The organism is Centipeda infelix ATCC 43532 (assembly GCF_000234095.1).
Lineage (GTDB): Bacteria > Bacillota > Negativicutes > Selenomonadales > Selenomonadaceae > Centipeda > Centipeda infelix.
On sequence record NZ_JH376799.1, the window covers coordinates 381,939 to 439,609 of the forward strand.

Consider the following 57,671-nt stretch of genomic DNA (forward strand, 5'->3'; position numbering starts at 1 on the left):
CCATCGGGCGCGACGTAGATCCCCCCGTCGGTGAGCACGCCGTCCACATCGAGGATAACGCATTTGATTTTCTTCGCGCGCGCAATCGCGTCCTGCCGAATCGGCATCACACAACCCCCTGCCGCAGAAGATCGGTCAGATGCACGATGCCGACGGGCACACCCGCATTATCGACGACGGGCAGCACGGTGACGGGGCGCGGCTGGTGCTTCTCCATGACGGAGAGCGCCGCTGCCGCCATCTTGTCCGGAGAGATCGTGAGCGGCGTTGCAAACATGATACTCTCCACGTCCTTGTCCAAAAAGGTATAGTCTTTCGCAAGTGCACGGCGAATAATCCCGTCCGTGACAAGCCCGATAAACTTGCCCTCTGCGTTGACAACGGAGACCGCACCGAGCCCCTTGTCCGTCATGACGAAGAGCGCATCCTTTGCCGTCGTATGGTACGAGACAACGGGGTTCTCTTCGCCCGTGTGCATGACGTTTGCGACGGTGAGGAGCAGCTTGCGCCCGAGCGCACCGCCCGGATGGAACAGGGCATAGTCCTCCTTCTTGAAATCGCGTGCCTCCATGAGTGCCATTGCAATGGCATCGCCCATCGCAAGCGTCGCGGTCGTCGAGCTCGTCGGCGCAAGCCCCAGCGGACACGCCTCGCGCTCCACGCCAATGTCGATGTAGAAGTCTGCGCTGCGCCCGAGCTGCGATTTCCGCCGTCCGCACATGGCGATGATGCGGGCGCCGATGCGGTGGATGATCGAGAGGATGTTCACGACCTCGTTCGACTCGCCGCTGTTCGAGATGGCAATGACGATGTCATCTGCCGTCACCATGCCGAGGTCGCCGTGAAATGCCTCCGCCGGGTGCATAAAGAACGAGGGCGTGCCCGTGCTCGCAAGCGTTGCGGCGATCTTGCGCCCGACGTGACCGGATTTGCCCATGCCCGTGACGACAACACGCGCCTTGCAGTCCAAAATCGCGTGCACCGCCGCCTCAAAATCATCGTCGATGCGCTCTGCGAGGTTCGCAACTGCCTGCGCTTCGAGTTTCAGTGTCTCTATGGCTTTTTCGCGAATACTCTGTGCCATGTAGTTCTCCTAGTTCAGCTTTTTCCGCACAACTTCATAGATGGAGAGGGCATCCTGCAGGAGTTCCTCGAGCTTGTCCAGATAGACCATGTTCGCCCCGTCCGAGAGTGCCTCAGGCGGGTTGTCATGCACCTCGAGGAAGAGCCCATCAACCCCCGCACCGACAGCAGCACGCACGAGGTACTCGACATACTCACGCTGTCCGCCCGAGCTCGTACCCGCGCCGCCCGGCAGCTGAACGCTGTGCGTGCCGTCGAAGATGACGGGATAGCCGAAGCTGCGCATGATGGGGAAGGAGCGCATATCCACGACGAGGTTGTTGTAGCCGAAGCTCTCGCCGCGTTCCGTGAGGAGGATGCGGTCGCTGCCGCTCTCGTGAATCTTGTCGACAACGTTGCGCATATCGTTCGGCGAGAGGAACTGCCCCTTCTTCACGTTGACGATCGCGCCCGTCTGTGCCGCCGCGTGCAGGAGATCGGTCTGACGCGAGAGAAAGGCGGGAATCTGAAGGATGTCCGCAACCTTTGCCACAGGCTCCGCCTGCGATGTTTCATGAATGTCCGTTACGACAGGCACATGGAGTTCATCGCGGATTGCCTTCAGGATCTTCAGCCCCTCCTCGAGCCCCGGTCCGCGAAAGCTGTGGTAGGCGGAGCGGTTCGCTTTGTCAAAGGATGCCTTGAACACATAGGGGATGCCGAGACGATCCGTGATCTCCTTGATGCCGCGCCCGATCAGGAGGGAACGCTCGAGGCCCTCGAGGACACACGGTCCTGCGAGGAGCACCAACGGCTCGCCGCCGCCGATCTCAAAATTCGCCAGCTTCACTTTGTTCATCTTCATGGCTCCTTTCAACAAACGCATCCGCCTAAGCGGCAGGACGATAATTCACAACAGTGATCTCACTCATCGTTTCGCGAACTGATTGGACAATGCGATACACCTGCTGCATGACCTCCGTCGTGTAGTAAGTCTCCCCACACTGTTCACAGATATGGGAAGGGACATTACGAATGATAACAATGCAGTCTCCCAGATCTGCCGTGAACGTGGACAGTCCTTCCTGTGCTGTACCCTTGCAGAATGTGCACTGTTTCATGACAATCCACCTTCCTTTCTACGTTTTGTGAACGTCGTATCCCACTCGGTCGGATCAGGCTCATACGCAGTAATAATGAACAGCTGACCGTTCCCGATACTGCACACAACGTGCAATGGACGAGTCCCGATCATCGAAAAGCTCAAACAGCTCGGAAACGGATAGTCATCCTCATAATGCTCGATTATCTGTCCATGAAGCAAAACTTGAATAACTTCATCGGGCGAAATGCTCCTTTTAATCAGACGCTTTCCTACATGCTCCGTCCAATACATTGCATTCGATTGACAAAGGTGTCGTATATTCTCAGGAGTTATATTCATGCTCCATCCCGTTCTGCATTTATTATAGAATTTTCACGCGAAAAGGTCAATGAATCCCACGTCTTATGTATTCCTCATTGACTGCTGCAAGATCCTCCTCGGTGTCAACACCGATAAAGACCGCGTCCGTCTCGATGACACGGATTGTGTACCCGTTCTCGAGCGCACGCAGCTGTTCGAGGGACTCGGAAAGTTCGAGTGGGGTCTGCGCCATGCGTGCATAACTGAGCAGGAAATCTCGACGATACGCATAGATGCCGATATGTTTGTAAACTTTAGCACCTTCATTCCGCGCATACGGGATGCGAGCACGGGAGAAGTAGAGGGCGTTGCCCGAAAGGTCTGTAATGACCTTGACGTTGTTCGGGTTCACGATCTCTTCCTCGTCCATGAGCAGTGTCTTTGCCGTCGCCATCGGCAGTGTTTCATCTACGAGGAAAGGCTCAACGAGTGCATCGATGACGGCAGGATCAATGAGCGGTTCGTCGCCCTGCACATTGATGATGAGGTCGTAGTCCGTCATTTTCTCCGCGACCTCGGCGAGACGATCCGTCCCCGTTGCATGGTCGACGCGTGTCATGACGGCGCGTCCGCCGTGCTCCTCGACAGCGGCGCGGATGCGCTCATCGTCCGTTGCAACAACAACATCCTGCACGAGCTTTGCCCGCACGGCACGCTCGTAGACGCGCACGATCATGGGCTTCCCCGCGATGTCGCGCAGGGGCTTGCCCGGCAGACGCGTGGATGCGTAACGCGCGGGGATAATGCAGAGAACTTTCATGCGATCACCTCAAGTTTTAATCCTTATCTGTGAGTCCCCAACCGCCTCGGTGAGAAGCAGCGCGATACACCTAAGCGAACCTTAGTGAAGCAAGTGAGTAAAGGGCGCGGTACGCCCCGTCGGATTTCTTTCGTTCAAGCGAAGCGCGTTTAAGAAGTCCGACGGTATTTGAGCGTACAAGCGCGCGATCACTTGCGCAACTCTGTGTTCGCGTGGTGTTCGCGCTCTGATCCTAAGATGCAGGTCTCAGCTTCGCCGCAAGCTGTTCCTCGAGCGTGCGGAAGAACTTCTCCTGCCCCTTCTGGAACGTCACTTCGACGGAGATGACATACATCGGGATGCGCCACTTCGCGCGTACGACATCCGCCGGCACCTTCACCGCGTCCTTCTCCGTGATGATAATCGCCTCAACCCCCAGCGTCTCTGCGCGGTACAGCACCTCTGCCATATCGCGCTCGCCGTAGTCGTGGTGATCGGGATAGCGCATACTCTCCACCATCTCGACCCCGAGATCAGCAAGTGTCTGCTCGAACGAAGCGGGGTTGCCGATCGCCGAGACGGCGAGTACCTTCTTCCCCTCCATCTCGGTGACAGGTACGCCGCCCGCCGCAATGTCCTCGTACCAGTCCGAGAGCCGCACGAACTGGCGCGGCTGATGGATGCTCTCGATGATGAGCCCGTCCTGGTTATAGCTGCGAAACGTCTCCCAGATGTGCTGAATCGCGCCCGGTGCCGCCTGATCGACCTTCGTCATGAGACAGACATCCGCACGGTCGATGTGCGACAGCGGCTCACGCAGTGTGCCGCGCGGCAGGAGATAGCCGTTGCCGAACACGTTCACTGCGTCCACGAGCAGGATATCCATGTCGCGCGCAAGCTGCCAGTGCTGATAGCCGTCATCGAGAATCGCCACCTCCGCACCGAAATGCTCGATGGCGTAACGTCCCGTCACCGCACGCTGCGGGCCAATGAGTACGGGCACGTTCGGCAGGTGCTTTGCCAGCATAAAGGCCTCATCGCCCGCCGTCTCCGCGTCCATCTTGAGCGTGCAGCCGTCGGACACGATGCCGACGTCGCCGCGCCACTTCGCACGGTAGCCGCGGTTGAGAATCGCGACGCGGTAGCCCATCGCGTGAATCGCACGCGCGAGATGCTGCGCCGTCGGGGTCTTGCCCGTACCGCCGACTGTGACGTTTCCGAGACTGATAACGAAGCAGGGCAGCTGCTCCTTCTTCGCCCATCCAAGACGATACATCGTGAGCTTCAGATTGACAAGCTGCTCATAGATGAGCGAAAATGCGTAGAAAATCCCCATGATAAGACGGCGCGAAACACCGCGTACGTCCTTGTCATGTACGAGATCGATGAAGTACGTCTGGAAATTTGCGACCTTCTGCGTCGCACGCACACGATGGGCACTGATACGCTCCTGCGCACGCAGCGCACGCCGTGCCTCATATGCCGCGAGCATATCCACGAGGATCTGCGCGGACTTTGCAGACGCGCCCTTGTTCTCATTGATGATCGCAAGCGTCTCGCGCTCGAGCCGCTCCCGCTCCGCCGCATTCCCGAAGAGACGCAGCGTCTCGCGCGTCAGTTCCTCACCGTTCGCAACAGTCACGACGGCGTTGCGGTTGCGGAAGAGTGCATGGATGTCCTTGAAGTTGAACATCTGGTTGCCGACGATAATCGCCTTGCCGTGTGCCGCTGGTTCGAGGATGTTGTGACCACCGTGTGGGATCAGGCTGCCGCCGATGTAGATGACATCGCCGAGACCATAGACGCGCCCGAGCTCGCCGACCGTATCAAGGATGACAATATCCTCGCCGCCCTCTGCCCCCTTTTGGAGATTCTTGCGCGTATTGACGGTGAAGCCCGCCTTGCGGCAAAGGTGCTCGACCTCCATCGTACGCAGCACCTCACGCGGTGCAATGATGAGCCGCACCTTTGGGTCATGCTCACGTACGGCGGCAAACGCCGCAAGCACCAGCTCCTCCTCGCCGCGATGCGTCGAGCCGGCAATCATGATATGACTCGCGCCGGAGAGCCCAAGCTCCTGAATGAGCGCCGCCCGCTCCTCGGGGCTGACGCTCGTATACGCCTGATCGAACTTCGTATTGCCCGTGACCGTGACGAGCTCGCGCGGCGCACCGAGACGCATGATGTAGTCCGCGTCGATGCTCGACTGCATGGCAAAGCATTTCACCGTTCCGATCATCTCACGCAGCATCCCGAGCAGGTACTTGTACTGCTTCACGCTGCGGTCGCTGATGCGGCCGTTGACCATCATGACGGGGACATCGAGCTGCTTCGCCTTTTTGAGGAAGTTCGGCCACAGCTCCGTCTCCACGGGCAGGAACACGCGCGGACGGATGCGCCCGACAACGCGCGAGGCGAGGAAGGGCAGGTCGAGCGGGAAGTAAATGATGGCATCCGCATCCTTGATGATGCGGTGCGCCATCTCATAGCCGCCCGTTGTGACAACCGAGACGAGAATCGGGCTATCGGGGAACTTTTTGCGGAACTCGCGGACGAGCGGGCTCGTCGCCACAATCTCGCCGACGGATGCCGCGTGCACCCAGATCGCGTTTTTCCCCGCCACCTTGTCGATCGTGTCCTGCGGATAGAATCCGAAACTCTGCTTGATGCGCTCGACAAAGCCGCGCTCGCGTGTCGCGCGCAGCATAAAGATCGGTATGATGATGGTGACGATGAGGATTGCCGCTAGATTGTAGAGAAATCTCATAATCACTCTCCCCGAAACTGAATGTCATAGAGATGCTGATAGAGCCCGCCCTTTGCGAGCAGCTCCTCATGCGTCCCCTGCTCCACAATGTGCCCGCCGTCAATGACATAGATGCGGTCGGCGTTAAAGACTGTCGAGAGACGGTGCGCGATGACGAAGCTCGTACGCCCGACCATAAGGTTGTCGAGTGCTGCCTGCACGATCTTCTCGCTCTCCGTATCGAGCGCGGAGGTCGCCTCATCAAGGATGAGGATGCGCGGGTCCTTGAGAATCGCGCGCGCTATCGCAATGCGCTGCCGCTGTCCACCCGAGATGCTGACACCGCGCTCACCGATCTGCGTATCATAGCCGTGCTCCAGCTCCGTGATGAAATTATGCGCGTTCGCCGCACGCGCCGCCTCCTCGATCTCCGCATCCGTCGCATCAAGCCGCCCGTAGCGGATGTTCTCACGGATCGTCGTGGAGAACAGCATCGTCTCCTGCGGTACAAGCCCGATCTGTCCGCGCAGGGAGGCGAGCGTCACGTCGCGGATGTCATGCCCGTCGACGGTGATCGTACCGCTGTCCACCTCGTAGAAACGTGGGATGAGATTCGCAATCGTCGATTTGCCCGCACCCGAAGGACCGACAAAAGCGATCATCTCACCCGGTGCAGCTTCAAGTGACACACCGTCAAGCGCACGCCGCCCCTCCTTGTAGGAGAAGACGACATTGTCGAAGCGCACGCGTCCCTCCACAGGCGGAAGCGGCTTTGCATCGGGGCTGTCCGTAATGCTTTCCTCGAGATCAACCACGGCAAATACGCGGTCAACCGCCGCCATCGCCTTTTGCAGATTGCCGTAGATGCGCGAGAGACGCTTAACGGGATTCGCGAGGTTGACGGCGTAGGTCAGGAACGCGACGAACGCACCCGCCGTGATCTCGCCGTTGACGACCTCGTAGCCGCCGAACCAGACAATGAGCGTGACGGCAATCGCCGCGAGAAACTCGACCGTCGGCGTGAGCATACTCGTCTGCTGGACGTTCTTCATCACTGCTTCAAAGTTGCGCTGATTGCTGTGCACAAAACGATCAATTTCGTAGTCCTCGCGCACGAACGATTTTACAACGCGCGTCGCGGAGAACGACTCCTGCAGGAGTGCAGTGATCTCTGCAAGACGCTCCTGAATGACGTTGCTCGACTTCTTGATCTTGCGCCCGAAAATCTTCATCGCCTGTCCGACCATTGGGATGACGATGAGGGTCAGGAGCGAGAGTTTCCAGTCGAGGTAGAACATTAGGACGAGCGAGCCGATGAGGATGCAGCCCTCGGTGACAAGGTCGATGAGGTTGTCCACGAGTGCAGACTGGATCGCAGCGACGTCATTCGTGACGAAGCTCATGATCTCACCCGTCTGGTGGCGGTCATAGTACGCGAGCGGCATCCGCTGGAATTTGCGGAACATGACCTCACGCACATCGATGATGACCTTCTGTCCGATGTAGGAGACGAGGTAGGACTGCCCAAAGTAAAAAATCCCGCGCAGGAAAAAGATCACGACGATGCCGATGCAGATGGCGTTGAGGAGCGCCATATTCTTATCGGCAAGCACGTCGTCAATCATGTCCTTGATGATCCACGGGACATAGAGGTTCGCCGCCGAGGCGAGGATGATGAACACGATGGCAAGCCCGAGTTTGTTCACGTACGGGCGCATGTAGGCGAGCAGTCTCGTATAATTCTTCATAGTTCTCCTAGTGGAAAATGTATTATGCGTGCTTCCCCAACGCGAGAATCTTCTCTGCGACGCGACGCGCAGCGTGTGGCTCGCCGAGGATGGCAACGGCGCGTGCAAGTCGCTCCGTCACATAGTCGCGCGGTGCGCCGTCCATGATGATCCGTTCCATCGCCTCCGCGATGCGTTCTGGCTGTACAGCATCCTGGAGGAGTTCTGTCTCGAATGTCTCGCCAACGAGGATGTTCGGCAGCGAGAAGCGCGGCACGTCGACGAGCAGCCGCCCGACGAAGTAGGAGAGCGCAGACATCCGATAGAGAACGACGGCGGGGAGCCCCATGATTGCCGCCTCCATGACGACCGTCCCCGATGCCGCAATTGCCGCGCGTGCGATGCCCATAAGCGCATAGCGTGCGTCTTGGGTGAGCGTGACCTCCACGGAGGAGTTCGCAAGATGTTTCTCGATCTGCGCGACATCCACACCACCCGCCACGGGCAGGAAGAATCGCCGCGCGGAGTCGCACGCCGCCAAGATCTCTGCCGCGCCGAGCATGGGCGGGAGCAGACGCTCGATCTCCTCACGGCGGCTGCCCGGCATGAGAAGAATTGGCACGTCATCCGCGCCAATGCCAAAATGCTCCCGTGCCTCCTCTGCCCCCATCTCCGCGTGCACCGTATCGATCAGAGGGTTGCCGACAAAGGAGATGTTCGCCCCCGCCGCCTCGTACGGCGGCAGCTCATGCGGAAAGATTGCAACGATCTCATCTGCGAGTGCTGCGCAGGACTTTGCCCGCCCCTTGCGCCACGCCCATGCAGAAGGCGGAATATAAGAAAAAACGGGGATCCCCCGCTCTTTCGCCCGCGCCGCGAGCCGCCAGTTAAAGTCCGGATAGTCGATGATGACGAGCACATCCGGACGCTCCTCCTCCATGAGCCGCGTGAGGTCATCGAGGAGGGCAAAAATGCGTCGGAGATTCAACAGAACCGCCGAGATGCCCATCACGTTATAGTCGACGTAGTTCTGACGGAGCACGACACCCGCCGCCTCCATCTCTGCGCCACCGAAGCCAATGAGCGAAACCGTGGGGTCAAGCGCACGCAGTTCACGCGCAAGTGCCGCCCCATGAAGATCGCCGGAGGTCTCCCCCGCCGAAAGCATAATTTTCAAGTAGGCAAGACCTCCTTAAACATGACAAATAACGAGCATACTACGAATGCAGTCGGCATTCGTTAGAAGCGCCCCCCATCAGCACTACGCTCCCCCCACTCTGGCGAAGGAAGCTAAACAGCCATTGCTTCAAAGCCTCCCCCGTCGAAACGGGGGAGGGGGACCGCGAAGCGGTGGAAGGGGCGCTCAAAACCTCTCACATCGCAGCAATCGTAATGCCGTTTGCCTCGGCGAGTGCCACCGCACGCTCCTTGTCGATGAAGAGTGTCTTGCCCGCCTCAATCACGAGCGCGGATGCCTTTGCCGCAACCAGCGACTCGATCGTGTCCAGCCCGACCGCCGGCACGTCAAAACGGCTGTCCTGCTGCGGCTTTGCCGCCTTTGCAACGACCGCACCGCCGCCCGCGAGCTGTCCGCCGCGACGAATGCACGCATCCGTCCCCTCGATCGCCTCGAGAGCCATCACCGCACGGTTCTTCACCACGGAGGTCTGACCGACATCGAGCCGCCCGATCTCGCGTGCCATCTGGAGCCCATACTCCATATCCGCACGCTCCGCATCACTCGGCTCTCGGCTCGTCAGAACACCCGCCGAAGGCATCAGCGGGCGGATGAGTGCCGTCTGGTCAAGCGGTGTCACGCCGACCTTCATGAGCGCACCGACGAACATCATCATGATTGTATCGTCGTTCTGGTTCGGCAGCTGCATGAGCATCCCGCGCAGCATCTCGTCCGGCTGAATCTGCCCCGTAAAGAGCAGCTCTTTCGTGACCTTGCCGATCATCGTGACTTTGCCAATGCCTTCCTGCTGCAAATACGCCAGAATGGAGGCAATCGAACCTATGCTGATCTCACGATAGACCGACGCAGCCTCCTTCAGCTCCGGATCACAGTCCGGCAGGAGCGCGATTGCGTGGACCTCATAGCCGAGCGCACGCGCCGCACGCGCACACGCGGCGGGCAGATGTCCGACACCCGCGAGCAGACCCAGTTTTTCCATCATTATCCCTCACTCATCCTCATGACGTTCGCGACAGATCCCGCGCTCTGCGTTGCGGAGGAAACGCAGGAGATGATCGATCTCCTCGCAGGAGTCCACCTCCTGCTCAATGACCGCAATCGCCTGCGTGAGATTCAACCCCGAACGATAGAGAATCTTATATGCCTGTTTGATGCGACGGCGCACGTCGATCGGAATGCCCGCACGCGAGATGCCGACACTGTTCAGTCCTACGGCACGCGCGGGATGCCCGTCCACCATCGTGAACGGTACAACATCCTGCACAAGCTTCGACGTGCCGCCAATCATCGCGTTGCGCCCGATCTTGACAAACTGGTGCACACCCGCCATGCCGCCGATTACAACACCGTCCTCAACGATCGCATGCCCTGCAAGCATCGCCGCGTTGCTCATGATGATGCGGTTGCCGAGCACGCAGTTATGAGCGATGTGCGTGTATGCCATCAGCAGACAGTCGTCGCCAATGCGCGTCTCCTCGCCCTCACCCGTCGCGCGGTGCACCGTCGCACACTCGCGGATCGTCGTGCGATCGCCGATGAAGGTATAGCTCTTCTCACCCTTGAACTTCAGATCCTGCGGCACCTCACCAATCGACGCGCCCTGGAAAATATGGCAGTCACGACCGATCTGGGTCCACTCCTTGATGACGACGTGCGGACCGATCTTCGTCCCCTCGCCGATCTGGACATGATCCGAGATGACTGCGTAGGGACCGATCTCCACATTCTTCGCGATACGCGCCGACGGCGCAACCACCGCCGTCTCATGGATGTAGGCAAGAACCTTGCTGCTGCCTGTCATCTATTTCAACTCCTTCATCCCCAAACAAAATCGGGGCGGACATATTCCACTCTCTGTAAAAAAGCACAGAGTACAGTGCTTCTTTTATATCATCCGACAGAAGAGCTGTTTTTTCACCTCTGGAAATCAGCCGTTATCGCCGAACAATTCTGTTTATCGGTGGATTATGTCGGGTTCTTCTATATTTATCACTCAATTATTAGAGTTCATCCCCGTTTTTCAACGCGAATTTGAAATCTGCCGAGGCGACAAGTTCGTCCGCGACGTACGCATCCGCATGGAGCACGCCAAACACACCGCGCACACGCACGAGCTCCGCCTTCGTCACAACCACATCACCGGGTACGACGGGACGCTTGAACTTCACATTCTCCATCCCGCCAAAGAGCGCGATCTTGCCGCGATGTTCCTCCGGATAGAGCATCGTTACGCCGCCCACCTGCGCCATGCCTTCGAGGAGCAGGACACCTGGCATGATCGGGTGGCCCGGGAAGTGCCCGAGGAAGAACGGCTCGTTCATCGTCACACACTTGATGCCCGTCGCCGATTTGAACGGCACAAGTTCCGTGATCCGATCCACAAGCAGCATCGGCGGGCGATGCGGCAGAATCTGCTGAATTTCATTGATGTCCAAAGTCATGCTATTTCCTCTCCTCTGCAATCTGTTTCGCCAGTGCCGTATTCAGCGCGTGTCCCGACGCAACCGCGATAATGTGCCCCCGAATCATCCCAGCGAGGCGCAGATCCCCGAGCACATCGAGAATCTTGTGCCGCACGAGCTCGTTCGGGAAGTTCAGCGGGTTCATCCACCCCTCATCATTGTAGACAATCACGGTCTCGAGCGATCCACCGAGACCGAGACCGTTTGCCTGCAGAGCCTTGACCTCCTTCTCGTAGGCAATCGTCCGCGCGGGCGCGATCTCACGCTCGTACGCCTCGGGGGTCACCTCAAGATTGTAGTACTGCACACCGATGAGCGGATGCTCGTTCAGTGATGTAAACGAGACGCGCAGTCCATCGTATGGCACTGCCATAACGAAGTGGCTGCCATCATCCACACGATAGACGCGGTCGATCACCGTCACCTGCCGCTCGGCGTCTTGCTCCACCGTGCCCGCCTCGGCAATCAAACGGAAGAACGTACGCGCACTGCCATCCACCACGGGCGGTTCCTCCGCGTCGAGCAGGACAAGACAGTTGTCAATGCCATGCACGTGGAGCGCACTCATCAGATGCTCGATCGTGAAGAATTTCAGTGCTCCCGCACCGATCGTTGTCGCACGGAGCGTCGCCGTCACATTTGCCGCCGTCGCCGCAACCGGCAGAGCCTCGGGCAGATCCGCACGCGCGAACTGTATCCCCGTCCCCGTCGCGGCGGGAACGAGTTCCATATGTACCGGCCGCCCCGAGTGCAGTCCGATGCCATCGTAGACCACACGAGACGCCAGCGTTCTCTCTCTTTGCAAGCGTTATCCTCCTAGGGAATCGCTGATAAAATGAATTTATCCTTATATCCCTATAACACGGTCATATTCTAACCATTTTACATGATACTAAAAATTTTTCCATCTTGCAAGAAAAAACACGATTTGACAGAGCGCGTGACATCTGCTATTATATCAAACAAGCACATACGCTTCCATTATCGGGGATGTAATGGTCTCGACGGGGATGGGTAGTATGTGGACAGCGAGCCGGGGGGTCATCAACCCGTTAGTAAGGTGAACACTTTTATTAAACATAAAAGCAAACGAAGACTACGCTCTGGCGGCTTAAGCCAGCCCCTTTCCGTCTGCCTCCCGCACGGATGGAGACAGGGGTCAAACGCGGGATACCTGAGAGCCATCGCACGATAACTCTCACGGGAACTTCATCGTGATCGGTGTATTGCAGCCTGTCTGCGGGCGGCACTGCATCTAAAAAAATACACAGACTGCGCTCGGAGAAATCCATGTAGTATTATCTTCGGACAGGAGTTCGATTCTCCTCATCTCCACCAACTCGATTGATAGAGCCGCCCACGAGGGCGGTTTTTTGTTGCGCATGAAAAAGAGCGCCGGTCTCTTCACAGGCGCTCTGCTCCTTACAGATTGCTCTTCAGTTTTTCAAGATCGGGGAAAAGGTCGCCGATGGAGTTCGACAGCCCCTCACTGGGCTCGAGGATCTCGAGGACGGGACGCATGGTCTCGCAGAATCGCGCATCGTCCTGCATGAGGGTGAGGACGGCACTCGTGTTGAGCGCATCGGCGAGCGCGGAGTGCTGACTGCCCTCGAATCTGCGCCCCATTGCGCCGAGTGCGTGCTTCAGTGCGAGACTGTTGTGGAGTCCCAGACGATCATCGAATGCCTGCTGCAGGTCAACCCAACGCACATCGAGCCAGTTCACATCAAAGTCGGGCAGTTTCAGCCGACACTCCTTGCGCAGCTGCTTGATGTCCGACATACTCCACGAATAGATCTTCGTCTCTGCCTCGCCAATCCACGCGACGAAGCTGTGAAAGCTCTCGGAGAATGCAGGCCGCCCTGCGACCTTCTCCTGCGTGATGCCCGTGAGCTCGGTGATGTGCTTCTTCACCATCCCGTACTCGGGACAGACATAGCACTGGAACTCGTCCTCCTGTTCAAAGTTCTCATTCAGGCGCACCGCACCGATCTCGATGATCTCTCCGTTGAGCTTTCTTCGGATCTCCCTGTGTTCTTTTGCGACGGGGTTCATCTCAAGGTCTACGACGATGTGTTTCATGAGCAATCCTTACTTCCGAAAATTCTGCCGCAAATGATGCGCAGCAGAGGGTGTTGCGGTATTTTATGGCGCTTCTGATTAGTGCGCTTTTCCTACAAAATTGTCCCGAGTTTCCATTATCATAGCATAAAGTTTTCAGAAAATCAATATTTAGGTATTTCGTCCCTCCCTACTGGTTTTCTTTTCTCAAAAACGTGGTAGAATACAGATATATGGAAATGGGGGCCGCAGATGAATTGGAAAGTGATCCTCGCACTACTGACGTGCAACGTGCTCTTCATGTCGGCGAGCTATACGATGATTATTCCGTTCCTGCCGATATATCTGACGCACGAGCTCGGCGTGGACGAGGCCTCGGTCAATCTCTGGGCGGGGCTGGCATTCTCCGTGACGTTCCTCGTCTCGGCAGTGATGGCACCGATCTGGGGACGCATGGCGGATCGCCGTGGGAAGCGCCTCATGGCGATGCGTGCAAGCCTCCTCATCTCGATCAGTTACCTGCTCGGTGGCATTGTCACATCGCCTGAGCAGCTGGTGCTCGTCCGCGTTTTTCAGGGATTTGCGGCGGGGCTCTGGCCGATGGATCTCGCGATCATGACGCTCTACGCGCCGCGTGAGCGGCTTGGTTTCTCCCTTGGCATCATGCAGGGCACGCTGACGGCGGGCGGTGTCGTTGGGCCTCTGCTCGGCGGTGTGCTCGCGGAGGCGTTCGGTATGCGCATGAGCTTCTACATTGGCGGACTCGCACTCTTCATCAATTTTCTTGCGTTCACCTTCATCATCAAGGAGCCTCCGATGCCGGAGGACAATACACCACTCACATCGGAGGAGAAAAGCCCGTGGCATCTCTGGCGTATCCCCATTCTGCGCACGATGATGATTGTGAGCACACTCGCGCAGATGGTGACGTTCATTCTCATGCCCGTCATCACAACATACATCAAATACCTCGCAGGCGATATGGAAAACATCGTGCTCGTCGCGGGCGTTGTCTTCTCGCTCGGAGGGATTGCAGGAGCGATTGCGGCTCCTCTCTGGGGCATCTTCGGGGCGCGGCGCAGCTACTTCCGCGCGATGTGTCTTGCGCTGTCCTGCGCGGGGACGATGCTCACATTGCAAGGGATTCCCGATACACTTGTGCCGTTTGCCGCAATGCAGTTTGGTGTCGGGCTCTTCTTCGCCGGCATCCAGCCCTCGCTGAATGCGGTCATCGCGCAGCACACACCCGCGCAGCTCAAGGGAAGCGTGTTTGGCATGCTCTTCGCCGCGCAGCAGGTCGGCGGGTTCACGGGGCCGCTCCTCGGCGGTGTGGTCGCGACCTATCTCGGCATGCACTACCTCTTTCCCACGGTAGGCGTTCTGCTGCTCATCCTTGCACTGTTCGTTTGGTGGAGGTATATACACAAAAGAGGCGCAGAAATATAAAAATGCGGTACGAAGTCAAAACAGCTTCGTACCGCATTTTTCATTGAGTGATCAAGGCGCCCCTTCCACCATGCTGCGCATGGTCCCCCTCCCCCGTTTCGACGGGGGAGGCTGTTGGAGTACGGTATATTAGCTTCCCCCGTCGCGACGGGGGAGCGGTCAACCTCTTCCAATCACACTGCGCCTTTCGGCTTGTGTTCTTGGGAGGTTTTCCCATACGACCTGTTACCCGCTCAGCTGCACCCTTCGGGCTTGCTTCTCGGACAGGTCAGTAAGTGGCGAGTGAAACGAGCCGATAGGGGCGCTCCGAGAGCATCCTTGCTTCTATGTATACTTTTACAGATACGCAAGCACCGCGTCGGTCATCTCCGTCGTACCGACCTTCGTGCAGCCCGTGTCCGCGATATAGATGTCCGCCGTGCGCTTGCCGTCCGCGAGTGCCGCGTCCACCGCCGCCTCGATCGCAGCAGCAGCCTCCTCCTCATGAAGGGCATAGCGCAGGAGCATCGCCGCTGAGAGGATCGTCCCGAGCGGGTTCGCGATCCCCTTGCCCGCGATGTCGGGCGCACTGCCGTGAATCGGCTCAAAGAGGCTTGTCCCCGTGCCGATGGACGCGGACGGCATCAGTCCGATCGAGCCGCCGATGACCGCCGCCTCATCGGAGAGGATGTCGCCAAAGAGGTTGCCCGTCACGATCACATCGAACTGCGTCGGACGCACGGCAAGCTGCATGGCACAGTTGTCCACATAGAGATGATCGAGTGCGACATCGCCATACTCCGGTGCAAGTGCCGTCACTGTGCGCCGCCAGAGACGCGAGGTCGCGAGCACGTTCGCCTTGTCCACGGACGTGACCTTGCCACGTCTGAGACGCGCCGTCTCGAACGCGAGACGTGCGATGCGTTCCACCTCGGGCACGGAGTAGTTCTCCATGTCCCACGCACGTTCCGCACCGTCCAACTGCTCGGACTCACACTTCTCTCCGAAGTAGATGCCGCCGATCAGCTCGCGCACGATGACGAGATCGACACCGCGCACGAGTTCCGGCTTCAGCGGCGAGTGCTCGATCAGTGCGTCCGCGACCTTCACAGGACGCAGATTCGCATAGAGGCCGAGCCCCTTACGGAGCCCCAAAATCGCACGCTCGGGGCGCAGGGCAGGCTCCACGCTGTCCCACTTCGTCCCGCCGACCGCGCCGAAGAGCACGCCGTCCGATGCCTTACAGACCGCGAGTGTATCCTCGGGCAGCGGCGTGCCAAATTTATCGTATGCCGTACCGCCAGCGTCACGCGTCTCGTACGTCAGCCCGAGCGCAAATTTTGCATCGATGGCTTTGAGGACGCGTACGGCTTCCGTCGTGATCTCCTGTCCGATGCCGTCCCCAGGGACGACTGCAATCTTATACGCCATGACGGAAACCTCCATTCTCGCGGATGTAGTTGAGGAGTCCGCCCGCACGCGCAATATCCTGCACGAAGCCCGGCAGCGGATGCGCATGGAACGTATCGCCCGTCGTCAGATTCTCGATTGCCCCCGTCGCCGTGTCCACGCGCAGACGGTCGCCCGCACTGATCTTCTCCACATCGTCACCGATCTCAAGAAGCGGCAGACCGATGTTGATGCCGTTGCGGTAGAAGATGCGTGCAAAGCTCGCCGCAATCACCACAGGCACGCCCGATGCCGCGATCGAAATGGGCGCATGCTCACGCGAGGAGCCGCAGCCGAAGTTGCGCCCGCCGACCATGATGTCGCCCTCCGCCACATTTCCGGCGAACGTCGTGTCGATGTCCTCCATGCAGTGCGCCGCGAGTGCCTTTGGCTCAAACGTATTGAGATAGCGCGCGGGGATGATGACATCCGTATCAATGTTATCGCCGTAACGCCAGACCTTTCCCTCGAACATCACGCCACCTCCTCGGGAGCTGCAATCCGCCCCAGTATTGCACTCGCCGCCGCAACGTGCGGCCCTGCGAGATAGACCTCACTGTCAACGTGCCCCATACGCCCGCGGAAATTGCGGTTCGTCGTCGACACGCACCGCTCGCCCGCCGCGAGGATGCCCATGTAGCCGCCGAGGCATGGCCCACAAGTCGGTGTTGAGACCGCCGCGCCCGCATCCATAAAGATATCGAGGTAGCCGCGCCGCATCGCCTCCTGATAGACCCACGGCGAGCCGGGGATGATGATACAGCGGACATGCGGGTGCACCTCATGTCCCTTGAGAATCTGCGCCGCAATCTCCATATCCTCAAGCCGCCCGTTCGTACACGAGCCGATGACGACCTGATCGATTGCAATCGGTTCTGGGATATCCATCACGCGCTTCGTATTCTCCGGCAGATGCGGGAACGAAACGACGGGACGCAGCTCGCTGAGGTTGATCTCCACCGTGCGTGCGTACTGCGCGTCGGGGTCGGGGTTCACGGGCTCAAACACGCCCGTCATGCGTCCCTCGACGTATTCCTTGCACACATCATCGTATGGGAAAATGCCGTTCTTCGCCCCCGCCTCGATTGCCATGTTGGCAATCGTCAGACGGTCGGTCATCGTGAGATCCGCCACGCCCTCGCCCGTGAACTCAAGGCTCTGATAGAGTGCACCGTCCACACCGATCATGCCGATGAGCGTCAGAATGACATCCTTGCCGCTGATGTCGGCGGGCTTTTTGCCCGTCAGATGCACATTGATCGCCTCGGGCACTTTGAACCAGGCTTCGCCCGTCGCCATACCGACCGCGAGATCGGTCGTACCGACACCCGTCGAGAAGCCGTTCACCGCGCCGTAGGTGCAGGTGTGCGAGTCCGCGCCGATCGTCAGCATACCGGGGCCGACGATGCCCTTTTCGGGGAGAATGACGTGCTCGATGCCGACGCGCCCCTGCTCATAGTAGTGCAGGATGTCATGCTTGCGTGCAAAGTCGCGCATGATCTTCGCCAGCTCCGAGGACTTGATGTCCTTTGCCGGCTGGAAATGATCAGGAATCAGCGCGATTTTCGTGCGGTCAAAGACGGGGCGACCCGTCTTTTCAAACTCCTTGATGGACGGCGGCCCCGTCACATCGTTTGCGAGCACCATATCGAGACGGCACGTCACGAGCTGCCCCGGCTCGACGTGATCCAATCCCGCATGGCGTGCGAGAATCTTCTCGCTCATATTCATGCCCATATTGCCCTCCAAAAATATATCACCACAAAGATACAGAACAGAAAAAGGGGCTATGCAGCCCCTTTGTTGTGCCCCTGATGAAGCGCCCCTTCTACCACGCTGCGCGTGGTCCCCCTTCCCCGCTGCGGCGGGGCAGGCAGGGGAGCGGCGGTTTAATCCTTACGCAGATCCGCGCCGTCCTTGAGCCACGACATCATGCCGCGCAGCTCCTTACCGACCTCCTCGATCGGATGCTCTGCGTGGATGCGGCGCTCCGCGAGGAAGTTCGCGCGACCTGCCGCATTGTTCTCCGTGAGCCAGCGGCGCGCAAACGTGCCGTCCTGAATCTCGGCAAGAACACGCTTCATCTCCGCCTTCGTCTCCTCGGTGATGATGCGCGGACCGACCTTATAGTCGCCATACTCCGCCGTATCGGAGATGGACTTGCGCATCTTTGCCATGCCGCCCTCATACATGAGATCGACGATGAGCTTCATCTCGTGGAAGCACTCGAAATACGCGATCTCCGGCTGATAGCCCGCCTCGATCAGCGTCTCAAAACCGTTCTGGATGAGGTGCGTCACGCCGCCGCAGAGGACGACCTGCTCGCCGAAGAGATCGGTCTCCGTCTCCTCCTGGAACGTCGTCTGAATGACCCCCGCACGCGTTCCGCCGATACCACGTGCATAGGCGAGTGCAAGGTCAAAGCACTTGCCCGACGCGTCCTGACCGACCGCGAACACATCCGGCACGCCGCCGCCCTCGCGGAAGGTACGGCGCACGAGATGACCGGGTCCCTTTGGCGCAACCATGAATACGTCGATATCGTCGGCGGGTACGATCTGGTTGAAATGGATGTTGAAGCCATGTGCGAATGCAAGCGCACTGCCGGACTTCAGGTTCGGCGCAATCTCGCTCTTGTAGAGAGCCGCCTGCTTCTCATCCGGAATGAGGATCATCGTAACATCCGCAGCCTTGACCGCCTCTGCCACGGGGAGCACCTTCAGACCATCTTCCTCGGCGAGCTTTGCCGACTTCGATCCCGCATAGAGACCGACGACAACATTCACGCCGCTGTCCTTCAGGTTCAGCGCATGTGCATGACCCTGGCTGCCGTAGCCGATGACCGCGACCGTCTTGCCCTCGAGCACGCTCCAGTTGACATCCTGATCATAGTAAGTTTTTGCCATAGTACTCCCTCTCCTCACAATGTTCATAAATTGTGTGTTCCCCCCGCTCGAGCGCAATGAGCCCCGTACGGATGACCTCGACGATGCCGTAAGGTTTGATCACCTTCAGGAACGCCGTCACCTTGTCATCGCTGCCCGTGATCTCAAAGATGATCGAGGCGGACTCCACATCGACAACATGTGCACGAAACAGTTCGCCCATCTTGAGCACGTCAAGACGATTGTCATCGTCCGCCCGCACCTTGATGAGCGTCATGCCGCGGCACGCCGCACTTTTTTCGTCCAGTCGCTGAACCGCCCGCACCACGGGCATCTTTTCCAGCTGCTTGATCATCTGCTCGACGAGATTTCCATCCCCCTGCATCACCACCGTGATGCGCGAGAAATCCGGCGACTCCGTCACGCCGACAGACAGGCTGTCGATGTTGAACTCGCGCCGCGAAAACATACTTACAACGCGCACCAGAACTCCGGTCTGGTTCTCCACAAAGACGGACAGCACATGTTTCATAGAAGCAATCTCCTCCCCGCCGCACTGCAAGTATTTTCGTGAAAACTTCTTCATTATCGCCGACGCATGAGCATTTGTCAATATGTTTTAGGCGCTGCGTACATGTATACGCATCAGACACGCACCTCGAAACGCGGCTTCTCCTCCGCATCCTCCTGCTTCTCTGTGCTTTTTACAGAGGTCTTCTGTGCCGATGGCATGGTCGGGGATGGTACGGGCGGTGTTTGTCTCGTCGTTCTATGCGCCTGTGCAGCGGGCTTCGGCGCAGCGGCACGCGTGCGTGTGGGGCGTGGCGGTGCCTCCACAGGAGGCAGCGTATGCGGCGCAGCCGTCTCCTCCTCCATCAGACGTGCGAGTGCCTCGCCCGCCGTCAGTCCGGTAAACTCCGGCAGGAGCTCGCTGCGTGTATCGCGTGCACGCCGCGTCTGCTCCGCTGCCGCAAGGAGATCGTCATGTGTCTCCTGTGCGTGCGATTCGTCTGCGCGTGCCGTACGCTCCCGATCATGCGCGAGAATGCGCTCTCCGAGGGACGGCTCTTCCATCGCGGAAGCCTCAGGCTTCTTTTGGAAGAAACGGCGAAAGAGGACCCCCCCGAGCACAAGGGCAACGACGATCATCCCCGCATAGTACAGCCCGCTCGTCGCCGTGTAGGACTGCGGAGCCTCCGGCGTTTTCTGCTCCGTCCCCGCAAGCTGCTGCTTGAGCACCGCGTTCTCTTGCGCCATATCGAGACTGCTCGCGACATCCGCGCCGGTCTGCCCCTCGACCTTCGTCCCGCGATCCACCTTCGACGCGGACGTGCTGACGGGATCGCCCTTTGCCGCATCCGTACGCGCAGCAGCGTTCGGGTGTTCCGCAGAGTTCTGCGACTTCGGCGTTTCATGCGTTGTCTTGGAGAGTGCGCCATTTCCCTGCGCCACGGAGTCACGCGCCTGCTGCTCCGCCTGCGCGTCGCCTGTCGTATGCGTCGTATTCGCCTGTGCGTCCCGCGCCGCATCACCGAGCGTGATCTTCGGCGGTGTCGGAGGCGTGGGCGGTGTCGGCGGTGTAATCGCCATAGCAGCACTCCTTTCTCATCCAGTCTATGCCCTTACTATAGCAGAAAATGTCGTTTGGCGAAATAGCAAAAGCGTCCCGTCGATCACGGGACGCTTTTATCGTATCAAAAAGACTGCTACGCCTTATACGCCCGAACGTTCAAGCGGTCTGCCTTCAAATCCTCGTCAATCTCCACGCGTGCAAATCCCGCGCCCGTCAGCAGGCTTTCAAGCTCCTCCCCCGTATAGACAGACATTCCATCGACAATTTTCTGCCATTTCTCATGTGCGCCCGTCTTTCCGCTTGTTTCGTTCGTTATCATAAACACGCCGCCAGCTTTCAGAACGCGATAAACCTCGGTAAAGCAGCGCGCAATCTCCGGCCAGAAATACACCGTCTCGAACGCCGTCACAACATCGAACCGACCGTCATCAAACGGCAGTTCCAGCACATTCCCCTGCACGATTTCACAGCGTCCCGCATCAATCGCCGCACGATTCACCTCACGCGCCTTCGCTACGGAGACCGTTGAATAGTCCAGCCCCGTCACATGCCCCTCGTCCACCATCCGCAGGAACACGGCGACGTTCGCACCACCGCCGCAGCCGCAGTCAAGCACCTGCTCATTCCCTTGCAGGTCGAGATGCGAAAAGCCCCACGCCGCAATGCCCGCATGACCGCGATTCATCATGGCGATGACAAATTTCCCCATCTTCCCTTGAGGGTTTCCCATATTGCTGAAAAATTTACGAAGCAGACCCATGCTGCTCCTCCTTTCTGCGAATGCCACAGCACCAATACAAAAGTGCCCCGTGCAAAAATGCACGAGGCACTGGATTTTACAACAAAACCGCACGCAGCTCTGCACCGCTCCGTGCCGAGAGATAGGCAGGGGCGATGTCGAGGACGGTCTTGCAGCCCTTCGCTCCCTCGGACGCTAGGCGATGCGCCGCGCGTGCATACGCCGCGAGAACACACGCCGTGAACTCGGGGTTCGAGTCGAGCTTCAGGTTGAACTCAATGACGTGCTTGTGCTCGCCATCCTTGCCCGTCGCGCCCGAGCGAACGACAAAGCCCGCATGGGGCAGCCCCGCGTGATCACGCTGCAGCTCCTCCTCGCTGATGAAGTGCACCGTCGTATCATAGTCCGAGAAGTAGTTCGGCATCGTCACGATCGCCTTCTCCACCGCAGCCGCATCTGCACCCTCCTCGAGCACGACATAGCACTCGCGCGTATGCTTCTCGCGCGTCGAGAGTGTCGGATTTGCACCGCTGCGCACCGCCTCAAGTGCGGCAGGCACGGGAACGGTATACTGCTTGGCATCCTTGACCCCTGGCACGCGGCGGATCGCATCCGAATGCCCCTGACTGACCCCACGTCCCCAGAACGTATAGTCCGTCCCGTTCGTGAGCACGGCATTGCTGTAGACACGTGCAAGCGAGAACATCCCCGGATCCCAGCCAACCGAGATCACGCCAACGTGTCCCGCCGCCTTTGCCGCCGCATCCACCGCCGCGAAGTGCGCGGGAATGTTTGCGTGCGTGTCGAAACTGTCCACGACATTGAACAGCTTTGCAAACGCAGGGGTTTGCTCGGGCAGATCGGTCGCAGAGCCGCCGCAGAGGATGAGCACATCGACCTTATCCTTCCACTCCGCCGCCTTGTCCGCATGGACAACCGGCACGTTCGTGCGCGGCTTCACCGACGCAGGGTCGCGCCGCGTAAAGACAGCGACCAGCTCCATATCCTCATTTGCCTCGACGGCGTACTCCACACCGCGTCCGAGATTGCCATAACCAAGAATACCAATACGAATCATAAAAACTCCTCCCGCCATCCCCCCATGGACAGCGTAAAACCTGCGAGGAAATACATTTCCTCAGTAATGCGGGTGCGCCTTCACATAGTCGACCGGACGCGACCAGTCCACCTGGACACTCGTCTCGTTCCAAAGGCGCGTGAGCGCCAGCTCAAAGCTCCCGCGATCCGCGAGCGGAGTGACGGTCTCCTTCGTGAAGTCCATCAGCGTCTCATGCGGCACCTCGACCTCATGATCTGCGGCGAGGAACTCCTCCACCGCCGTGCGCCCCTTCTCGTCCGCGAGGTTCACCGTCGCGGAGCGCGAAGCCGCATCGTAATCAATCCAACCGAGCACGTCGCCATAGCTGATGGCGACACTGTACGTATCACTCACTCGTATCACCTCTTATACGCGCTAGCAATAAATTTCTTTTATCGTTAGCTCCTCTGGATATATCCTGCCCCTGTGGGCGTTTTTTATTATAGAACGATTCTCGTACACACGCAACCGCCCAACGAAAATAATTCTGTATACAGAAAGAGACGACCCTAAGGTCGCCCCTTTTCAAGCATCCACCTCAGAACGCCCAGTTGACCTGAATGCCGCCTGCGATGCCGTCGCGCTTCCCCTTCGTACCCATGAGGTTCACGCCGTAGCTGACGCGGCCGTCCTTCGGCGCAAAGCGGTAGCCGAGTTCGAGGATTCCCGTACCGCCGCCGAGCGAGGGACTTGGCGTTGCATAGCCCTGATACATCGCCGTTGCCGCGCCATCGAACTCATACTCGTAGCCAAGCCCCGCATAGAGTTCGCTGCCGCCGCCGACTGCATGCGTATAGCGGGCACCGACGCGCAGGCGGTGCGATTCCACATCGCCGAATTCGAGATCTGCGCCCGAACGCAGCTTCGTTGTATTGCCTGCCTGATGCGCGTAGAAGTACTTCGCATAGCCTTCGATCTTATCGCCGCCCGCAAGCTGCCACTCCTGACCGACGCCGATGTGTGCCGCATAATATGTGCTCGCATCGTCATAGCTCAGTTCCGCTGCGTCGCCGCTGCCCGTGTAGTCGCGCGAGATACGTCCCGCACGCAGGCTGCCCTCAACATACAGGCCACTGTCCTGCATCATCTTCGCCATCACGCCGCCGCCGACGTAGTGCATCGCACCGCTGCCGTGCGTACCGTCGTCCAGATAGGAGTCGTACGTACCGCGCCCGTATTCGACAAACGGACCGTAGGTCAGCTTCGCGTCATTCATCTCGTTCGTACGGGCAAAGCCGACGTTGAGATTCCACCCCTTTGCATCCACGTAGGAACCGGAATGAATTCGCACGGCCGAACCGCTCTGTGCTGCCCACGGCTGGAATGCGCCACTGACTGCCGCCATCGCATTTGCGCCGGCAGATTCCGCAGCCACAAGTCCTGCATCCGTGTTCCGCGTCCCCTCGGCAGAGGAGCCGGCGGGCGCCGTACTCGCCGAGATCACAGCCGCCGCCTCAGCCGCAGCCGTATATCCGACATTCGAGAGGAGGTCTGCACCTGCGTTCAGCAGTGCGCTCGCCGCCACGCGCGTCTCGACCGGCGACTTGCTGCGGTCGTTTGCCGCGACCTTCTTGACCGTCGCGATGAGTTCATTATTCCCACGCTTTGCGAGGCTGAGCGTATAGTCGAGGATACCGCCCTGCGTCGCCGTCATCGTATTCTTGCCATCGTTCTTCAGCTCTGCATCCGTCGCCAATGTTCCTGCGGTTTTCAGCAGACTGATTGCATCGCCTGGCTTGAATGCCTTTGCGTCGCCCGCGATCCCGACACCGAACCTCAGCCCCTTGACATCCTTTGCTCCCGTATTCGTGAGCGTCAGCATCGTGCGCGTCTCTGCAGGTGTCGTGCCCGCAGGTACGTAGAAATGCAGATTCTGCACATTGTCAAAATCCTTCGCCTGCGTGCCGAACGAGCGCACCGCAAGCGTGTTGTTTTTGCTTGCCCCGCTCGCCTTGCCGCCGTGAATCGTACCGCCGATCTGAACGCCGCCATAGAGATTGACTGTATTCTTCGATGCATCACCGTCTGTCGCGTGACCGCCGTAGACATCGCCGCGCACCGTGCCGCCGAAGACATCGACGGTGTTGTCTGTCGCCGTCTTGCCGAAGCCGCCCTTGAGCGTCTGTACATCGCCGCCGCGCATGACCAGCTTGTTATTCTGCGCCTTGCCCTTGCTCGACGTGCCGCCATACGCCGTATCCGTGATCTTGCCGCCCGTAACGGTGAGAACATTGCCCTCCACCGTCTTGCCGAGGACAGATTTTCCGCCCCATGCCTCAACATGAGTGCCGTCTGTTGCCGCAAACGTCGCCAACTTGTTGTCCTTGAAACGGTAGCCGTCCGCATAGACAGACTTGCCGTTTTTCGCATGGGTATCTGTATCGACGGAGAACTCATAGACATCGCCCGCGACAACTTCCTTTGCCTTGTCATAGGTCGTGCCAAAGTCGATGCCCTTGTCATTCGACATCAGTGTGACGCGCGTCGCACCGTAACTCTTCGTCGGCAGGTCTGTCGTCGCAATGTCCGCCGTCAGTTTCTGCCAGTCAAGCCCCGTAGTCGCCGCAGTGCCGTTGATGGAGAGGAGTGTCTTGCCCGCCAGATCCTTGTTCACGGCGAAGTTCAGCTTCTCAAAGTTTGCAATCTGCCCTGCCGTAATCGCGCCGCGCACATTCAGCGTGTTGCCCGTCACATCGTCGGACTTGCTGCCGCCGTAGATTGTGCCCGTAACCTTCGTGCCGTCCGCGACCGCATGGAATGCACCGTTCTTGTCGGTATAGCCGATATTCACGATGTTGCCCGTGGTCTTACCCGTGCCGTTTGTGTAGCCGCCGTAGACATTCTGCGCCGTGCCGCCCGCGATGTTGACCGTGTTGCCGGTCGCATTCGCAGCGTTCGTTGTCTTGCCGATATAGCCGCCATACACATCTTCGAGCGTACCCGCGCCCGTGCCGACGAGATTTACGGTGTTGTTTACCGCACCACCCGCAGCCCCCTCCGAGCGTCCACCCGAGAGATACTTGACCGTCTTGCCCGAGGCAATGCCTGTGAGCGTCATCGTATTCTTCTCTGCCGTATTGCCGCCGTAGGAAACGCCGGCGTAGGTCTTGGCGTTCGGATTGACCCCGTCATAAACGACCTCACCGTTACGGAAGCGGTTCACGTCAATGAGGACAGCGTTCGCCTCGCCCGTATTTGTATCCGTGCGCTGAACGACCTCATAGTCGCCGCTCACCGCATGATTCTTCGCCGCATAGTTCGAGAACTTCAGCTTGTTCGCCGCTGTACTCTTCATCAGCGTGATCGCGCCGAGCGTCTTGTCGGCGGAGAGCTTCGACGTATCGACCGTAACCTTGTTCCAGTCCGCCGTCTGCCCGTCAAACCCATTCGCAAGTGTCAGCATCGTGCCGCGGCTCGTGGTGTAGGTATCATCAACCGTGCCGCTCGACGACTTGTCTGCCGCAACAGAGTTTGTCAGATAGAACGTATACTTATCGAAGTTCTGCGCCTTCTTCGCCGCAGCATCCTTTACCGTTACATTCAGCGTATTGCCCACTGCATCGGACTTGTTGCCGCCGTAGAGTTCAGCAGCAGTAAAATCTGTTCCCGCCGCGAGCGTCGAGGCATCGCCCTGACGCAGTGTCGTCGGATCCGCGCCGATGTTGACGGTATTGTTTGTAGTCTTACCGCCGCCATTCGTGTAGCCGCCGTAGACCGTGCCCGTAACCTTGCCGCCCGTGAACGTCACCGTATTGCCCGTCACATCGCCGTTGTTCGCAGCCTTATCAACGTAGCCGCCGTAGACGTTCGTCAGCGTACCCGCGCCCGTCCCCGTGACCGTGACCGTATTCTTGATCGAGCCGCCTACCGTGCCCATCGTCTTGCCGCCGTAGGCACTGTGCGCACCTGCGGCGAGACTCTTGACCGTCAGCCGATTGCTCTCCGTCGTATTGCCGAAGTGAGAGATGCCGCCAAGTGCCTCGCCCGTCGTCGCGGCGGTAAAGTCGACCACGCCGTCCTTGAAACGGTTCGCATCAAGGTAGATCTTGTTCGCTGTCGTGCTGCCGACATGATCCGTGCGCAGACCGTACTCCATGCCGTCATGGACGCTGAGGAGACGCTGATTTGCTGCACTTGTGAACGTCATACCCGCCGCATTGAGCAGCGTGATGGTATTCGTGCGCTGTTTGCCCGTACTCCATGCGTGAAGCGTCTCCGCGTCGAGATTGAGCTTCGACCAGTCCACATCATCGCCGTCGAATCCGCCCGCCTGCGCGAACGTCAGCAGCGTATCGCCGTCCTTTACATCATTCCCCAAATAGAAGGTATAGTTCTCGAACTTGCCCGCCGTCTTGACGGTCATATTCTTACCCTTGACGTTCAGCGTGTTGCCCGTCACGTCGCTCCGATTGCCGCCGTAAATGGAGGTACCCGAAAGATCGGCACCTGCAGCAAGACCCGTTCCGTTCCCGAGGTTCACCGTATTGTTCGTGGTCGCACCGCCGCCATCTGCGTATCCGGCGTAGACCTTATCCGTCACCTTGCCGCCCGTGAGTGTCACTGTGTTGCCCGTGGCATCGCCGCCGTTATTTGTATAGCCGCCGTAGACCAGACCGTTAACGACGCCGCCCGTCAGCGTCACTTTGTTGCCCGTCGCCGCGCCACCGTCATGCGTGTAGCCGCCGTGGACATCATCGCTGCTCGTGCCGCCCGAGATCATGACCTCATTGTTCTGCGCCGCGCCCTTGCCCTTGGTATGACCGCCATAGAGCCGGTTGTATGTACCGTTTTGGATCGTGACCTTGTTGCCCGTGACAGCAGCCGTACTGTCCGAATTGTCGATGGCACCGCCGTAGACATCGCCCGCAGTGCCATTCTCAAACGTCACCGCATTGCCTGCGCCGTCCGCACTGCCGCCAACCGCGCCCTTGCCCCGCGTATAGCCGCCGTAGACCGTGCTAGTACGACCATTTTTCAGCGTGACGCTGTTGCCTGTGACCGTGCCCGCAGCGTTTTTCTCATTCGTAACGGCACCGCCGTGGACGTAGGAGAGTCCGCCGCCGACCCCCGTATTCTCAACGACGACGCGGTTGTTCTTGGAACCGCCCGTGCGTCCTGCCGTCTTGCCGCCGTAGGTATTGCCCACCCACTGCGTTGTGGAGGTATTTGTGATCGTGAGTGTATTGCCCTCCGTCGTGTGGTTGTTGTAGGAGGCACCGCCGAACAGCTCCTTCGCATTCGGCGGATTCGTGCCGTCGTACGTCCACGTATTCCCCTTGAAGATATTGTACCCCATGACCACGGAGGAACCTTCACGCTCCCCCGTGTCGGTGCCGACAAAATACTCGACATTGTCCGTGCTGCCGAGATCGCGCGGCACGTAACCTGACTTGAATTTCAGCGTCCCCGTCGCGCTCTTGACAAGGGTGATGATGCCGGTCGGCTTTCCCGTCAGCTTCGATGTATCCAGACCGAAATTGTTCGCGAAGTCGATTTCTCTGCCAAAGCCGTCGTTCTTCAGCGTCAACATCGTATCGCCGTCTTTGATATTATTGTTCAGCGTGAACTTATACTTGTCAAAATTATCCACACTGTTGACCGTGATATTCTTACCGCGGACATTCAGCGTATTGTTGTTGACCGCACCATCTGTGGAGTTGTCGCCGTGAATCTTTGCCTTGGTGAGGTCTGCCGTATAGGTACCATCCTCCGCACCGAGATTCACTGTATTGTTCGATGCGCTGCTGCCGGCAGCCGTCGTCTTTTTGCCGGCGTAGACATCGGCAGTGGTGGAGCTGCCGACCGTGCCGCCCGAGATCGTGACTGTGTTGCCCGTCGCCGCCCCCTTGTCGCTGAGACCGCCATAGATCTCCCTCGTCACCGTGCCGCCCGTAAGGTTGACCGTATTGTTCTTCGCCGCACCTGTACCGTCGGTCTGCCCGCCGACCGCATACTCCACCGTGCCCTGCTTCATATTGACGATGTTGCCCGAGACCTCGCCCGCATTGGCTGCGTTCGTGATTTTACCGCCGTAGATATCCTTGATCGCGGTATTGTTGTTCGGGAGATCGAGCGTCGCTGTATTGTCTTTGACATCACCCGCTGCGCCCTCGTTCTTGCCACCGTAGGCATAGGAGAGCGGCGTTCCCGATGTGGGCTTCCCCGTCACCGTCAGCGTGTTGCCCGTCGTCGTATGACCAAAGCGGGAGAGTCCGCCGTAGACCTCGCCGCCGAACGTCGGTGTTGTGCCGTCATACGTGACATGACTGCCCTTGAATCGGCTCGCCTCCAGCATGAGGGCATTCGCCGTACCTGTGCCATTATTCGTAACAAATCTGAACTCATGCGTCTCGGTCGCCGTCGCCGCCTCACGTGCCGCATAGTTTCGGAACGTCAACGTATCGGTATCATTGCTGCGCTTCAAAAGGGTCATGCGCTTGATGCCGTGCTGCGTCCCGAGGTAGTCCACCGACAGCCCCGTGCTGTCGACGGTGATCTTGTTCAGGTCAACGCCCGTTCCTGCGAAGTCACCCGCATTGGCGACGGTCAGCATCGTATCGTCAAATGTGGTCGCGCTGTTCAGTTTGAACTTGTAGTTTTCAAAGTTGGCGACAGACTTCACGCTTGCGTCCTTTACATAGACATTCAGCGTATTACCCGTTACATCTGTCTTGTTGCCGCCGAGAATATCCGCAGCCGTGAGGTTCGTCCCCGATTTGAACGTGCCGGACGTGCCGTCACCAAGGTTCACCGTGTTGCCTGTTGCCGCTCCCGACCCCGCAGCATTGCCACCGATAATCTGCCCCGTCACCGTTCCACCGATGACAGTGACCGTATTCCCTGTGGCATTTCCTGCATTCGAAGAATAGCCGCCAACCAGTATGCCGGCAGTTCCGCCGCTGATTGTGAGCGTATTCCCCGTTACGTGACCTGTCCCCTGGGAAACACCTCCCACCAGATTCTTTACCGATCCACTGCTGAGTGTTGCCGTATTTCCGCTGACCTGCCCCGATCCTTGCGAAAATGCTCCTGCGGAAAATTGCGTTCCCTCAACGATACCGCCGCGCACAACGACATGATTGTCCGTCAACGCTCCGGATCCTCGCGTAGCGGCGCCAAAGAGCTGACTGTTTACGGTTCCGCCGCTAAAGTCGATCCTGTTTCCCGTAAGTGTGTTCGCATTGGAGCTATTGTCCGTATAGCCGCCATAAATCGACTGTACGACAGTACCCCCACTGAACTCGACAGTATTTCCCGTGATCTTCCCTTGACGACTCCGACCGCCATATACACTGCCATTGACCCGAATGCTCCGTATGATGAGCGTATTATCCGTAATGTCTCCGAGTTCATACGCATCACCTGCACCGCTCACATCTCCATTACTGATATTGGGAAGGTTCCCCTTTCCAGCTTCACCGACCGTAATTCTATTCCCGGTTCCACTGTGCGTAATGGTTTTGCCATTGATGCCACGATACTGATACGACGTATCACCTGACGAAATCGTCACATCTGCTGCATACGCAGGCGTTCCAGAGAACAGCAGCCCCCCCCAGTGGACAACCCAAGTGCGACATACAACGCCAACTGCCGTTTCGCCTTTAACCCGTTGAACATTTGCTCCTCCTCTAACGCTCACGCGAACAATCCTATCACGGAATTTCTGCCGCAGGTCTCATCTACAGACTGAGACTCATTCTATTCTAGGTATAATACATGATGGCATTTATCATTGTCAATGGTTTTTCTAATTATCTCCGTTATTTTTTGAAAATTTTACCAAAATATGAATCTGATAAATATCAAATTCTTTCATGTAATAATATCGCCTCTAATTCCCTCCTCCGCAAAGCCCCCATGCCTCTGGACAGTCATACGCATTATGCTTATAATATAGATGGAGGTGGTGAGATGCGATTTATCGAGTTGGATCGTCTTTTAAGAAAGAATGGTTGGTATGTGGTACGAACGAAGGGATCTCACTACCAATATCAAAGAGATGGTGTCAGTAAAACGCTCACCGTTCCAAATCATCCCGGTGATATAGCAGCTATCATCGTAAAGAACATCTTGAAAGGTGCAGGTATTAGACCCTAATATCGGAGTAAAGGAGAGACTATCACATGAAACTTGTATACCCCGCAATTTTTTATGCAGATGAAGAAGCATATGCTGTCGTTGTCCCCGATCTGCCCGGCTGTGTTTCGGGCGGTGCTTCCCTCCCCGAGGCGATTGCAATGGGCGAGGACGCTGCATCCGGCTGGGTGCTCGGCGAGCTCGAGGATGGGCGAACTGCGCCGCCCGCGAGCCGCATGGAAGACATCCACCCCGATCCCGAGATGGGCGAGGGCTTCGTGAGTCTCCTCTCCCTCGATATGGATGCATACGCCACGAAGTACGGCAGCAAGTCCATCCGCAAGAATCTCACCATCCCGGCATGGCTGAACACCTTCGCCGAAAAGAAGCGTCTGAATGTCTCAAAGGTGCTGCAGGACGCACTTACGGAACTCTACCAAAAAGAAGCGGCAGTATGAGCCCTAAAGTCTCTCCTGCCACAGTGGGAAAGGAAGATCGTTTGCGGTAGTGAGAACGCTTTGAACAACAGAAAGGATTTTCACATGGACTACACAAGTAAGATCGCCGTCGGTATGACGCATGAGGCTGTGGACACGGTGACGGATGCAAATACGGCGCTGACGGTTGGCAGTGGCTCACTCGCAGTGTACGCAACGCCCGCGATGGCGGCACTGATGGAACGTGCGGCGGCGGAGCTGTGTCAGCAGGAGTGTTCCGAGGGTTGGACGACGGTCGGGACCTCGCTGAACATCGCGCACCGCGCGGCGACCCCGACGGGGCTGACGGTACGCGCCATTGCCGAGGTGACGGCGGTGGACGGACGCGCCATTTCGCTCAAGGTGACGGCGTATGACGAGCGCGAGGAGATCGGCGCGGGCACGCACACCCGCTTTGCCGTCGCCGTGGATAAATTCATGGCAAAGGCAGAGGGGAAACGCTAAGAAATCAGAAATAGACAAAAACGCAAGAGAGCGGCACGCGATTGTGCCGCTCTCTTGCGTTTTGTTATGTGCCCCTTCCACCGCTTCGCGGTTCCCCTTCCCCGTCATACGGGGAAGGCTTGGGGAAATGTTTTTAGAATGCCCACGCGATGTTGAATCCGCCCGTAAAGCCTTTGCGCTTGCCCTTGAAGCCCGTGAGGCTCAGTCCGTAGCTGACGGTGCTGTCCACGGGAGCGTAGCGGTATCCGAGTTCAAGGAGCGTGGTGCTGCCCTTGAGGCTGGTGCTCGGGAGGCTGTAGCCCTGATAGGATGCCGTACCCTTGCCGTCGAACTCGTACTCCCACGCGAGCCCTGCGTAGAATTCGCCGTCCATGTCGTTCTTCATGGTGAAGCGTGTGCCGAAGCGGATGCGGCTCGAGGTGGATGCGCCGAAGTCATACGGCTCTCCGGTCGAGAGGGTTGCGCTCCCGCCCGCCTGGTGTGCATAGAAGTATTTCGCATAGGTGTCGATCTTGTTGCCATTCGCGAGTTCGCGCTTCTGTCCGACACCGATGTGACCGGCGAAGTAGCTGCTCGACAGATCGTAGCCGGTGCCCTTCGCGCCGATGATGCCGCTGTAGTCGCTCTTTGCACGACCGACGCGCAGGCTGCCCTCAAGATAGGTGCCGCTCTCGCTCTCCGACTTTGCCATGACACCGATGCCGAGGTAGCTGGTCTTGCCGCTGCCGTGCGTACCGTCGTCGAGGTAGGAGTCGTAGTTGCCCCTGCCGTACTCGATGAAGGGGCCGAAGGTGAGCGATCTGTCCAGAAGCTCGTTGCGGCGTGCATAGCCGACGTTGAGATTCCAGCCCTTCGTATCGACGTAGGAGCCGGACTTCAGACGCATACTGCCGAAGCTCTGCGCCGCAAACAGCTGATAGCTGCCGAGCGTGGAGAGTGGAACGGAAGCAGCAGCAGAGTTCTTCTCACTGCCGGCATACGGGGTGTCCACGATGTCCGCAATCTGGGTCGCCGCCGCCTCGGCTGCGGGGATACCGACATCCGTAAGGAGATCGGAGCCGCTCGCAAGGAAGGCAATCGCTGCTGCCTGTGTCTCGACGAGGGATTTCGTCTCGTCCTTCACCTTGATATTCGTGACGTGTGCAAAGAGCTCGTTCTTCGTGCCCGTCGATGCCGTACCACGCGTATTCAGTGTGTACTCATAGTCGAGGGTAACGCCCTTCGTCGTCTGATAGGTTGTGCCCGAGAGGTTGTTTGCCGTCACGATATTCTGTGCGTCGGGCAGTCTGACGAGGCTGATGTCATCGCCCACGCCGACCGGCGCATATCCGCCGTCCAGCTCCATGGTGATCGTGCTGCCGCTGATATCCTTGTTCTTTGCCTGCGTCGTGGTCAGCATGGACTTCGAGAGGTCAGCACGCGGGGAGAGGTAGAAGTTGAGGTTCTGGAAATCCTCGAAATATCCGACCTTTGCCCCCATGTCGTAAACATTCAGCGTGTTGCCGTCCTTGACAGCCGCCGATACGCCGCTCCCAATCTGACCGCCGTAGATGCTGCCCATAACCTCGGTGCCGCGCAGCGTGACGCTGTTGTTCTTGGCATTCTTCTCTCCATAGCCGCCGACGACATCGCCGCCGATGTGGACGGCGGAGAGGACGACGCTGTTATTCTGTGCATCGTCGTTCTTCGACCAGCCGCCATAGACAGAGCCCGAGACCGAGCCGCCCGATACGGTGACATAGTTGCTGTCCGCCTTTACCTTGCTCTCGCTCTTGGCACCGTAGATGTTGCCGGTCAGCGCACCGCGCGTGAGGATAACACCGTTGCCGCTCATCGTACTCGATCCGCTGCCGGATCCACTGCTGCCCGAGCCGCTGCCGCCCGAACTGCCCGAGGTGCTCGTGTTCGCTGCGTATGCACCATAGACATCGCGGATCTTGAGCGCATTTGCACTGTCAATCGTGAGCATATTGTTCTTCAGGCTTCCGGAGGTGCCCGTGGTGACACCCGCTGCGGCGTAGTTGTCAATGCCGCTTGCGTGTACGCCCGTAATACGGAGCTTGTTGTTCTCCACATCGTGATTCATCGCGGAGATGCCCGTGAACACCCTGCTGTCTGCCGCCGATGCGTTGGTGCTGTCATAGCTGCGGTCGCCGTCGCGCAGACGGTTGAAGGTCAGCAGGAGGTCAGCCCCCTGCGTCTGATCGTTCTCCGTATGCAGGTAGACCTCATAGTTCGTATTCGCGTATTTGGACGTACGATCCTGGTTCTTCGCGTAGTTCGAGAATGTCATCTGTCCGTTGCTCTCGATGAGCTTTACGGAATGCGAGCCCGTCCATGTCGGGTTCAGGTGGAATTTGCTGACATCCTCCGTGATATTCGCCATGTCAACCGTACCGCCCAGACCGCCCGTCTGCTCAATCTTGAGCATCGTATGGTCGATGAGTGTGTCGTTGTGAAGGACAAATTTGAAGGTGTCAAAGTTTTTCACCTGCTGCACGGAGACATTGCCCGCCTGTACGACGAGCGTGTTGCCCGTGCCCACGCCGCTATCGTTTGCACCATAGATATTTCCTGCGATGGTCGCACCGTAGCTGCCGTCGTCCGCACCAAGTGTGAGCGTATTGCCCTTCGCCTGTCCTGCGGCCGCAGCATAGCCCGCATAGATATTGCCCGACACTGTACCGCCCGTGACGTAGACGTTGTTGCCGCTGACTTCGCCCGTGCCCGCTGAGTAGCCGCCATAGAGCGTGCCCGCCTTGCCGCCCGACATACGCAGGACGTTGTTCTCCACCTTGCCGCTGTTGGCAGCCTCGTGGATATAGCCGCCGTAGCCTGCTGTCACCTGGTAGGCATTGCTGCCCGTCGACTTGATCTCAAGTGTATTCCCCCGCGTACCGCCGGAGCCGCCGGACGCTCCCATCGTCTTCGCGCCGTATGCTGTGATATCGCGGCTGAGTGCTTTGTCAATCGTGAGGATATTATGCTCGGTCGTATGCCCCCCGTAGGAGCGCCCCGCGAACCAGTCTACATCGTCGCTCGTCGTATCGTATGCGACGTTGCCGTTCTGGAAACGGTTGTAGTCCAACAGAACACGTCTGCCCGTCGTCGTGCCGGTGGGAGCCTCGGTGCCGTCGGAACGCTCGAGGCGCAGTGCGTACTCGTAGTCGCTGTGTGTCGGGGAGATCAGCCACGCTGCCGTCGGGGTGTAGTTTTGGAATTTCAGCGCGTAGTCGTCATTGCCCTCAAGAAGGGTAACACGCCCCGCAATCTGCTTCGCCGACATATTCTGAAGGTTGATCTTAACATTCGAGAAGTTCACAGGCGTGGTTCCCGAGTACTGGTTCTCAAAGCCGTTGTGATCGGTCACCTTCAGCATCGTTGCGTTCTTGCCGATCTTGTCCGTGAGGTAGAAATTATAGTTCGTGAAATTGTGAACACCCTTGACGGTAATGTTCTTCCCCTTGACATTCAGCGTATTGCCCGTCGCTGTGCTGTGCCCGCCATAGATGGTCGCCTGTGTAAGGTTCGCCGTGTAGCTGCCGTCATCCGCCCCGAGGTTGACCACATTGTTCTGCTCGACCGATGTATCCGTCCCACGCGCGTAGCCGCCGTACACATTGCCGCGCAGGGTGCCGTCGGGACGCGTACCGCCCGTGAGCGTACCGCCCGTAATGGTGACGGTATTGCCGCCGGAGGTTGTCGTAGTGCCGGAGCCGCCGGAGCCGGAAGACCTTGTCGCATAGGTCATGCCGCCATAGATGTCGCCGACGATTTCGCCGCCCTTGACCGTGACCGTATTGCCCGTAACAGAGCCCGCCTTCGTGCTCGTTGAGGTGTTCTCACCGCCGACGACGTTGTCATCCACCCTGCCGTTCTCGATGGTGACGCTATTGTCCTTCACAGCCCCCGTGCCGTTCGCCGTCGCGCCGTAGACATCATGCACAGCACCGCCCTTAACGGTGACGCTGTTCGAGGAAAGGCTCGCATTGCCATTTGCCGCTGCGCCGTATGCCGTTTCAGAGACCTTTGCGGTACCCGAGATCTCGACGGTGTTGTTCGTCGCCGTGCCGGTGCCCGCCGCAGTGCCGTAGCCCGTCAGATATGTACCGTAGATCTTGTGCGCGGAGCCGCCGCCGATCTTGACATGGTTGTCGTTGACCAGCTGAACATGTGCGTTGGTGGAGCTGCCCGCGCCGAAGAGCTCACCGAATACACCGTAGACGGTAGCCTGAATGTCGCCCTCGGTGATCGTGACCGTATTCTGCTCAGCTTTGCGGTCCACGCTGTTATCGCCGCGAATCGCGCCGCCCTTGACCTCTCCATGCACAACGGGGTAGACCGTGGTACGCGAGGCATTTGCTCCGCCGTTAATCGCAACACTGTTCGAGCTGACGGTGGTTGTACCGTAGCCGCCCGTGATGCGGTTGACCGTTCCCTTGTTGACGGTGACGCTGTTGTTCGTGACCGTCCCCGTTCCGCTGTAGGCAATGCCATTGCCCGAGGTCAAATTGTCCGATTTGCCGCCGAAGATATCGCCCGTCACCGTGCCATCCGCGACTGTGACCTCATTGTGATCGACCAGTCCCGTCCCCGTTGCAACACCGCCAAAGAGGTTCTCGATCGTGCCGGAGTTCAGCGTCAGCTTGTTCCGCACGGCATCCGCACCCGTGGAGGTATAGCCGCCGTAGCCCGAAACGAGCCCCGTCGCGTTGTTGAGTACGAGGGTATTGTCCTGGACGACCTTTTTATTGCCGGTCTGTCCGCCGAGGTTTTCCCAGATGGAATAACCTCCATAGATTGTATTCCGTCCGCTGAGTGCGCCCGTATGCGTATGGTTCGCGTTCTGGTAGCGATGGAGTTCTGCGTCAACGTAGTTGCGCGTCGTCGAGGTCGCCGTATCCGTCTCTGTGCGCAGCTTGATGCGGTACTCGTAGTCGCCGCTCCAATCCGTTGTACCGGGCGATGTATAGTTGGAGAATCTCAGATTCGATGTGCGATTGGTCGCCGTGTTGCCATCTGCCATCAGCGTGACCGTGCCGACATCGCCGAAGTAGTCCTGCACGCTCTTCCCCTGTTCATTGACGCCCTTGCCGCTCCACCCTGTCGCGTCGACTTTGATGTCCTCCCACGCAACTGCACGTCCGAATGCGTCGTTGTTGTGCGTGAGCGTGAGCATGGTGTTGCCCGCTGCAACACCCGTGTTCAGATGGAATTCGTACGTGTGGAAGTTTTGCGCGGACTTTGCCGTAATGCCCTTGGTCTGCACAATCAGGTGGTTGTTCCGAATGGCATCGAGGCTGCCGCCCGAAACGCCCGTGGAGTTGCTGCCTCCGTAGAGGAACGCATCGCGGAGGATCGGTGTGGCACTCCCGTTCGCATCGCCAAGGATAACGCGGTTGCCCGTCGTGCCGCCGGCTGCATTCTCAGCATAGCCGCCGTAGACCTTGCCCGTGACCTTGCCATTTGCTATCGTAACCGTGTTGTTGATGGCAGAGGTCTTGCCCATGCCGCCCGCAATCGCAATGCCATTCGTTGCTGTCCCGGTGTCGGTCCTTGCAGTCAGCGTACCGTCTGCGAGTTCCACCCCGCCATTCGCCACGCCGCCCGCTGTCGAGCGCACACCAATGACAGCACCTTTGACAATGCCGTCATTCATCTTGACCGTGTTTGGATTTGTCTGCGAAGCCCCCGAGACCTGCGCGATGTTCAGGCCGATGCCACCGTACGCATTTCCCGTGAGGCTAAGGCTGTTGATGACGAGCTTATTGCCTGTCACAGCGGTGGTCGTCGTACTCGTTCCGCCCGCCGAGATATCGCCAACGACGACGGGAAGGTCCGTTGTCCCTGCCGTGCCGATGGTGAGTGTGTTGTCCGTCACCGAACCGTTCATCAGGTTCGTACCGACAATGTCACCGTAGGGATGCGTCGCCGTCCCATCACCAGTGAAGCGCTTGTCATTCATCTCAACCGACGTACTCTTGTCATTCGATGATTCCGCCGCATACACCGCAGGCGCACCTGTAAATGCACCGCCAACGGCAAGTGCCACGAATGCGGCGAGCTGCCGCTTTGCTTTCATTCCTTTGAGCATTGCTTTCTCCCCTTCATTACACATTGGAAAGAATCCATCCCTGCAGTGCATGGCACTGCGTTCATCGGCTATGAAGTTTTCTCATCTTTTTATTATATGCCGCTCATCCCCAAACGTCAAATGAAAGTTTAACCGCGGGGGACGGGACGCTCATACATCCTGTCCGTAAATTGCACGAATCTCCTCTGTGTATTTTCCCCCAATATCGCGCACGATGAGTGCGGGTTCATGGCGCATTCCCGTGAGTGCCGCGCCCTTGACCGCCTCGATGAGCATGAGGTTCGGTGCTTTGTCCGTACACGGCTGTACCATGCGCAGACGCTTGACAGCAAGGTGCTCCGCGTGGAGGGCAAGGACGATCTCGCCAAGCCGTTCGGGCAGGTGCACCATAGCGAGCCGTCCGCCGTGACGAAGGGCGTACGATGCGGCGTGTACGGTGTCGGCGAGGGTCGCCGTCAGCTCGTGCCGTGCCGCCGCGCGTGCCCCCATGCTGACCGCGCCGCTCGTGACGGGGCGGTACGGAGGATTGCTGAATACGAGATCATATTCTCCGCACGCAAAAAGGGCGGGAGGGTCGCGATAGTCGCCCTCCCGCACCGTTATTTTGTCTGTGAGATGGTTCAGCCGTACGCTACGCACGGCAAGCCCCGCCTGCACGGAGCTGAGCTCCACTGCCGTGATATGCGCCGCAAAATCCGCGACGAGGAGGGGGATCACGCCCGTCCCCGTGCCGAGGTCGAGCACGCGCTCACGCCCCGTGAGCGTTGGGAAATGTGCGAGGAGAACGGCATCCATGGAGAAACAGAATTCATCCGTGCGCTGAATGATGCGCCGCCCGCCCATGCAGAGGTCGTCCATCCGCTCGTTCGGGCGCAACTGTGCCGTGTCACTCATGAGATTCATTACTCTCGCGGGGTGTACGGCGCGGCTGTCGCCGCCCGCTCTGGGGACGGCGGCGGTCCCCTGCATTCTTCGCGGAACGCTCGCCGCGTTCACCGCGCACGTTACGCCCCCCTCGCTCTCCACGTTCTGTGCGTTCGCTGCGCTCGTTACGAGTTTTTCCTCCGACGGGACGCTCGTGCCGCTCCCGTCCCTCGCGCGGCTCTCTGGGGGTACGCTCACGCGGGGCACGTTCCCTGTGCTGTGCATGTGGGCACGGTGCGCCCTCCTCGCTCTCGGCACGTGCGACATCCTCCCATGCGGCGACAACAGTCTTGCCGTCATCCATCAGGATGGTCGCCGTACGACGCTGTTCGTGCACCGCCACGACGCGCCCCTCGCCATCCTCGGCGATCACGCGGTCATTTTGTGCGGGGATGTACTCCACCTTTTTCGTACGCATACAGCCGCCGCAGCCGTAACCCTCGCTCTCGTATTTCAGACAGCACATGAGCCGCCCGCAGATGCCCGAGATCTTCGTCGGATTGAGGGAGAGGTTCTGCTCCTTTGCCATGCGGATGGAGACGGGCACAAAGTCGCCGAGGAAGGTCGCACAGCACAGCGGCCGCCCGCAGCAGCCCATGCCGCCCATCATCTTTGCCTCATCGCGCACGCCAATCTGGCGCAGCTCGATGCGTGTACGGAACACGCCCGCGAGTTCGCGCACGAGCTGGCGGAAGTCGACACGCCCGTCCGCTGTGAAGTAGAAGAGCATCTTCGAGAGGTCAAAGGTGAGCTCCACGTCGACGAGCTTCATCTTGAGGTCGAGTTCGCGGATTTTCTCCTCACAGACAGTGCGTGCCTCGCGCTCACGTGCACGGTTTTCCTCGATGCGTGCGAGATCGGAGGCATCCGCGATGCGGTGCACAATGCGCAGGTTTGGCGGGACGGATTCGTCCGGCACTTCGCGCGACGCAACGACGACCTTACCGCACTCCATGCCGCGCGTGGTCTCGACGATGACGTAATCGCCTTCGACGATGGTCAGCCGCCCCTGCCCAAAGGAATATATCTTGCCCGCCGACTTGAAGCGGACACCTACAATCGTTTGCAAAACTTCCTCCTGAGATTATATATATGTGCCCCCGCCACCGCAAGCGATCACCCCGTTATAGCGGGGGAGGCTGGGGGGACGACAATTTCACTATATTAGGGAATCGCTGATAAAATGAAGTCCGTCAGATTGGCGTAGATTTTTTCGTCCGAACAAGGAGACAAACCGGACGCATAGCAAGGGCTATGTGGAGGATTTGTCGACACAGTGTGGGCAAAAAAGATGCGTCAAGATGGCGTGGCTGAATTTATCAGTGCTTCCTTAGCTTCCCCCGTCGCAACGGGGGAAGTGGCGAGCCTGCGAGCCGATAGGGGCGTTCTTATTTTTCCCGCGCCCGCAACAAAAATGCCTCTACCTGCAGTGCTGGGTTCACGTTCGCCGCGAAGCGACGCGTGAGCCGGCGCGTCGCCTCCATGAGTGCAAAGAGGTCCGCGCGTGTCAGCTTCGCGAGCAGTGCGGTGAGCTCCGTGCGGCGGTCGATATGGTAGAGTTCCGATGCCGCCCCATCCTCATGCAGGACGAGGAGGTCGCGCAGTGCCATCTGTAAAAAACCGATCCACGCCGTGCGCTCCGCATGGGTGTGTGCACCGATGGCCTCCGCGCGTGCCCAAATTTCCTCAACGCTGAGCTCCTTGAGCTGCATGAGGAGTGCGATTGCTTCATCGCGTAGGGCGAGCCCCTCCGCCGCGAGCGCATACGCTCTGCCGAGACTGCCATCTGCAAGTGCGGCGATTGCCGCCGCATTCTCTGCACCGCGTTCCGCGAGGGCTGCCGCGATCTCCGCACGCGGCAGCGCACCGAACGCGATGCGTACGGCACGCGAGCGGATGGTCGGCAGGATGGCATCGTAAGAGCTTGTCACGAGGATAAAGAGCACCTCGCCCGTCGGTTCTTCGATGGTCTTGAGGAGGCGGTTCGCTGCCGTCTCGTTCATCGCATCCGCGCCATCAATGAGGATGATGCGCCGTCGCCCCGCGACGGGCGCCCCCGATGCCGCGATCAGGATGTCGCGCACCGCTTCGGTACGGATCATCGCCGCACTCTTTCCGCGCACCTCGGGCGCAGTCTCGAAGTAGTCGGGGTGTACGCCCGCCGCCATTGTGCGGCAAGCCTCGCAGTGCCCGCAGGGCGCATCTCCGCCCCTCGCGCAGAGTAGTGTCCGCGCGAGCACGCGTGCCGTGCGTCGCTTGCCGATGCCCTCCATCCCGCAAAAGAGCAGGGCGTGGGGCAGGCGCTCCGCCGCCGCAAGCGCCCGCAGACGGCGAATGATCTCCACATGACCGCAGATGTCCGTCCAATCGTGCGGGAACTCCTCCCGCGCCGCATTGTCAGAGAGCGGAGCGGGGGCAGGTACATTTTTCTTTGGACGCGCCATTACATATAGAGGTCGACGAGCAGTCCGCGAATGGCATCGTGGCTCGCGATGATGTCGAGCTGATCCGCCTGTCCGAGACGGATTTTCTCCGCCATCTCCTCGAGTTTGCGGTCGATCTTGCGGACAGAGGTGTAGACCTTCTGCCGTCCGAGGCGATCCCAGCCCGCCTGCGTGCGCAGCTCGTACATCGTCCCGACCGCTTCGCCGATGAAGCTCTGGATGAGCGAGCGGTACGAGCGCAGTTCGTCAAACGTCGGTGACTTCGAGAGACGTGCCCCCTGCTTGTCGATCTGCTCAAGCAGTCGATCCATCGCCTCGCGCGACATGGACGACTCCTGATCCGCAAGCTCCATGCTGAAGTCGGTCGCCGCTCCACGCACGCCCACATCCGTCTCCGCACGCGGCATCGTCATCGATGTGCTGCGGGAAATACTGCTGTCTATTTTCATCGCCATTGCGTCCACCGATCCCTTTTCCTTAATAGAATGGTATAATCCACCGATTGTTATTATAGCTTGAACAAATACTAAAGTCAAAGCTGTTATCTGTGCCGCATGAAAATTGACTTTGCCGCAGTACTTTGTTATGCTTCTCTTTAGAAATACAATACGCGGAAAGGATATGACATTATGACGCTTGAGGGGGACAAACTGACCGCACTGCTGCGGCACGGTTCTTCCATTCACATCATCGAGGAGACACTTGAGGTCGACTACTACGGCACGCTTGAACTCAGCGAGGAGAAGCAGACGACGGGCAAGCCTGCGGGTATACTCGCCGTACGGTTGGACATCCCCATCGAGAAGTTTGTCGACACGCCCGAGGTGGGGCAGATCTTCCAATGCCATCTCACGGGCGCGGGTTGTGTCTATCACTTTGCCGTGCCCTACCGCTCCGCCTCACCGCTGCCGGATACGATCTGGCATCTCGACATCCCCACAAGTGCAGAGCGTATCCAGCTGCGCGACTTCGTTCGTGTGCCCATCCCGATGTCGATCGAGGTGAAGCTGCCGGGCGACCATGGCAGTCTCAAGAACTACCGCGAAGTCGCACTCATCGACATCAGCGGCGGCGGACTGTGCTTCGTCCATGACGAGCCGCTCATCATCGACGCGCCGATCGCCGTGCGCGTGCCCGACCTTCCGCACATCGGAACGCTTGAGACGGAAGGAACGATTCGTCGGGCGACACCGATCGAGACCAATCTCGGCATGACCTATCACATTGGTATCTTCTTCGGCGATGCGCTCTCGAACCGGACGCGCGAACGGCTCGTGCAGAGCATCTACCAGCTGCAGCAAAGCTACCTGCGCAAGGGGCTGAAGGTACCGCAGATCGATCACACAAAACGAAGCTGAGGATATGCGAAAGGGCTGCTGCACATTGTGCAGCAGCCCTTTTCTGCGCAAGCTCACGCCCAGCGCAGCTTCATCAGCTCTGGATAAACCTCCTCGAGCACCTGCAGGCCAACACCGACCATCGCCATGAAGCTGTCCGGCTGGAAGATGCCATCGTGCAGATCGAGCGGCAGGTCGATGTCAACAACGACATCGCGCTCATCATCGACAACGAATTTCACATAGCGGTACTGGCTGTTCCATTCATTGAGTTTTTCATGGAATGCCTTCTCATCCGAGTTCTCATCGAGCCGTACGAGACCAAAGTACTTGATCTTAATGAAATCGTTCGTATCGCCCTTCTCCGTGACGACAACTGCGATACTCACGTCACTGCCGTTGTCGAGCCGCTGGCGCATACGGATGATCTGCTCCTCGCCGTCCTCAGTCACATCCTCGCCGTATTTCATATCCTGCTTGTCAAGCTCCGCCTTGATTGCTTCAAATGCGCTGTTCTTGAGCCCTTCGTCGCTTCCACTGAAGCCATCAAAAAGTCCCATGCAGTCTGTTCCTCCATTCAATTTGCGTATTTCGGAATCCGCGCGGTTCATTCCTCCGAGCCCGGCTTATGCCCGCGCGTGCACAGATCCATCAGCTCGGGATAGACCTTCTCGACTACCTGCATACCGACCCCCATCATCGCCATAACGCTGCTGGGCTGAAACGCCCCCTTGTGCAGGTCAAGCGGAAGATCTATGTCGAGCACAACATCCTGGTCGCGATCAAGACAGAACTTCACATAGCGAAACTCAACATTCCACGTGTTGATCTTTGCCAGGAGCGGCGCACGCTCCTCCGCATTCTCAAGATAGGCTATGTCATAGAGCTTGATCTTGATAAAACCGTCGGCATGATCATATTCACGCACAACAACCACTGCAGTAATGGGCTCGTCGTTTTCGAGCTCGTTCCGCATATAAAAGTATGTTTCCTGGCGGTTTTGATCATTCTCGTTGCTGATCTCATAGTTCCATTCGTTCCGATCCAGCTCCGCCTTTAGTGCGTCACTGATCCCCATGGTGGCTTGTTCACCGCCCTTGAATCCGTCAAAGAGTCCCATTTGTCCCCTCCATATCTGCCCTCGTCCGAGAGCAATATCCCCATTTCATGGCGCCGGAGCAATCAAGCCGATACCGTCAAGCGTATCGATCGCAGCAGTGCCGCATTCGTTTTGAAAATCAAGTGTTGAGACGACGACCTGTCTGATGTACTTCTTTTCGCCGTTCTCGTAGTAACTGCTGATGTCATGAATCACGAGCGGTATGCCCCCCGCATCCCGCCCAAGGTAGAGCATGACATGACCGAGACGAAAGAGGAGTGCGCCCGGCGGCACATCCGCAAGCAGGGCATAACGCTCCGCCGCAGACAATCCGGCAAGAGGCAGGAGCAGACAGGAGCGTTCCTGCATATGCGCATCGCGCGGGAGGCTGATCCCCATCGCACGATAGACGTTCTGAACATAGGACGAACAGTCCATCCCCTCATTCGCTCCACCCCAACCGTACGCAGTGTGAAGTGGCAAAAAGGCGAGACGTATGAGGTTGTTGCGGGTCGCGGGCAGATATCCTGCAGTGAGGCCGCCGTCATCGGGCAGATGATATTCCCGAACAGTGAGATGCCCCCCGACATCCCGCTCAGGAAGGAAAAGATGAAATGTCCCATCCTCCGCCCGCACGCCCGGAATCTTAGCCCCGAGCTGATAAAGAAGCCCCAGCTCCTCGATCCGCAGCTGCGCCGCCGTCACGGTGAAGAACTCCTCGGGAGCGGCGAATCCAAGCCATGACCTCCAGTCCGTGTCCGCGATCGCGCGCTCATCGACCCAGCCGTAGTAGTCCCGCGTCTCGACGAAGGCGAAACGCGCATCCGCCGATCTGTGGAGCACGAGAACCGCTTCCCCCGGATCGAGCACGGTGCCCTGCAGGGCATCGTAACGCACGTCGCTGGGGGATTCGTACCATCCCGCTGCTGTCGGCAGCAGCCGCACATCAGCACGGCGGACGGCGACGGCAGGTTGAACCGTCACACGCGCTCCCACACGCGCAAGGGCACGATTGTCACACACCTGCTGCCACACTGCAGGGGTAAGCGGCTGAGCACCATCATAGAGATCGGGCAGTGCCTCGTCCTCTCCCTGTGCCGCCTGGCGAATCAGCGACCGAACAGAAAATCCCGAACGAGATACAGATGCAGCGGGAAGGTCATGTACGAGTCCTTTCGTGACGAGATCCTGCGTGTGTTCCTCGTTCTCCTCCGTCGTAATGAGGAACACATCGTTGCCCGTACGCGTCCAATAGTCCGCAGTTGCCGCCGCTCCCTCGACGGGCAGCGCTGCGTACGCGGGTATGCAGATCAGCAGAATGGCAGGGAATACACCAAAGGCGCATGTCCATCGCAGAAAGCGGAAAAATCCGTCAGGCACTCTCCTGCTCTCCGCGCAGCTCGCTCAGCCCCCACGCGAAGAAGGCATCCATGCCGACGAAGGCAAAGCTATTGTCCGTCACCGCCTCCCCGAACTCCTCCATCGTGCCGATGGCGAACGAGCCGGCATGGCGTCCCGGCGCACGCTTGGGCAGATCCCCATTTACCCCACGCTCAAAGAATGCCTCCGTATCTGTGTTGACGGATGCGAGTTCCTTGAGGAAGTTACGCGCCATCTTCATCTTGCCGAGACGATAGAACAGCATCGTGAGTGGCAGGTACATCATCGCCACGCCCTCCTCGTAGCGCTGATAGAGTTCGATCGCCGCATCGCCTTCCTCGATCGCCGAATAGATGAACATGAGCTGATAGCGGCGTCCGAGTGCATCGAGCTCAGACAGACGGAGCATCTCCGCGCATTCCTTTGCCGCAAGACGCAGCTTGCGTGCCCCAATGAGTGATTCGAGATAGGACAGGCGCAGGAACATGTAGGGCTTCGTTGCCGGCAGCTGCCAGAACTTGCCGATGTTCTCCTCGGAGAATATACCCTCTGCTTGGAGCCTTGCTGTCGCCTTGCGTGTCAGATCCTCGTAGTGATGGATGCGGTCATCGGCATTCTTGGCGAGATACTCGATCCGCATGCACGCTGCCGTGATGTTGTCCGGCTCCATGCGCAGAATCCGCTTGATGATGCGGTAGCGCTCCTCCCCTGTCTTCTTGCGTGCGCGTGCGATCAGTTCGTCCGCAGTGAGCGTATTCACCTCACGCGGCAGATTCGGATTCTCGCGCAGTCGCTGATTCAGTTCCGAAACGATCTCGGTCATGCGTTCAACGCTGACCTTCCCCCCCTCAGCCTTTACCATGCGATTCAGTTCAAGCTGCATCCATTCCTTATCTGTCATGCGTCGTCCCTTCCTTTGCCGGCAGTTCTGAGGAAATCTGTGATTTCCCCAAGAAATCGCTGATAAAATCGCTGACAAAAAACAGCGCGCCACGATGGCGGTATCGAAGTTATCGGTTCTTCCCGCCTCTATTATACCTTGTTTTTCAAGAAAAAGCTACAAAAAAGAACGGTCACCGCCTTTGCCATGCGGGTGACCGTTCTTTTACGATTCTTTCTTCTTCTTTTTTTCTTTCCGGTCCTTCTTCACGGGCTTTTCATGGGCATTGGCGACCTCATCCGCAGCGACTTCATGCTTCTTCTCCAGAGCCGTACGGTCCGCATCGCTAAGTATACCGCGCGAACGGCGGATCATCTCCTCCTGATGACCGACTGAATAGTTGATGATCGCATCGAAGAACTTCTTTTCGACATCCTTCTCCGAAAGTGCGGCGAGTTTGATCTCCTTCGCATTTTCATCGCGCGAGAGCGCCCCCCATTCGCTGTCCAGATCCTCATGCACGGTGACGTGCACAACGCCCGCGGCGAGGTCGATCATCAGATACTCCGCCGCACCTGAGAGGTCACTGTAGCCGTCAAGCGGCAGCATACGCCAACGCCGCTTGGACACAACATCCTGGATCTGGATCTCATCATAGACGCGGAGTGTCGGAACGACAATCTTTGTAAGGTCAATGTAACCGTGCGCATCCACTGCGTACTGAATGTATTCCTTGTTGAAATAGTAACCCTGCCGTGCGGTTGACTGCACCCATTCGTAGATGTGCTTCGGGATCTCCTCGGCGGCCGCAGCAGGACGTGCGCCCATCAGCAGAACCCCGCAGAGGAGGAGTGCCGCCCCCCATTTTTTTTGCACGCTCATCGCTCCCATCCAATAGTTTTTTTCAATGCCCCTATGCTAGACCAAAAAACTGAATTTTTACTGAAATCTCAAAGTCCCGAATGCAGCTCCCAGTCATCCGCATTGTCGAGGCTGTCCAACTCGTACGGCGTGCCCTGATAGACGTAGTAGTTCAGCCAGTTCGCAAAGAGGAGGTGGGCGACGCTGCGCCAGCGCACAAGAGGCGCACGGCTCGGATCATCCTCGGGGTAGTAGTTGCACGGAATGCCGGGATCGAGTCCCGCCGCAAGGTCGCGGTCGTACTCCGACTTGAGCGTCATCGGATCGTACTCGGCGTGCCCCGTGATGAAGAACTGGCGGCGACGCAGGTTCGCAATGATGTAAACGCCCGCATCCCCCTCGGCAAGGACGGTCAGCTCGGGCACGCGCGCAATATCTGCACGCCGCGTCTCCGTATGCCGCGAGTGGGGCACATAGAACACGTCGTCAAAGCCGCGCAGGAGCGGCTCATGCTGCACGCAGGTACGGTGCTCATAGACGCCGAAGATCTTCTTTTCCGTCCAGTGCTTCGGAATGCCGTAATGGTAGTAAAGCCCCGCCTGCGCACCCCAGCAGATGTGAAACGTGGAGTAGGCGTGCTTGCGGCTCCACTGCATGATCTCGGAGACCTCATCCCAGTAGGCGACGCGCTCAAACGGCAGCTGTTCGATCGGTGCCCCCGTGATGATGAAGCCATCGTACTTCTTGTGCCGCACCTCGGCAAACGTCCCATAGAACTCCGTGAGATAGTCGCGTGACGTGTGCGATGGAATGTAGGACTCCGTGTAGATAAAGTCCGCCTCCACCTGCAAGGGGGTATTCCCGAGGAGGCGCAGGAGCTGCGTCTCCGTCACGTCCTTGATCGGCATAAGGTTCAGAATGAGGATGCGCAGCGGTCGGATGTCCTGCCCATACGCGCGCGCCGCATTCATGACAAAGACGTTTTCACTCTCAAGGACATTAGTCGCAGGCAGATTATTCGGTATCTTAATCGGCATTGTGTTCCATTCCCTTTCCTCTTGACCCCCATAGTGCCCGCATTACTGTGCCTGATAGCGTTTCACCCAAGTGCTGTAACCGTCTGCAAAGGCACGCAGGCGAACGAGACCGCGTGCCTCAGGCGTATCGCGGGCGATCATGCGATACGCACCTTCGTAGCCGTCGTCAAGCGGCTGCCAGCCGTCCATAGGCGACCAGTATTTCCCCGTGACGATGCGTTCGGTGCCTTGCGGCAGATTGACCGCACGCTTGTCGAATTTGATCTCAATTGCCTTGCCCTTTGCGTCACGCACCTCTGTCCACGCCCAGAAGATCAGGTTGTCACGCACGCGGCGCATCGTCGAGGTATCCGCCGTGACCTGCGTCTTGACGCCGGAAGCGGTTTCATCCGACCAGAGGATAATCCACCGATCATCCGCACGCAGCCGGTCCATCTCCCCCTGACGGAACACCGTGTCAACGAGCGCCGCGTAGAACTCCTCGTCGAACTGCTGGGAGTTCATCTCTTTCTCCGTTCCCTCGCCCTTCGACCAGAGGACATTGCCCGCTGCATCGTAGAACGTCTCACTGATGTATTGCAGCGAGCGGTTTTGCGGGGACACGCGCACCTGCGCGACGGAGTATGAGAGCTGGCTTGGGTTTGGAATGACGTGCCCAATCTTGTAGTTGCGGATGGTCTCCTCCGCGCCCTCATAGCTGAACGTAGTCTTGATCCCCCCCACGAGTTCGGACGGGATGCCCTGTCCGCCCGCAGACGAGGCAAGACGCTGCGTCACGCGCACGGACGCAGGATCGTAGAATTTGGAATATTTGTCATTGGAACTCAGCCATGTCCACGCCCTGCCCTCCTCGGCAAAGGTGATGGGGCATAGTACCAGCAGACATAGGAAGGTCAGCAGCAGCCCTGCTCCATATCGTATCCTCGTGCTCATCTCATGCTCTCCTTTATGACAACAGCCCTTGTCTCACGGCATGCTCCCTACACCAGTGCGACGCTCTCTCTCTCGCGTGCACCTGTAAAATGAATCTGCTCCGTAAACCCAAAGGAGCGCGCGTACTGTACTGCCTCCTCGTTGTAGCGCGCACAGTCCTCCGGCTTATGCGCATCCGAGGTGGTAATCAGCGGCAGATCGTACGCCCGCGCCACACGCATAAAGTCCGCATACGGCGAAAACTCCTTCACGGGGTAACGGTAGTACGTCCCCGTGTTAAGGTCGACAATCATGTCCGCCGCCTTCATCGCCTGCGCCACGCGTTCGAGGTACGGTGTAACATCGAAATCAGGGAAGTGACGGTAAAGACGAATGTTAAACGGATGCCCGAGGGCATCGTAAAGCCCCGACGATGCGAGCTTTTCCACCTCCTGCGTGTACCATTCGTAGATGTCCGTGAGGGGGTGGTTGTCCCACTCTGCCACGATCGCCCCCGTGTCATATGCCCATCCGTGCAGAAAGTGCACGGACCCGATCACATAGTCAAAGGGATACGCCTTGAGGATCTTTGCGACCGCCTCCTGATCCTGAAAGTTGCAGACCTCGATGCCCGCGCGTACCTTGTGTTTCTTTTGCAGTTTCTCAATGAATGCAAAGTATTCGTCGAGCGTGTACTTGAACTTATTTGTCTTCAGCCATTTGCGCTGAAAGCTGCCGACAAAACTGTCGTCGAGGATGAGATCGTCGTAATAGAGCTGCTCGAACTCGGGAAAGGTATGTGAGTGCTCGGAAAAGCCGATCTCATAGACACCGCGTCCCTCTGCCGCGCGAACGAAGCCCTCGGCGTAGTTTTCATCGTACGAACCGTATTCGAGGTGCATATGATAGTCAAAGCGCATATTGATTTCCTCAGTCAAACTCGCCCGCAAGAATCTGCTCACAGACGGACATAACGCCGTGTACGCGATTGCTCGGGGCACGGTAACGCGCACGCGCCTTCACCGCAGGAATCGCGTTCTCCATCGCAAAGCTGTACGTCACGGCATCCATGAGTTCGAGATCGTTCTCATAGTCGCCAAACGCAGCGCATTCATCAGGGGTCAACCCCAACTGTTCCTGCACGCGCTGTGCGGCAACCCCCTTGCTCACGCCCTGCGCGTAGACATCGACCCATACCGCGCTCGAGAGTGTCACCTGCATGCGATCTGCATACTGCTGCATCGCGGGCAGAATTGTCCGCTCCGCATTGCCCGTGAGGTCGCAGAACGCCATCTTGATCGGTTCATCGTCCACTGCGGCGAAGTCCTCCACCACTGTTGACTGCGAAATGTATTTCACGAGTTCCGTGCGGAAGTTCGGCACATCGTCTGCCGGATACAAGTACGCCTGCCGCTTCCCGCAGAAAACGGACTGCACGCCGGGCAGCTCCTCGCCCGTACGCATGACCTCAAGTGCCATCGCCAGATCCACGGGGCTCGTGAAGAGCTCCCTGTCACCCTCCATCACCATCGTCCCGTTCTCGGCAAGAAAGAGCATCTCGTCCTTCCACGGCATGAATGTCCGTACAAGTGAGGCATACTGCCGTCCCGAGGCGGGCGCAAATCGAATGCCGCGCTCCTTCAGTCGCGCATACACCACACCGAATTCTGCGGGCAGATCTCCGTTGTCGTCGAGCAGTGTTCCGTCCATATCCGAAAAGATCAGCCGTATCATCCTGTCGCTCCTTCCCATTGTATACAATGGTCTTATTATAACAAAGAATGATTTTCCCCGCAATGAAAAGAAGTACGTAGAATTAGCGCACAATAAAAAGGAGCCCCGATCGGAGCTCCCCAAGTGGTCTATGCAGAGATTAGCCGAGGATAACGAGAGCGTCGCGCACCTTGACCGACTGGCCTGCCGTGACGTTGACCGCCTTGACCGTGCCGTCTGCGGGTGCAGCGATCTCGTTCTGCATCTTCATCGCTTCGAGGATGAGAAGCGTGTCGCCCGCCTTGACTGCCTGTCCGACCGAGACCTTGACCTCGATGATCTTGCCGGGCATCGGAGCGTCCACAGACTGCTCGCCTGCACCCGCTGCTGCAGCCGGTGCTGCAGGAGCTGCGGGAGCCGCAGGTGCCGGTGCAGCTGCAGGTGCGGGTGCAGCCGCACGCGGTGCAGCCGCCGGAGCAGCCGCGCCCGCTGCGCGTACCTCTTCGACCTCAACCTCATAAGCAGTGCCGTTGACCGTGATGTTGAACTTCTTCATGTGTTATTCCTCCAACATTTATATTCCCAAGGGAAGCACGCCGTTTCATTGATGCTTCCCCCGCGACAGACTTCCTGCGTATACAGGGATTCCTCACAGATTGCTGCGGTTGGCGAGCGTCCAAACCTCAGCGGGTTTGATACGCACGGCGACAACCTTCGACCCCATCGCCGACTGAACGGCGGCGGTGATGGCAGCGACGATCTCCGGTGCAACAGTGTTTGCAGCCATGTTGTTCCTCCCTTAGAGCGGAATGTTCCCGTGCTTCTTTGCGGGGTTGTCCTCACGCTTGCTCGAAAGCGCGTTGAGTGCCGTGATGATGTAGGGGCGCGTCTCGCTCGGCGTGATGACCATGTCGATGTAGCCGCGCTCTGCCGCTTTGTACGGGGTTGCGAACTCTTCGATGTACTCTGCCGTACGCGCATCCTTGTCCGGATCCTTGCGGAAGATGATGTTCGCCGCACCCGCAGGTCCCATGACTGCGATCTCGGAGGTCGGCCACGCCATGACCTGATCCGCACCGAGCTCACGGTTGCACATTGCGATGTAGGAACCGCCGTACGCCTTGCGCGTGATGACCGTGACCTTGGGCACCGTCGCCTCGCTGTATGCGTAGAGCATCTTCGCGCCGTGGCGGATGATGCCGCTGTACTCCTGATCAACCCCAGGCAGGAAACCGGGCACGTCGACGAGGTTGACAAGCGGGATGTTGAATGCATCGCAGAAGCGGATGAAGCGCGCCGACTTGTTGGACGCGTCGACATCAAGGCAGCCTGCCATGACGTTCGGCTCGTTCGCGATGATGCCGACCGTACGGCCGTCAAAGCGTGCGAAGCAGCAGATGATGTTCGTCGCGAAATGCTGGTGCACCTCGTAGAACTCGCCGTTGTCGACGAGCGCACGGATGACATCCTTCATGTCGTACGGCGCATTCGGATTATCGGGAATGAGTGTGTTCAGGCTCTCATCCTGACGGTTCGGATCATCGCCCGTCTCGACGCGCGGGGTCTCCTCCATGTTGTTGCTCGGGAGGAAGGAGAGCAGATAGCGGATCTGGTCAATGCAGTCCTCATCGTTCTCCGCCGCGAAATGCGCAACGCCGGAGCGGCTGTTGTGCGTCATCGCACCGCCGAGTGCCTCCGCCGTGACCTCCTCCGCCGTAACGGACTTGATGACGGCAGGGCCCGTGATGAACATCTGGCTCGTGTTCTTCACCATGAAGATGAAGTCCGTAAGTGCAGGGCTGTAAACCGCGCCGCCCGCGCAGGGTCCCATGATGACGGAAATCTGCGGGATGACACCCGAAGACTTCGTGTTGCGGTAGAAGATTCCGCCGTAGCCCGAGAGAGCGTCGACCGCCTCCTGGATACGCGCGCCGCCCGAATCGTTGATGCCGATGCAGGGTGCCCCCATCTTCATCGCGAGGTCCATGACCTTCCAGATCTTGTGTGCGTGCTTCTCTCCGAGCGAGCCACCCTCGACCGTGAAGTCCTGTGCGAATGCATAGACAAGGCGGCCGTTCACCGTGCCGTAGCCCGTTACAACGCCCTCACCCGGCAGTTCCTTCTTGTCCTGCCCGAAGTTGGTGCAGCGATGGCGTACGAACATATCCAGCTCGACAAAGCTGTCCTCATCGAAGAGCAGGTTCAGGCGCTCACGTGCGGTGAGCTTACCCTTGCTGTGCTGCTTCTCGATGCTCTTCGCACCGCCGCCCTGCATAAGATGCTCTTTCTTCTCCAGCATGAGCTCAATTTTTTCCTGGACTGTGGACATCATATCCCTCCTGTATATCTTCCCGCAAAACACCGGAATGAAGTGCCCTGCGGGGAATATGCGTCATGTGCGGTGGCGGCCTCAGCGATCCTCATGCTCACAGATCTCAAGGAGAACGCCCTTCGTCGACTTCGGATGCAGGAACGCAATCTTCGCGCCGCCCGCACCGATGCGCGGCTTCTCGTCGATCATCTTGACGCCCTTTGCCATGAGGTCGGCAATTGCGTTCTCGATATTGTCGACGCGCAGAGCGATGTGCTGGATGCCCTCGCCCTTCTTCTCGATGTATTTCGTGATCGGGCTGTCGTCCGCCGTGCCGATCAGCAGCTCGATCTCGCTCTTGTTCGGGGTCGGGTGGAATGTTGTTGTGACCTTCTGCTCGGCAACCGTCTCCTCAGCCGTGCAGGGGATACCGATCACGTCCGACCAGAAATTCTTCCCCTCTTCGAGATCCTTCACGGCAATGCCGATGTGATCCACTGCCAGAACTTTGAACATAGGTGCTTCCTCCTTGGGAAATTGCTGTCAATTTCCACGTTTTAAGATAACATTTCGGCCATGACATCGCCGACCACAGTATATGGATCGGTCTCATGCGCCTTGATTTTCGCCACATAGTCATCGAGCCTGCCCGTATCGACAATGCGGCGTTCGATGCTCCGCCGGACGCCCGCATGCAGGATGTCCAGCATCTCATCGCGTGTGCGGCGCGTGCGCCGCTCGGTGAGAACACCGTTCCCCTCAATGTGGCTGCGATGTTCCTCAATGGTGTCGACCAGCTCCGCGATCCCGTCGCCGCGATTCGCGACGACCTTGCGGATCGGCGGCCGCCAGTCGGACATGTGATCGTCCAGATCCAGCATCATATTGATCTCACGGACGAGCTTATCCGCGCCGTCAAGATCGGACTTGTTGATGGCGAACACGTCGCCGATCTCAAGGATGCCCGCCTTGATCGCCTGGATGTCATCGCCCATGCCCGGAATCAGTACAACCATCGTTGTGTCCGCCGCCCGCACAATATCCACCTCGGACTGCCCGACACCGACGGTCTCGACAAAGATGATGTCCTTGCCGAACGCATCCATGACCTTCACCGCGTCAGCCGTCTTGTGCGAGAGGCCGCCGAGGCTGCCACGCGTACCCATGCTGCGGATAAAAACGCCCTCGTCGAGCGTCAGGTCGTTCATACGGATGCGGTCGCCCAGAATGGCGCCGCCGGAAAAGGGGCTCGTGGGGTCGACGGCGATGATGCCGACGGTTTTCCCGCGCTTGCGGTATTCCTTGGCAATCTTGTCCGTCATGGTGCTTTTGCCCGCACCCGGAGGGCCGGTAATGCCCAGCACATAGGCATGTCCCGTATGCGGATAGAGCGCCTTCATAATGTCGGTCGCCGTCTCACGCTCATTCTCGATCGCCGTGATGGCTCGCGAGAGTGCGAGGCGGTTTCCTTTCAGCACTTCGGCTGCAATATCCATGCGCCCACCTCCTTCGCGCAGTCAACTCCATACAGGGGAATGGATGACAGACAAAAGATTCTCCTGCCTGTCATCCATCCTTTCAAATGACGTTGTTACGCCACATGTTCCTTAATGAAGTCAACCACTTCGCCGGTCGGTGTGCCGGGCGTGAAGACGGCGGCAACACCCGCGTCTTTGAGTGCGGGGATGTCGCCCTCGGGGATGACCCCGCCGCCGATGACAAGCACATCGTTCATGCCCTTCTCGCGCAGCAGGTTCACAACCTTCGGGAAGAGATGCGGATGCGCACCTGAGAGAATGCTCATCGCAACGACGTTCACGTCCTCCTGCAGAGCTGCCTCGGCAATCTCCTCGGGGGTCTGACGAAGGCCTGTGTAAACGACCTCGAATCCTGCATCGCGCAGGGCGCGGGCGACGACCTTCGCGCCGCGGTCATGACCATCCAGACCCGGCTTTGCAACGAGCACTCTGATTTTCTCTGCCATTTTTATATTCCTCCTGAATGGGGCCGCCGCCACGCGGGCGGCGTGCCCCCACTGCATTCACCAATACAACCGTTGTGTCAAAGCGCCAAGGCTTACAGATTGACGTGCGCCTCGTACTCGCCGAAGACCTCGCGCATGACGCCGCAGATTTCGCCGAGCGTCGCGTAGGTCTTGACCGCCGCGAGGATGTGCGGCATGAGGTTCTCGTTCTCGTCGCCGCACGCCGCCTTGAGGTCGGCAAGAGCCGCCTGAACGGCAGCATTGTCGCGCTTCGCCTTCATCGCCTCGACCTTCGCCTTCTGCTTCTCGCCGACGGATGCATCGACACGGAGCAGATTCTTCGGGGCCTCTTCCTCCACCTGGAACTTGTTGACACCGACGATGACACGGGCACCGGACTCGACGTCCATCTGCCACTTGTAGGCGCTGTCCTGAATCTCCTTCTGGATGTAGCCCTTCTCGATCGCCGCAACTGCGCCGCCGAGATCGTCAATCTTCTTGATGTACTCCCAAGCCTCTGCCTCAATGCGGTTTGTCATCGCCTCGACGTAATAGGAGCCTGCGAGCGGATCAATGACATCGGCGAGCCCGCTCTCGTACGCAACGATCTGCTGCGTGCGAAGTGCGACCATAACCGAGTCCTCCGTCGGAAGCGCAAGTGCTTCGTCGCGGGAGTTCGTGTGGAGCGACTGCGTGCCGCCCATGACAGCAGCTGCTGTCTGGAGCGCAACGCGGACGATGTTGTTGTTCGGCTGCTGTGCGGTCAGCATGGAGCCCGCCGTCTGTGTATGGACGCGAAGCATCATGGACTTGGGCTTTTCCGCCTTGAAGCGTTCCTTCATGACCTTCGCCCAGATGCGACGGGATGCGCGGAACTTCGCCACTTCCTCGAGCACGTTGTTGTGTGCGTTCCAGAAGAAGGAGAGGCGTCCCGCGAAGTCATCGACGCTGAGCCCTGCCTTGATGGCGGCCTCGACGTAGGCAATGCCGTCCGCAATGGTGAATGCAATTTCCTGCGATGCCGTGGAGCCGGCCTCGCGGATGTGGTAACCCGAGATGGAGATGGTGTTCCAGTTCGGGACGTTCTTGGAGCAATATTCAAAAATGTTCGTGATGAGGCGCATGGACGGGCGCGGCGGGAAAATGTATGTGCCGCGTGCCGCATACTCCTTCAGAATGTCGTTCTGGATCGTGCCCTTGAGCTTGTCTGCCGACACGCCCTGCTTCTCCGCCACGGCGATATACATCGCGAGGAGGACGGACGCGGGGGCGTTGATTGTCATGGACGTGGAAACCTTGCCGAGGTCAATCTGGTCAAAGAGGATCTCCATGTCCGCGAGCGAATCGATCGCAACGCCGACCTTGCCGACCTCGCCCTCTGCGATGGTATCCGTGGAGTCATAGCCGATCTGCGTCGGGAGGTCAAATGCACACGAAAGTCCCGTTGCGCCGCTCTCGATGAGGTAACGGTAACGCTTGTTGGACTCCTCCGCTGTGGAGAATCCTGCGTACATACGCATCGTCCAGAAGCGTCCGCGATACATCGTCGGCTGAACACCACGGGTATAGGGATAGACACCGGGGAAGCCGATGTCCTCCGCATAGTCCGTCTCCTTGATGTCGAGCGGGGTGTAGAGCCCCTGCTCGGGGATGTGGGGACGCGCGGGGAATTTCGCTGTTGCCTTTTCTACGGTAGCATTGTACTTGTCAAGCCCCGCCTGGATGTTTTCATTGCTCATGAAAGTGTTCTCCTTTACCTTTTCATTTCTCTTATTTGGGTTATACCCTAAAGGGCTTTTTGCCCTTTTTATCTAAATATGATTATTTCTGCATCGACCCCGTCGCAAGGAAGCGCTGATGGAAGGAAAGCGCCTCATCGAGGAGATGCGGTGTCTGTGCTCCCTTGGTCGCCGCGTATGCACGCTCGTAGTAGTCGAGCAGGAGCGGACGATAGTCGGGATGTGCACAGTTGTTGATGATCTCGTGTGCGCGCTCACGCGGGCTCTTGCCGCGCAGATCGGCGACACCCTGCTCCGTGATGACGATGTCGACATCATGTGCACCGTGGTCGATGTGCGAACAGAACGGAACGATCGAGGAGATCTTGCCGCCCTTTGCCTCGGACTGCGTGTAGAAGATCGTGAGGTAGGCGTTGCGTGCAAAGTCGCCGCTGCCGCCGATGCCGTTCATCATCTTCGTGCCCGTGACGTGCGTGGAGTTGACGTTGCCGTAGATGTCGACCTCGATCGCCGTGTTCATCGCGATGACGCCGAGACGACGCACGACCTCGGGGTTGTTCGAGATCTCCTGCGGGCGGAGCATCATGATCTTCTTGTACTTGTCGATGTCCTTGTAGAAGCGCTGGAGACCTTCGGGGGAGGGCGAGAACGCCGTGCCCGATGCAAACTTCAGCTTGCCCGCATCCGCCAGATCGAACATACCGTCCTGGATGACCTCGGTATAGACCTCAAGATCCGTGAAGTCGGAGCTGACAAAGCCCGCAATGACCGCGTTCGCCACGTTGCCAACGCCCGACTGCAGTGGGAGAAGCCCCTTCGGCATACGTCCCTCGGCGATTTCCTTCTTGAGGAGATCGACCGTGAACTGCCCCATCTTGCGTGCGATGTCGTCAACCGGAGCGAGTGCGCGCGTCTTGTCCGTGATGTCACACGGAACGATGTACTTGATCTTCTCAAGCGGGCACGGCATGAAGGTTGTGCCGATACGGTCGCCCGCCTTTGTGATGGGAATCGGCAGACGGTTCGGCGGGTCCAGAGGGATGTAGATGTCATGCATACCGACGAGTTCCATCGGCTGGCTCGTATTCACCTCGACGATGACCACGTCCGCGCTCTGGATGAAGGACGGTGTGTTGCCGACTGAGGTCGAGGGGATGATGCCCTCCTCGGTGATGGCGACTGCCTCCACAAGAGCAACATCGATCTTGCCGAGGAATCCCTCACGCGACTGCTGCGCAACCTCGGAGAGGTGCATGTCGATGTAGTTCACGAGACCGGAATTGATCGCATTGCGCAGCGGCGTATT

51 protein-coding genes, 1 other RNA gene and 1 pseudogene (2 of these 53 cut by a window edge) are annotated in these 57,671 nt (G+C 58.5%); 7 read left to right on the top strand and 46 right to left on the bottom strand.

Annotation, left to right across the window (positions count from 1 at the left end; translation table 11 throughout):
- The 13 genes from HMPREF9334_RS07940 to lpxC form a co-directional block, all read right to left on the bottom strand.
- Positions 1-107, bottom strand: the start of a protein-coding gene (locus HMPREF9334_RS07940) for a KdsC family phosphatase (protein ID WP_006692945.1). The gene continues 451 nt to the left of window position 1, outside the view; the window shows 107 of its 558 coding nt (coding positions 1-107); it begins with the start codon at positions 105-107; the stop codon falls past the left edge of the window.
- Positions 107-1,084, bottom strand: a complete 978-nt coding sequence (locus HMPREF9334_RS07945; protein ID WP_006692946.1) for a KpsF/GutQ family sugar-phosphate isomerase — start codon at positions 1,082-1,084, stop codon at positions 107-109. The genes HMPREF9334_RS07940 and HMPREF9334_RS07945 overlap by 1 nt, the downstream gene beginning before the upstream one ends.
- A gap of 9 nt (positions 1,085-1,093) precedes the next feature.
- Positions 1,094-1,921 (bottom strand): 3-deoxy-8-phosphooctulonate synthase, encoded by an 828-nt coding sequence (gene kdsA, locus HMPREF9334_RS07950; protein WP_006692947.1) that lies wholly within the window; start codon positions 1,919-1,921, stop codon positions 1,094-1,096.
- A gap of 31 nt (positions 1,922-1,952) precedes the next feature.
- Positions 1,953-2,183 (bottom strand): type II toxin-antitoxin system MqsA family antitoxin, encoded by a 231-nt coding sequence (locus tag HMPREF9334_RS07955; protein WP_006692948.1) that lies wholly within the window; start codon positions 2,181-2,183, stop codon positions 1,953-1,955.
- Positions 2,180-2,506 carry a DUF4258 domain-containing protein gene (locus HMPREF9334_RS11750; protein ID WP_071985980.1) on the bottom strand — a complete coding sequence of 109 codons (327 nt, stop codon included), beginning with the start codon at positions 2,504-2,506 and terminating at the stop codon, positions 2,180-2,182. Before HMPREF9334_RS11750 ends, HMPREF9334_RS07955 begins: the two co-directional genes overlap by 4 nt.
- 46 nt (positions 2,507-2,552) lie before the next feature.
- Entirely contained in the window at positions 2,553-3,287 is a 735-nt protein-coding gene (gene kdsB, locus HMPREF9334_RS07960) for a 3-deoxy-manno-octulosonate cytidylyltransferase (protein WP_006692950.1), read from the bottom strand.
- 232 nt (positions 3,288-3,519) lie between these two features.
- A complete protein-coding gene (gene lpxK, locus HMPREF9334_RS07965; RefSeq protein WP_006692951.1) occupies positions 3,520-6,033 on the bottom strand; it encodes a tetraacyldisaccharide 4'-kinase in 2,514 nt (837 codons plus the stop codon).
- 2 nt (positions 6,034-6,035) lie between these two features.
- Entirely contained in the window at positions 6,036-7,760 is a 1,725-nt protein-coding gene (gene msbA / locus HMPREF9334_RS07970; RefSeq protein ID WP_006692952.1) for a lipid A export permease/ATP-binding protein MsbA, read from the bottom strand.
- Between the two features lie 22 nt (positions 7,761-7,782).
- On the bottom strand, positions 7,783-8,916 hold the full coding sequence (lpxB, locus tag HMPREF9334_RS07975; protein WP_006692953.1) for a lipid-A-disaccharide synthase: 1,134 nt from the start codon (positions 8,914-8,916) through the stop codon (positions 7,783-7,785).
- A gap of 196 nt (positions 8,917-9,112) precedes the next feature.
- Positions 9,113-9,916, bottom strand: a complete 804-nt coding sequence (locus HMPREF9334_RS07980; RefSeq protein ID WP_039957464.1) for an LpxI family protein — start codon at positions 9,914-9,916, stop codon at positions 9,113-9,115.
- 9 nt (positions 9,917-9,925) lie between these two features.
- Positions 9,926-10,738, bottom strand: coding sequence for an acyl-ACP--UDP-N-acetylglucosamine O-acyltransferase (gene lpxA / locus HMPREF9334_RS07985; RefSeq protein ID WP_006692955.1), 813 nt, complete (start codon positions 10,736-10,738; stop codon positions 9,926-9,928).
- A 199-nt stretch (positions 10,739-10,937) separates the two neighbouring features.
- Positions 10,938-11,378 carry a 3-hydroxyacyl-ACP dehydratase FabZ gene (fabZ, locus tag HMPREF9334_RS07990; protein WP_006692956.1) on the bottom strand — a complete coding sequence of 147 codons (441 nt, stop codon included), beginning with the start codon at positions 11,376-11,378 and terminating at the stop codon, positions 10,938-10,940.
- Position 11,379: 1 nt separating this feature from the next.
- The gene (lpxC, locus tag HMPREF9334_RS07995; RefSeq protein ID WP_006692957.1) at positions 11,380-12,204 is read right to left on the bottom strand and encodes a UDP-3-O-acyl-N-acetylglucosamine deacetylase; all 825 of its coding nucleotides are present in this window, start codon (positions 12,202-12,204) and stop codon (positions 11,380-11,382) included.
- Between the two features lie 181 nt (positions 12,205-12,385).
- Between lpxC and ssrA the strand changes: the two genes are divergently transcribed.
- Positions 12,386-12,737: a transfer-messenger RNA gene (gene ssrA, locus HMPREF9334_RS11755) on the top strand.
- 84 nt (positions 12,738-12,821) lie between these two features.
- Here the strand turns inward: ssrA and HMPREF9334_RS08000 are convergent.
- Positions 12,822-13,481 carry a 3'-5' exonuclease gene (locus HMPREF9334_RS08000; protein ID WP_006692958.1) on the bottom strand — a complete coding sequence of 220 codons (660 nt, stop codon included), beginning with the start codon at positions 13,479-13,481 and terminating at the stop codon, positions 12,822-12,824.
- Positions 13,482-13,712: 231 nt separating this feature from the next.
- On the opposite strand from HMPREF9334_RS08000, the gene HMPREF9334_RS08005 reads away from it, so the two are divergent.
- Positions 13,713-14,906, top strand: coding sequence for an MFS transporter (locus tag HMPREF9334_RS08005; protein ID WP_006692959.1), 1,194 nt, complete (start codon positions 13,713-13,715; stop codon positions 14,904-14,906).
- A 336-nt stretch (positions 14,907-15,242) separates the two neighbouring features.
- Here HMPREF9334_RS08005 and leuB read toward each other — a convergent pair whose 3' ends face one another.
- From leuB to HMPREF9334_RS08055, 10 genes are all read right to left on the bottom strand, one after another.
- Positions 15,243-16,316, bottom strand: coding sequence for a 3-isopropylmalate dehydrogenase (leuB, locus tag HMPREF9334_RS08010; RefSeq protein WP_006692960.1), 1,074 nt, complete (start codon positions 16,314-16,316; stop codon positions 15,243-15,245).
- A complete protein-coding gene (locus tag HMPREF9334_RS08015; protein WP_006692961.1) occupies positions 16,306-16,809 on the bottom strand; it encodes a 3-isopropylmalate dehydratase small subunit in 504 nt (167 codons plus the stop codon). The genes leuB and HMPREF9334_RS08015 overlap by 11 nt, the downstream gene beginning before the upstream one ends.
- Positions 16,809-18,071, bottom strand: coding sequence for a 3-isopropylmalate dehydratase large subunit (leuC, locus tag HMPREF9334_RS08020; protein ID WP_006692962.1), 1,263 nt, complete (start codon positions 18,069-18,071; stop codon positions 16,809-16,811). The genes HMPREF9334_RS08015 and leuC overlap by 1 nt, the downstream gene beginning before the upstream one ends.
- Positions 18,072-18,223: 152 nt before the next feature.
- Entirely contained in the window at positions 18,224-19,240 is a 1,017-nt protein-coding gene (gene ilvC, locus HMPREF9334_RS08025) for a ketol-acid reductoisomerase (protein ID WP_006692963.1), read from the bottom strand.
- On the bottom strand, positions 19,221-19,751 hold the full coding sequence (gene ilvN, locus HMPREF9334_RS08030) for an acetolactate synthase small subunit (protein ID WP_006692964.1): 531 nt from the start codon (positions 19,749-19,751) through the stop codon (positions 19,221-19,223). The genes ilvC and ilvN overlap by 20 nt, the downstream gene beginning before the upstream one ends.
- 113 nt (positions 19,752-19,864) lie before the next feature.
- The gene (locus tag HMPREF9334_RS08035) at positions 19,865-20,809 is read right to left on the bottom strand and encodes a hypothetical protein (protein ID WP_006692965.1); all 945 of its coding nucleotides are present in this window, start codon (positions 20,807-20,809) and stop codon (positions 19,865-19,867) included.
- A gap of 116 nt (positions 20,810-20,925) precedes the next feature.
- The gene (locus HMPREF9334_RS08040; protein ID WP_006692966.1) at positions 20,926-21,552 is read right to left on the bottom strand and encodes a class I SAM-dependent methyltransferase; all 627 of its coding nucleotides are present in this window, start codon (positions 21,550-21,552) and stop codon (positions 20,926-20,928) included.
- Positions 21,553-21,628: 76 nt separating this feature from the next.
- Positions 21,629-22,609, bottom strand: coding sequence for a diaminopimelate dehydrogenase (locus tag HMPREF9334_RS08045; RefSeq protein ID WP_006692967.1), 981 nt, complete (start codon positions 22,607-22,609; stop codon positions 21,629-21,631).
- Between the two features lie 60 nt (positions 22,610-22,669).
- Entirely contained in the window at positions 22,670-22,984 is a 315-nt protein-coding gene (locus HMPREF9334_RS08050) for a hypothetical protein (protein ID WP_006692968.1), read from the bottom strand.
- A gap of 184 nt (positions 22,985-23,168) precedes the next feature.
- Positions 23,169-30,143 (bottom strand): autotransporter outer membrane beta-barrel domain-containing protein, encoded by a 6,975-nt coding sequence (locus HMPREF9334_RS08055; protein ID WP_169311791.1) that lies wholly within the window; start codon positions 30,141-30,143, stop codon positions 23,169-23,171.
- Positions 30,144-30,352: 209 nt separating this feature from the next.
- Between HMPREF9334_RS08055 and HMPREF9334_RS12630 the strand changes: the two genes are divergently transcribed.
- The 3 genes from HMPREF9334_RS12630 to HMPREF9334_RS08070 all read left to right on the top strand — a co-directional run bounded on the left by HMPREF9334_RS12630 (position 30,353) and on the right by HMPREF9334_RS08070 (position 31,650).
- Complete coding sequence (locus HMPREF9334_RS12630; RefSeq protein WP_245535239.1) at positions 30,353-30,730, top strand: type II toxin-antitoxin system HicA family toxin; 378 nt, start codon at positions 30,353-30,355, stop codon at positions 30,728-30,730.
- A gap of 26 nt (positions 30,731-30,756) precedes the next feature.
- Positions 30,757-31,167 carry a type II toxin-antitoxin system HicB family antitoxin gene (locus tag HMPREF9334_RS08065; RefSeq protein ID WP_006692972.1) on the top strand — a complete coding sequence of 137 codons (411 nt, stop codon included), beginning with the start codon at positions 30,757-30,759 and terminating at the stop codon, positions 31,165-31,167.
- Positions 31,168-31,251: 84 nt separating this feature from the next.
- On the top strand, positions 31,252-31,650 hold the full coding sequence (locus HMPREF9334_RS08070; RefSeq protein ID WP_006692973.1) for a thioesterase family protein: 399 nt from the start codon (positions 31,252-31,254) through the stop codon (positions 31,648-31,650).
- A gap of 133 nt (positions 31,651-31,783) precedes the next feature.
- Here HMPREF9334_RS08070 and HMPREF9334_RS08075 read toward each other — a convergent pair whose 3' ends face one another.
- The 3 genes from HMPREF9334_RS08075 to HMPREF9334_RS08085 form a co-directional block, all read right to left on the bottom strand.
- A complete protein-coding gene (locus HMPREF9334_RS08075; protein ID WP_006692974.1) occupies positions 31,784-37,744 on the bottom strand; it encodes an autotransporter outer membrane beta-barrel domain-containing protein in 5,961 nt (1,986 codons plus the stop codon).
- Between the two features lie 150 nt (positions 37,745-37,894).
- Positions 37,895-38,638, bottom strand: a complete 744-nt coding sequence (locus tag HMPREF9334_RS08080; RefSeq protein ID WP_006692975.1) for a tRNA1(Val) (adenine(37)-N6)-methyltransferase — start codon at positions 38,636-38,638, stop codon at positions 37,895-37,897.
- Positions 38,631-39,737, bottom strand: a complete 1,107-nt coding sequence (locus HMPREF9334_RS08085; RefSeq protein ID WP_006692976.1) for a regulatory iron-sulfur-containing complex subunit RicT — start codon at positions 39,735-39,737, stop codon at positions 38,631-38,633. The genes HMPREF9334_RS08080 and HMPREF9334_RS08085 overlap by 8 nt, the downstream gene beginning before the upstream one ends.
- A 114-nt stretch (positions 39,738-39,851) precedes the next feature.
- Here HMPREF9334_RS08085 and HMPREF9334_RS12635 point away from each other — a divergent pair.
- Positions 39,852-40,002 (top strand): annotated as a pseudogene (locus HMPREF9334_RS12635) (secretion protein HlyD).
- A gap of 54 nt (positions 40,003-40,056) precedes the next feature.
- On the opposite strand, the gene holB reads toward HMPREF9334_RS12635, so the two are convergent.
- On the bottom strand, positions 40,057-41,112 hold the full coding sequence (holB, locus tag HMPREF9334_RS08090; RefSeq protein ID WP_006692977.1) for a DNA polymerase III subunit delta': 1,056 nt from the start codon (positions 41,110-41,112) through the stop codon (positions 40,057-40,059).
- Complete coding sequence (locus tag HMPREF9334_RS08095) at positions 41,112-41,567, bottom strand: YaaR family protein (RefSeq protein ID WP_039957465.1); 456 nt, start codon at positions 41,565-41,567, stop codon at positions 41,112-41,114. Before HMPREF9334_RS08095 ends, holB begins: the two co-directional genes overlap by 1 nt.
- A 174-nt stretch (positions 41,568-41,741) precedes the next feature.
- On the opposite strand from HMPREF9334_RS08095, the gene HMPREF9334_RS08100 reads away from it, so the two are divergent.
- Positions 41,742-42,470: a flagellar brake protein gene (locus HMPREF9334_RS08100; protein WP_006692979.1), complete on the top strand. Its 729-nt coding sequence runs from the start codon at positions 41,742-41,744 to the stop codon at positions 42,468-42,470.
- A 53-nt stretch (positions 42,471-42,523) separates the two neighbouring features.
- Here HMPREF9334_RS08100 and HMPREF9334_RS08105 read toward each other — a convergent pair whose 3' ends face one another.
- From HMPREF9334_RS08105 to scpC, 17 genes are all read right to left on the bottom strand, one after another.
- Positions 42,524-43,009: a YbjN domain-containing protein gene (locus tag HMPREF9334_RS08105; protein ID WP_006692980.1), complete on the bottom strand. Its 486-nt coding sequence runs from the start codon at positions 43,007-43,009 to the stop codon at positions 42,524-42,526.
- A gap of 47 nt (positions 43,010-43,056) precedes the next feature.
- A complete protein-coding gene (locus tag HMPREF9334_RS08110; RefSeq protein ID WP_006692981.1) occupies positions 43,057-43,569 on the bottom strand; it encodes a YbjN domain-containing protein in 513 nt (170 codons plus the stop codon).
- Positions 43,570-43,614: 45 nt separating this feature from the next.
- Positions 43,615-44,928 (bottom strand): SH3 domain-containing protein, encoded by a 1,314-nt coding sequence (locus HMPREF9334_RS08115; RefSeq protein ID WP_006692982.1) that lies wholly within the window; start codon positions 44,926-44,928, stop codon positions 43,615-43,617.
- Positions 44,921-45,829, bottom strand: coding sequence for a hypothetical protein (locus tag HMPREF9334_RS08120; protein ID WP_006692983.1), 909 nt, complete (start codon positions 45,827-45,829; stop codon positions 44,921-44,923). The genes HMPREF9334_RS08115 and HMPREF9334_RS08120 overlap by 8 nt, the downstream gene beginning before the upstream one ends.
- A 204-nt stretch (positions 45,830-46,033) precedes the next feature.
- Positions 46,034-46,684, bottom strand: a complete 651-nt coding sequence (locus HMPREF9334_RS08125; protein ID WP_039957466.1) for a hypothetical protein — start codon at positions 46,682-46,684, stop codon at positions 46,034-46,036.
- Positions 46,685-46,758: 74 nt separating this feature from the next.
- Complete coding sequence (metA, locus tag HMPREF9334_RS08130) at positions 46,759-47,706, bottom strand: homoserine O-acetyltransferase MetA (protein WP_006692985.1); 948 nt, start codon at positions 47,704-47,706, stop codon at positions 46,759-46,761.
- A gap of 42 nt (positions 47,707-47,748) precedes the next feature.
- Entirely contained in the window at positions 47,749-48,639 is an 891-nt protein-coding gene (locus HMPREF9334_RS08135; RefSeq protein WP_006692986.1) for a hypothetical protein, read from the bottom strand.
- A gap of 47 nt (positions 48,640-48,686) precedes the next feature.
- The gene (locus HMPREF9334_RS08140; protein WP_006692987.1) at positions 48,687-49,538 is read right to left on the bottom strand and encodes a histidinol-phosphatase; all 852 of its coding nucleotides are present in this window, start codon (positions 49,536-49,538) and stop codon (positions 48,687-48,689) included.
- Positions 49,539-49,548: 10 nt separating this feature from the next.
- Complete coding sequence (locus HMPREF9334_RS08145; protein WP_006692988.1) at positions 49,549-50,352, bottom strand: HAD family hydrolase; 804 nt, start codon at positions 50,350-50,352, stop codon at positions 49,549-49,551.
- A 139-nt stretch (positions 50,353-50,491) separates the two neighbouring features.
- The gene (locus HMPREF9334_RS08150) at positions 50,492-50,887 is read right to left on the bottom strand and encodes a biotin/lipoyl-containing protein (RefSeq protein ID WP_006692989.1); all 396 of its coding nucleotides are present in this window, start codon (positions 50,885-50,887) and stop codon (positions 50,492-50,494) included.
- A 93-nt stretch (positions 50,888-50,980) separates the two neighbouring features.
- Positions 50,981-51,118 carry a hypothetical protein gene (locus HMPREF9334_RS12330; protein ID WP_006692990.1) on the bottom strand — a complete coding sequence of 46 codons (138 nt, stop codon included), beginning with the start codon at positions 51,116-51,118 and terminating at the stop codon, positions 50,981-50,983.
- Positions 51,119-51,130: 12 nt separating this feature from the next.
- Positions 51,131-52,660: a methylmalonyl-CoA decarboxylase subunit alpha gene (mmdA, locus tag HMPREF9334_RS08160; protein WP_006692991.1), complete on the bottom strand. Its 1,530-nt coding sequence runs from the start codon at positions 52,658-52,660 to the stop codon at positions 51,131-51,133.
- Positions 52,661-52,741: 81 nt separating this feature from the next.
- Positions 52,742-53,158 (bottom strand): methylmalonyl-CoA epimerase, encoded by a 417-nt coding sequence (mce, locus tag HMPREF9334_RS08165; protein WP_006692992.1) that lies wholly within the window; start codon positions 53,156-53,158, stop codon positions 52,742-52,744.
- Between the two features lie 41 nt (positions 53,159-53,199).
- A complete protein-coding gene (gene meaB, locus HMPREF9334_RS08170; protein WP_006692993.1) occupies positions 53,200-54,138 on the bottom strand; it encodes a methylmalonyl Co-A mutase-associated GTPase MeaB in 939 nt (312 codons plus the stop codon).
- Between the two features lie 95 nt (positions 54,139-54,233).
- Positions 54,234-54,626 carry a cobalamin B12-binding domain-containing protein gene (locus HMPREF9334_RS08175; RefSeq protein WP_006692994.1) on the bottom strand — a complete coding sequence of 131 codons (393 nt, stop codon included), beginning with the start codon at positions 54,624-54,626 and terminating at the stop codon, positions 54,234-54,236.
- 92 nt (positions 54,627-54,718) lie between these two features.
- Positions 54,719-56,365: an acyl-CoA mutase large subunit family protein gene (locus HMPREF9334_RS08180; protein ID WP_006692995.1), complete on the bottom strand. Its 1,647-nt coding sequence runs from the start codon at positions 56,363-56,365 to the stop codon at positions 54,719-54,721.
- An 82-nt stretch (positions 56,366-56,447) separates the two neighbouring features.
- Positions 56,448-57,671 carry the 3' portion of a succinyl-CoA:acetate CoA-transferase ScpC gene (gene scpC / locus HMPREF9334_RS08185; protein ID WP_006692996.1) on the bottom strand. Its footprint extends 273 nt past the window's final position, so the window shows 1,224 of its 1,497 coding nt (coding positions 274-1,497); its start codon lies off the right edge, out of view; it ends in the stop codon at positions 56,448-56,450.

What these genes read in the sequence shown, in the direction of transcription:
- HMPREF9334_RS08045 (WP_006692967.1), bottom strand. Translation starts at nt 22,609, where the DNA reads ATGATTCGTATTGGTATTCTTGGTTATGGCAATCTCGGACGCGGTGTG.
- HMPREF9334_RS08005 (WP_006692959.1), top strand. Translation starts at nt 13,713, where the DNA reads ATGAATTGGAAAGTGATCCTCGCACTACTGACGTGCAACGTGCTCTTC.
- HMPREF9334_RS08105 (WP_006692980.1), bottom strand. Translation starts at nt 43,009, where the DNA reads ATGGGACTTTTTGATGGCTTCAGTGGAAGCGACGAAGGGCTCAAGAAC.
- kdsB (WP_006692950.1), bottom strand. Translation starts at nt 3,287, where the DNA reads ATGAAAGTTCTCTGCATTATCCCCGCGCGTTACGCATCCACGCGTCTG.
- HMPREF9334_RS08070 (WP_006692973.1), top strand. Translation starts at nt 31,252, where the DNA reads ATGGACTACACAAGTAAGATCGCCGTCGGTATGACGCATGAGGCTGTG.
- HMPREF9334_RS08150 (WP_006692989.1), bottom strand. Translation starts at nt 50,887, where the DNA reads ATGAAGAAGTTCAACATCACGGTCAACGGCACTGCTTATGAGGTTGAG.
- HMPREF9334_RS07955 (WP_006692948.1), bottom strand. Translation starts at nt 2,183, where the DNA reads ATGAAACAGTGCACATTCTGCAAGGGTACAGCACAGGAAGGACTGTCC.
- HMPREF9334_RS08110 (WP_006692981.1), bottom strand. Translation starts at nt 43,569, where the DNA reads ATGGGACTCTTTGACGGATTCAAGGGCGGTGAACAAGCCACCATGGGG.
- leuC (WP_006692962.1), bottom strand. Translation starts at nt 18,071, where the DNA reads ATGGGCATGAATATGAGCGAGAAGATTCTCGCACGCCATGCGGGATTG.
- HMPREF9334_RS08135 (WP_006692986.1), bottom strand. Translation starts at nt 48,639, where the DNA reads ATGAGCACGAGGATACGATATGGAGCAGGGCTGCTGCTGACCTTCCTA.
- HMPREF9334_RS08145 (WP_006692988.1), bottom strand. Translation starts at nt 50,352, where the DNA reads ATGATACGGCTGATCTTTTCGGATATGGACGGAACACTGCTCGACGAC.
- meaB (WP_006692993.1), bottom strand. Translation starts at nt 54,138, where the DNA reads ATGGATATTGCAGCCGAAGTGCTGAAAGGAAACCGCCTCGCACTCTCG.
- HMPREF9334_RS08015 (WP_006692961.1), bottom strand. Translation starts at nt 16,809, where the DNA reads ATGTTCGAGGGAAAGGTCTGGCGTTACGGCGATAACATTGATACGGAT.
- HMPREF9334_RS08175 (WP_006692994.1), bottom strand. Translation starts at nt 54,626, where the DNA reads ATGGCAGAGAAAATCAGAGTGCTCGTTGCAAAGCCGGGTCTGGATGGT.
- HMPREF9334_RS08140 (WP_006692987.1), bottom strand. Translation starts at nt 49,538, where the DNA reads ATGCGCTTTGACTATCATATGCACCTCGAATACGGTTCGTACGATGAA.
- HMPREF9334_RS08000 (WP_006692958.1), bottom strand. Translation starts at nt 13,481, where the DNA reads ATGAAACACATCGTCGTAGACCTTGAGATGAACCCCGTCGCAAAAGAA.
- msbA (WP_006692952.1), bottom strand. Translation starts at nt 7,760, where the DNA reads ATGAAGAATTATACGAGACTGCTCGCCTACATGCGCCCGTACGTGAAC.
- mce (WP_006692992.1), bottom strand. Translation starts at nt 53,158, where the DNA reads ATGTTCAAAGTTCTGGCAGTGGATCACATCGGCATTGCCGTGAAGGAT.
- ilvC (WP_006692963.1), bottom strand. Translation starts at nt 19,240, where the DNA reads ATGGCAAAAACTTACTATGATCAGGATGTCAACTGGAGCGTGCTCGAG.
- HMPREF9334_RS08095 (WP_039957465.1), bottom strand. Translation starts at nt 41,567, where the DNA reads ATGGCGATGAAAATAGACAGCAGTATTTCCCGCAGCACATCGATGACG.
- HMPREF9334_RS08040 (WP_006692966.1), bottom strand. Translation starts at nt 21,552, where the DNA reads ATGGGTCTGCTTCGTAAATTTTTCAGCAATATGGGAAACCCTCAAGGG.
- lpxA (WP_006692955.1), bottom strand. Translation starts at nt 10,738, where the DNA reads ATGACAGGCAGCAGCAAGGTTCTTGCCTACATCCATGAGACGGCGGTG.
- fabZ (WP_006692956.1), bottom strand. Translation starts at nt 11,378, where the DNA reads ATGACTTTGGACATCAATGAAATTCAGCAGATTCTGCCGCATCGCCCG.
- HMPREF9334_RS12330 (WP_006692990.1), bottom strand. Translation starts at nt 51,118, where the DNA reads ATGGCTGCAAACACTGTTGCACCGGAGATCGTCGCTGCCATCACCGCC.
- HMPREF9334_RS08035 (WP_006692965.1), bottom strand. Translation starts at nt 20,809, where the DNA reads ATGGCGATTACACCGCCGACACCGCCCACGCCTCCGACACCGCCGAAG.
- HMPREF9334_RS08120 (WP_006692983.1), bottom strand. Translation starts at nt 45,829, where the DNA reads ATGACAGATAAGGAATGGATGCAGCTTGAACTGAATCGCATGGTAAAG.
- HMPREF9334_RS08065 (WP_006692972.1), top strand. Translation starts at nt 30,757, where the DNA reads ATGAAACTTGTATACCCCGCAATTTTTTATGCAGATGAAGAAGCATAT.
- HMPREF9334_RS07945 (WP_006692946.1), bottom strand. Translation starts at nt 1,084, where the DNA reads ATGGCACAGAGTATTCGCGAAAAAGCCATAGAGACACTGAAACTCGAA.
- leuB (WP_006692960.1), bottom strand. Translation starts at nt 16,316, where the DNA reads ATGGCGTATAAGATTGCAGTCGTCCCTGGGGACGGCATCGGACAGGAG.
- HMPREF9334_RS08100 (WP_006692979.1), top strand. Translation starts at nt 41,742, where the DNA reads ATGACGCTTGAGGGGGACAAACTGACCGCACTGCTGCGGCACGGTTCT.
- HMPREF9334_RS08075 (WP_006692974.1), bottom strand. Translation starts at nt 37,744, where the DNA reads ATGCTCAAAGGAATGAAAGCAAAGCGGCAGCTCGCCGCATTCGTGGCA.
- lpxK (WP_006692951.1), bottom strand. Translation starts at nt 6,033, where the DNA reads ATGAGATTTCTCTACAATCTAGCGGCAATCCTCATCGTCACCATCATC.
- kdsA (WP_006692947.1), bottom strand. Translation starts at nt 1,921, where the DNA reads ATGAACAAAGTGAAGCTGGCGAATTTTGAGATCGGCGGCGGCGAGCCG.
- holB (WP_006692977.1), bottom strand. Translation starts at nt 41,112, where the DNA reads ATGGCGCGTCCAAAGAAAAATGTACCTGCCCCCGCTCCGCTCTCTGAC.
- metA (WP_006692985.1), bottom strand. Translation starts at nt 47,706, where the DNA reads ATGCCGATTAAGATACCGAATAATCTGCCTGCGACTAATGTCCTTGAG.
- HMPREF9334_RS07980 (WP_039957464.1), bottom strand. Translation starts at nt 9,916, where the DNA reads ATGGAAAAACTGGGTCTGCTCGCGGGTGTCGGACATCTGCCCGCCGCG.
- mmdA (WP_006692991.1), bottom strand. Translation starts at nt 52,660, where the DNA reads ATGTCCACAGTCCAGGAAAAAATTGAGCTCATGCTGGAGAAGAAAGAG.
- HMPREF9334_RS11750 (WP_071985980.1), bottom strand. Translation starts at nt 2,506, where the DNA reads ATGAATATAACTCCTGAGAATATACGACACCTTTGTCAATCGAATGCA.
- HMPREF9334_RS08080 (WP_006692975.1), bottom strand. Translation starts at nt 38,638, where the DNA reads ATGAGTGACACGGCACAGTTGCGCCCGAACGAGCGGATGGACGACCTC.
- HMPREF9334_RS08180 (WP_006692995.1), bottom strand. Translation starts at nt 56,365, where the DNA reads ATGAGCAATGAAAACATCCAGGCGGGGCTTGACAAGTACAATGCTACC.
- ilvN (WP_006692964.1), bottom strand. Translation starts at nt 19,751, where the DNA reads ATGAAACATGTGCTGTCCGTCTTTGTGGAGAACCAGACCGGAGTTCTG.
- HMPREF9334_RS12630 (WP_245535239.1), top strand. Translation starts at nt 30,353, where the DNA reads ATGGCATTTATCATTGTCAATGGTTTTTCTAATTATCTCCGTTATTTT.